A 56,033-nucleotide genomic window follows, 5' to 3' on the forward strand; every position below is an offset into this window, starting at 1 on the left:
GAACAAGGTGCGCCAGGTGATCGCGAACCTGCTCGGCAACGCGCGGCGATTCTCCCCCGGCGACTCCCCCATCGAGGTGGTCGTGGGCGCGGACCGGCGCCGGGACGTGGGCTGGTTCGCGATCGTGGATCACGGTGAGGGCGTCCCCGAGCAGATCCGGGATCAGATCTTCCAGCGCTTCTGGCGCGCCGACTCCTCGCGCACGAGAGACACCGGCGGCGCGGGCCTGGGGCTCGCCATCGTCGCGTCCATCGTGCGTGCGCTGAACGGCTCGGTCCAGGTGACCGAGACACCGGGCGGCGGTGCGACGTTCACCGTGTCGCTGCCGCTCGCACCGGCGCAGGCGACGCCGGAGCACCTGCTGCAGGACACGCAGCCCATCGAGCCGCTCGACCTCTCGCGCTGAGCCCGGCGGCCGCTGGACCTGTCCCGCTGAGCCCGGCGGCAGCTGGCGTCCTCGATCGATCCGCACAGTGCGGACCCCGCGAAGGTTCCGCACCGGTTGCGCGACCGGCCCCTATCGACAGGCACCGGATCCCTAACGTCGGATGCATCCGATGCACCACGACGAAAGGATCCTCATGTCCGTTTTCACCGTCGACACTGACGCCGTCTTCACCACCAGGCTGTCCGTGCAGGCCACGAGCGAGCGGCTGCAGAGCGACTCGGCCGCCATGACGTCGCAACTCACTCAGCTGCAGTCGTCCTGGAGCGGGGGCGCCTCCGTCGCGTGTCAGAAYGCCGTGGAGCAGTGGCGCGGCGCACAGGCKCAYSTCGAGCAGGCGCTCGCGGCGATCGCSCAGGCCCTCGGRTCCGCCGGCCAGCTCTACGCGCAGGCCGAGAACGACTCCACTGCGCTGTTCCACTGAGTGTCCCCCTGCCGAGGACGCGCTTTCGTGGGCGGCTCCGCAGACGGAGAAGGCCCCCGGGACGAATCCCGGGGGCCTTCTCGAAAGGGGGCTGGACTCAGAAGTCCATGCCGCCGGACGGGTCGGCCGGCATGGCCGAAGCCTTCTCCGGCTTGTCGGCGACGACGACCTCGGTGGTGAGGAACAGGCCGGCGATCGACGCGGCGTTCTGCAGCGCCGAGCGGGTGACCTTGGCCGGGTCGATGATGCCCTGTGCGAACATGTCGCCGTACTCGCCGGTCGCGGCGTTGAGGCCGTGACCCGTGGGGAGCTCGGAGACCTTGTGCGCGACGACGCCCGGCTCGAGACCGGCGTTGAGGGCGATCTGCTTGAGCGGCGCCTCGATCGCGACGCGCACGATGTTCGCGCCGGTCGCTTCGTCGCCCGTGAGCTCGAGGCCGTTGAGGGCCTTCGTGCCGGACTGGATCAGGGCGACGCCACCACCGGCGACGATGCCCTCCTCGACGGCGGCCTTCGCGTTGCGGACGGCGTCCTCGATGCGGTGCTTGCGCTCCTTGAGCTCGACCTCGGTGGCCGCGCCCGCCTTGATGACGGCCACGCCGCCGGCGAGCTTGGCGAGGCGCTCCTGCAGCTTCTCGCGGTCGTAGTCGCTGTCGGTGTTCTCGATCTCGCGACGGATCTGGGTCACGCGACCGGCGATCTGCTCGGCGTCTCCGGCACCCTCGACGATCGTGGTCTCGTCCTTGGTGACGATGACCTTGCGCGCACGGCCCAGCAGGTCGAGGGTCGCGTTCTCGAGCTTGAGACCGACCTCCTCGGTGATCACGGTGCCGCCGGTGAGGATCGCGATGTCCTGCAGCTGCGCCTTGCGGCGGTCACCGAAGCCCGGAGCCTTGACGGCGACGGACTTGAAGATGCCGCGGATCTTGTTCAGCACCAGGGTCGCAAGGGCTTCGCCCTCGACGTCCTCAGCGATGATGACGAGCTCCTTGCCGTCCTGGATCACCTTGTCGACGACGGGCAGAAGATCCTTGATGTTCGAGATCTTCTGGTTCGCGATGAGGATGTACGGGTCCTCGAAGACAGCCTCCTGGCGGTCCGGGTCCGTGACGAAGTAGGGGTTCAGGTAGCCCTTGTCGAAGCGCATGCCCTCGGTGAGCTCGAGCTCGGTGCCGAAGGTCTGGGACTCCTCGACGGTGACCACACCCTCCTTGCCCACCTTGTCGATGGCCTCGGCGATGAGCTCGCCGATCTCCGGGTCGGCGGCGGAGATCGACGCAGTAGCGGCGATCTGCTCCTTGGACTCGATCTCCTTGGCGGAGGCGAGCAGCTCGGCGGTGATGGCGGCGACGGCCTTCTCGATGCCCTTCTTCAGGCTGATCGGGTCGGCACCGGCGGCCACGTTGCGCAGGCCCTCGCGGACCAGCGCCTGGGCGAGCACGGTTGCGGTGGTGGTGCCGTCACCCGCGACGTCGTCGGTCTTCTTSGCGACCTCCTTGACGAGCTCCGCGCCGATCTTCTCGTACGGGTCGTCGAGCTCGATCTCCTTGGCGATGGACACGCCGTCGTTCGTGATCGTGGGGGCGCCCCACTTCTTCTCGAGCACGACGTTGCGGCCACGCGGGCCGAGGGTCACCTTGACCGCGTCGGCCAGGATGTTCAGGCCGCGCTCGAGACCGCGACGGGCCTCCTCATCGAAAGCGATGATCTTTGCCATGAGTTCTGTCGTCCCTCSTGGACGTAGACATTGGGTTTTAGCACTCAGATCAGTCGAGTGCTAAACCCAGTCTGGCACTCGACCCCTGTGAGTGCAAGCCGTAGAGAGAGCGTCCGGGCTCAGCCCGCCGAGCCGTCGCCCGACGTGTCGGCGGGGGTCGGCTCCGTGGTCGGTGCGTTCTTCGCGAGATCGAGCCCGAGCACCACGGTGAGCTGCTTCTGGCCGGTCACGACGTCGTCGCCGTACCGATCGCTCAGGGCGACCTTCGTCGCGCCGATGAGGGCAGCCAGCGCCTGGGCCGCAGGCTTGTCCGCCTCGGTCTTGTAGTAGACCGTGGTCGCGGGGAAGTCCTGGGTGTCGGCATCGCTCGCCGCCACGGAGCCGCCGGCGAACCCGGCGTTGACGATCGTGTCGCGCGTGCTCGCGGCGAGCCCGTTCACGCCGGTCGCGTTCAGCACCAGGACGGCGTACGACGTGTCCAGCGTCGGCGCCGCCACGGTAGCGGTCGGCGATGCCGTGGGCACCGGCGCACCGCCGTCGAAGCTGATCCGGCCCATGGCGAGCATCGCGGCGAAGATCCCGACGGCGATCAGCACCGCCGTCGCCACTGCGGCCCACAGCAGCACGAACCAGCCGCGCATCCCGGGGTTCTCGGCACGGTGGGCGCCGACGCGTCCCTGCGCGTGCGGGATCACGTCGAATCGGTCGCGGGCGGATTCTGGCATCCCCCGATGTTATCCGGGGTCCTGCTGCGGTTTCGGTGAACGACAGGCCGTCGATCTCGAGCGCGGCTGCGCCTCAGCCGGCGGACAGCGCGGTGCGACCCGATCTCCGCGCTGCCGCGTCGTCTCGGATCCGGCGCAGTCGACGCACCAGCATCGGATCCGCGATCAGCGCCTGCTCAGACTCGATGACCCGGTCCAGCAGCTGGTAGTAGCGCGCCGGCGTCAGCTCCAGCTCGGCGCGGATCGCCTCCTCCTTGGCGCTGGAGTGCCCGGGGCGCCGCGCCTCGAACGCGAGGATCACACGCTCGCGGTCGCTGAGGAGGTCGGTCACCCCATCAGGCTACGTCGCCGTCGGCGCCCGGCCCGGACGGCGCGCCCGGCCGCCGCCCCTCCACGGCCAGGAACGCGCGAGAATGGATCCGACCCCGGGAGGATCCATGTCGCACCGCGTGACCAAGACCGACGCCGAATGGCGGGCCGAGCTCGACCCGCAGCAGTACGCCGTGCTGCGCGAGGCCGCGACCGAGCGGGCGTGGACCGGCGAGCTGCTCGACGAGCACCGTGCCGGCCTCTACACCTGCGGCGCGTGCGGCGCCGAGCTGTTCCGCAGCGGCACGAAGTTCGACTCGGGCTGCGGCTGGCCGAGCTTCTACGAGTCGGTCCGGCCTGAAGCCGTGGAGTTGATCGAGGACAACAGTCTCGGCATGCTGCGCACGGAGGTGCGCTGCGCGAACTGCGGTTCGCATCTGGGCCACGTCTTCCCGGACGGATTCGGCACGCCGACCGGCGACCGATACTGCATGAACTCGATCGCGCTGTCGTTCCAGCCGGACGATTCCGCGACCGGGGCATGAGCGCACTCGAAGCCGTTCGCCGTCGGCAGTCCTGGTCCAAGGTGACCCCGGACGCGCCGACCCGCGAGCAGCTGCTGCCGCTGATCGCGGCCGCCGGCCGCGTCGCGGATCACTCCTCGCTGCGGCCCTGGCGCCTGATCGAGCTGCGTGGACAGGACCGAGAACGACTGGGTGCGGCCATCGCAGCGACGACGGGCGACGACTCGCCCTCGTCCAAGCCTCTGCGCGCCTCCCTGCTGATCGCCGTCGTCGCCAGTTACCGGGACAGCGAGAAGGTGCCCCGCTGGGAGCAGGAGGCCGTCGCCTCCGGTGTCGCGCACGTGCTCAGCCTGYTGCTGGATGAGGCCGGCTGGGGAGTCATCTGGCGCACCGGCGGCTACACCCGCACCGCAGCCGTGGCCCGAGCGCACGGACTCGGTCCGGACGAGGAGCTTCTGGGCTGGCTGTACGTGGGCGGCAAGCCAGGCAAGGAGCCGGGGCGACGCCAGGTGCTCGACGCGGAATCGGTGCTGAGCCGGATGCCCGTCCAGAGCGCGCCCGACGACGCTGCGCCGTCCGACAGTGCGCGCGAACCCGCCGACTCCACCGAACCCGACAAGTGCACCAAGAAGAAGGTGAAGAAGAAGGCCAAGAAGGCGGCCAGGAAAGCCCGGAAGAAGGCCGAGAAGACTGCGAAGAAGCAGCGGCGGCTCAGGAAGACCGAGGAACAGGGCTGACCCGGCGACGCCCCCAGGGCAGCGCCGCCAGCACGGACAGCACCGCCGCGAGCACCATGACGACCACCTGCCATGCGGCAGGGCCGGCCGCGGGCGGCCAGATCATGTCGATCAGCACCGACACCACGAGCTGACCGAGGACAGCACCGAGCCCCATCAGCAGCACTCCCGTGCGGGCCACGATGATCACCCCCAGCAGGATGTAGGACGCACCGAGCAGCCCGCCCAGGTACAGCCACAGGTCTGCGGGGAACACGGCGGGGAACGGCTCCGGAGCTCCGGTCACGAGCAGGCTCGCACCTGCTGACACCGAGAGCACGAGCACGCCCCCGAAGAAGCTCATGTAGGTCGCGCCGAGCGGCGAGGCGATGCGCTGACCGAGCCGGCCGTTCACGGCGGACTGGAACGCGATGCCCGCTCCGGTGAGGAACGGCAGCACCAGCATCCACAGCGGCGCCCGGGCGAGCACGTCGCCGCCGAGCGAGACGCCGACGGCGACGAGCGCGAACGCACCGCCGAGCAGTCGCCCCGGGGTGATGGCGACGACGCCGGCCGGGCCGAATCCGACCCGATCCAGCAGCAGTCCGTGCAGCGTCTGGCCGGCCACGACGCCCACCGTGAAAAGGGCGACGCCGAGGATGCCCGCGACCAGGCCCTGGGTCGACACGGTCAGCGCACCGCAGGCGCCGCCGAGCAGCATCCACCAGCGCACGCCGCCGGTGCGGATCCCCCGCCAGAGACGCCCGAGCCCCGCGCGTCCCGAACGAGTGAGCAGCACGGGGAAGCTCAGCAGCACCAGGCCGACAGCGAACGACACCCACCCGGCGAGTATCCCGTTGTCCAGACGCACTCCGAGCTGCCCGTTCACGCGCGCCTGGATCGCCGTCATCGCACCGATGGCGACCGCGCCGCCGAGCGCCAGCACGGTGCGCCCGCGGCGCGGCTTCGGAGGGGGCACAGTCACCGTTATGAGCCTACTCGGGCGCGGAATCGCTCTCGAGCACACCGACGTCCCCCGCCCGAGGTACGCTCCMKCCATGTGCGCGAGCTACGGYCTGGATCCSCGRTTCAGCGATCAGCAGCTGATCGARGARGCCGAYGACGAACTCATGGAGGGGATCCGCGCGTGGGCGCGGCGCAACGCGGAGGAGACTCTGCGCCCCACCGGACGGCTGCTGCGCAACCTCAATCCGATCCTGCTGCCCTCGGAGTCCGCGCAACCGCAGCTCGAGCAGGCCTGGTGGGGATTCCTCGTCGACGGCCGGCCGTCGCGGTTCCCCTCGATCAACACCCGCTCCGAACGGCTGCAGGAGCGTCCCGGGAGCCTGAAGGGGCGGGCGCTGGTCCCCGCCACGAGCTGGTACGAGATGCAGAAGCCGCAGAAGGCGTGGCACGAGTTCGGGCTGGACGGCGCCCTGTTCGGCATGGCCGCGATCACCCAGCGCGGCCGCGCCGAGGACGGCTCCTGGTACACGTGCTACTCGATCGTGATGCAGCCGGCGCCCGAGCGCCTCGCCGGGATCCACGACCGCATGCCGGTGCTGCTGCCGGCCGCATTCGCCCGGGACTGGCTGAACGGCGACGCCACGCGCGAGCTCATCGACGAGGCGCTGCTGGCCTCCGCCGCGATCACCGCGCGGGTGGCCGCGACGCCGCGCGCGGATGACAAGGGCACGGATCGACTGTTCTGAGCACCGCGGATGCGTCATGTCCGCACCATGATGCCCGCGGAGGAAGAATCGGAGCCTCCTGCCGGACTCGAACCGGCCACCTGCGGTTTACAAGGCCGCTGCTCTACCAGATGAGCTAAGGAGGCGAGGAATGGCCGGCGCCGTGAGGGCGCGACCGCTCCACAGCGTAGCAATTCGCCGCGCTGTCGGCGTGCACGCCGTCCGGAGCCGGACGGCCGCACGCGCTACTTCGCGGCGGACGGCGACGGCGTGGGCGAGAGCGTCGGACCGGGCGTGCCGTAGTACGAGTCGCTCGCGACCGAGAGCACGAACTGGCTGAACTCGGCGGCGTCGGTGAGCGATCCGGCGTAGACCTGGCCGTTCACGACGATCGTGGGCGCGCCGCTCAGGGCCCCCTTCTTGGAGCCGGGCAGCGGGCCGTCCACGGCGCGCTGCGTGACGTCCTTCACCCAGGAGTCGTAGGTGCTCTCCTCGACGCAGGTCTGGAGGCCCTTGGCATCCTTCACTCCGCTCGAGATCGCGAGTGCGATGAGCTCCTTGTCACTCTTGCCGTCGGTGTCCTGCTTCGGCTGGTCGACGAGCAGGGCGTGGTTGAACGCGTAGAAGACCTCGGGCTGCATCGAGGCGACGCAGGCGGCGGCGGACGCGGCGCGCAGCGAATACTTGGTGCCGTTGGAGTTCGCGGTCAGCAACGCGACCGGGTGATAGGTGACGGTCGCCGCGTCCTGATCGACCCAGGTCGCGAGCTGCTTCGCGTTCGCACGCTCGAAGTCGCTGGCGCCGGGCGAGAGGTAGTCGACGTAGACATGGATGTCGACAGCGTCGGCCGTGGCGGTCGGATCGGGAGTCGGCGAGGCGGATCCGGTCGGCGCCGCGCTGCCCGCCGTGCTCGGCGAGGGCGTGGGCGTGCTCCCGGATCCGGCGCGCACCGAGGCCAGATCCTCCTTGGTCACGACGACACCGTCGTCCTGCAGGTTCGACGGTGTGAGCGACGGCTTCGACACGGCGGAGCCCACAGCCCAGGCCACGGCGCCTCCCGCGGCGCCGACCACGATGACCGCGACCGCGGCGATGATCACACGTCGGATGATCCGGGCGCGGGACTGCTGGGCGTTCACCTGCTGGGCCTTCTCCCGCACGGCCGCACGCGAATGCGGCGGAGTGGGGACGTTCGGCGTTTCGTCGCTCGACATCGTTCCTCTTGGTTTCTCGGGACTGGCGTCCCTGTGGCCTGCTGCCGACGGGCGCGGCGCGGCACGGGTTCGATGCTAGCCAGGCAGGCTGAGAAATGACCAGACGGCCCCTGGCCGGACCCTGCGAGATCTGACCCGGAAAGCGCTTCACCGACGATGCTGGACCTCGCCGGAGCTCTCATGTCATACTGATCCCGGCCCGATGGCGGGCCACGGCGGGTTCATCCTCGTCGCTTTTTCACTACGGATCGTCCGGCACGTACCTGCCGGTGAAGGAGAAGACAATGGCAACTGTGACCTTTGATGAGGCCACCCGTCTGTACCCCGGCGGCACCCGCCCCGCGGTCGACAAGCTGAACATCGAGATCGCCGATGGCGAGTTCCTGGTTCTGGTCGGCCCCTCCGGCTGCGGCAAGTCCACCTCGCTCCGCATGCTCGCGGGCCTCGAAGAGGTCAACGCCGGCCGGATCCTGATCGGCGACCGCGACGTGACCGACGTCCCGCCGAAGGACCGCGACATCGCGATGGTGTTCCAGAACTACGCGCTGTACCCGCACATGACCGTGGCCGAGAACATGGGCTTCGCGCTCAAGATCGCCGGCGTCGGCAAGGAGGAGCGCGCCCAGCGCGTCCTCGAGGCCGCCAAGCTCCTCGACCTCGAGCCGTACCTGACCCGCAAGCCGAAGGCCCTCTCGGGTGGTCAGCGTCAGCGTGTCGCCATGGGCCGCGCGATCGTGCGTCAGCCGCAGGTGTTCCTCATGGACGAGCCGCTGTCGAACCTCGACGCGAAGCTGCGTGTGCAGACCCGCACCCAGATCGCGTCCCTGCAGCGCCGCCTGGGCGTCACCACGGTCTACGTCACGCACGACCAGACCGAGGCCCTGACCATGGGCGACCGCATCGCGGTGCTCAAGGACGGTCTGCTGCAGCAGGTAGGCACGCCGCGTGACCTGTACGAGAAGCCGAACAACCTGTTCGTCGCCGGCTTCATCGGCTCTCCGGCGATGAACCTGTTCGCGGCCGACCTGGCCGAGGGCGGCGTCCGCTTCGGCACCGAGGTCGTCCCGCTGGACCGCGACACGGTCGGACGCGCGAACGGCTCGCAGGTCACGGTCGGCGTACGCCCCGAGGACATCACGGTCGGCCCCGCCGACGGCAAGGGCCTGTCGGTCGTGGTGGACCTCGTCGAAGAGCTCGGCGCTGACGGTTACTTGTACGGCCACACCGAGATCAACGGCAAGCGCGCCGACCTGGTCGCCCGCGTCGATGGCCGCAACCACCCGAACGCCGGCGAGACGGTCACCCTCGCCGCGAACCCCGGTCACGTGCACGCCTTCGACGTCGAGTCCGGCGCCCGCTTGAACGACAAGCCGATCGTCGCCTCCTGATCACCGTCTGATCGACGCGGCGCGGGGGATCTCCCCCGCGCCGCGTCGTCGTCTTCCCTGTCGATCCCCCGAGGAGCACCGTTGAAGGACGCTCTGACCATCACGGCGAGTGCCGTGGATCCGGGTCTGCTGTCGCTGCCCTGGTCGCAGCCGCTGTCGAAGTGGCCGTCCGACGTGATCGTGTCGCTGCCCAAGGGCCTGTCCCGGCACCTGGTGCGCTTCGCGGATCTGTCCGGATCCGTCGTCGCCGTGAAGGAGACCACGGAGCAGATGGCGCGCCGCGAGTACGACATGCTGGGCAACCTCGCCCGCCTCGATGTGCCCTGCGTGTCCCGCGTCGCCGTCATCGCCGGCCGCACCGACGGCAAGGGCGAGCACCTGCCKGCGGCGCTGGTGACCTCSCACCTGCGCTTCTCGATGCCGTACCGSGCGCTGTTCACSCGSGTGCTGCGGCCGGACACCGCGACCCGCCTGGTCGACGCACTCGCGCTACTGCTGGTGCGGCTGCACAACGTCGGCTTCTACTGGGGCGACGTGTCGCTGTCGAACGCGCTGTTCCGCCGTGACGCCGGGGCGTTCGCCGCCTACCTCGTGGACGCCGAGACCGGCGAGCTGCACGAGGAGGGCCTGACCGACGGTCAGCGCGCGTACGACCTGGATCTGGCCCGCACCAACATCGCCGGGGAGATCCTGGACCTCGCCGCAGGCGGGAGGCTCGAGCGCGGCGTGGACGCGGTCGCGATCGCGGACGGCATCGTGTCGTCCTACCGCGCCCTGTGGGCCGCGCTCACCGCACACGAGTCCTTCGCTGCGGGCGAGGCCTGGCGGATCACGGAGCGCGTGGAGAAGCTGAACGCGCTCGGCTTCGACATCGGCGAGATGTCGATCCAGACCACCGCCGACGGCACCAGGGTCGAGATCGAGCCCAAGGTCGTCGATGCCGGCCATCATCAGCGCCGCCTCATCCGCCTCACCGGCCTGGACGTCGAGGAGAACCAGGCCCGGCGACTGCTGAACGACCTGGACGAGTTCCGGGCCCGCTCCACCAAGCAGTGGGCGGACGAGGAGATGTACGCGCACGAGTGGCTCACCCGGGTGTTCGAACCGGTGGTGCGCGCGATCCCCTACGACCTGCGCGCCAAGCTGGAACCGGCCGAGGTGTTCCACCAGGTGCTCGAGCACCGCTGGTACATGTCGCAGGCGCAGGGCCGGTCGGTGCCGCTGGCCGAGGTGCTCACCTCGTACATCAACGACGTGCTGCGGCACCGGCGGGACGAGGCCACGATCATGGGGCCGCCCACCGAGACCATGTCACTGCCGGTGATCACCGGATCCGTCCCGGTCTCGGACGACACCGGCGACATCGACTGGCGCGATCTGGTCTGAGACGGCGCGGCACTGGCCGCGAGGCTCCATCCGAGTAACGAGACTGCAGCGCTGGCGTGCAGTCTCGTTACTCCACTGAAGTCTCGCGGTCAGGTGCGGTCGCCCGGGGGACGATGCCGTCAGTAGCCGACGGTGAAACGCTCGCGGCGGTGCTTGCCGTTCTCGATCTCGTCGACGACCGCGATCGCGAAATCGGCGCCGGAGATGGTCGAGTTGCCATCGGCGTCGCGCACGACCACGTCGCCGCCGTCCCGGTAGGAGCCGGTGCGCTCGCCCTCGGCCCACGGCCCGAACACCTCGGCCGGGTGCACGAAGAACCAGTCCAGCGACGCGTCGGCGTTCTGCAGCACGGCGAGGGAATCGATGCCGACCTGCGCCTCGTGCTTGTACTCCTCGGGGAAGTCGAGGTCGATCAGACGCGGACCGCCGGGCGCCGAAAGGCTGCCGCCGGCGCCGCCGACGACGCTCACTCGCGTGCCCGTGCCGCTGAGCTTGTCGACCAGGTTGGTCAGTGCCGGGATGACCGCCTGCTCCATGTCGCCGCGCGGGGACAGCGCAGACACGACCACATCGGCGTTCTCGAACACGTCGCCGAGCGCATCGAGGTCGGTCACCGAACCCTGCACGTTGGTGACACCGTCGACGGGAGCGGACGGCTCGGAGCGCGAGATCGAGACGACCTCGTGCCCGCGCGACGCGGCTTCCTGGACGATGTGGCGGCCGGCGTAGCCGGTCCCTCCGATGACGACGATGCGAGCCATGCGCGTTCCTTCCGTTCCGATCCCGGCTGTTTCTGCACCGGGTACGGCAGGTGAAAGGACCCACGGCCGTCGTCTATTCCGCCTCAGCCGGATCCTGCACGGATGTGCGCCTCCGGTCAACGGCATGCGCGGTCGGTCATGCGGAGCACCGAGCGCCAGGGCGCCGTGCTCCGCATGAACCTCAGCCCTTGGCGGCGCGGACCGTCGAGACCTGGTACAGCGCGACAGAGGCCGCGATGCCTGCGTTGAGCGACTCGGTCGCCGCGGAGATCGGGATCGACACGATCTGGTCGCAGGTCTCGGTGACGAGGCGCGAAAGCCCCTTGCCTTCGGATCCGACCACGATGACGACGGGACGGTCCGCGAGCTCGACCGCGGGCAGCGACACGTCGCCGCCGCCATCGAGGCCGAGCACGAAGACGCCTTGCTTCTTGAACTCCTTGAGCATGCTGGTGAGGTTCGCAGCGAGGGCGACCGGGATGCGGGCCGCCGCCCCGGCGCTGGTCTTCCACGCCGCGGAGTTCACGCTCGCCGAGCGACGCTGCGGAAGGATCACGCCGTGYCCGCCGAAGGCGGCGGTGGAGCGGATGATCGCGCCGAGGTTGCGGGGATCGGTGATCCCGTCGAGCGCCACGAACAGCGGGGTCTGGCCGCGGTCGATGACCTCTTCCAGCAGATCCTGCGGGTGCGCGTACTCGTACGGCGGCACCTTGAGGGCGACGCCCTGGTGCACGCCGTCGAAGCCGGCCATGCGATCCAGCTCCTGACGGGTGACCTCGAGCACGGGGATCTCACGGTGCCGTGCGATCGCGAGCATCTCCTTGATGCGGTCATCCATCTCCACGCGCTGCGCGATGTACATCGTGGTGGCGGGGATCTTCGTGCGCAGCGCCTCGAGCACCGAGTTGCGCCCGGTGACGGTCTCGGTGTCGTTCGAGGCCGACGACGAGGACACGCGGCGGTTCGGATTGGATCCGCTCTGCGGCTTCTGGCCCGCGCCCGATCGCGCGCCGGGACGGCCCTTGCCGCCTGCGGCCGCATAGCGCTCCTGGGCCGCCTTGCGCTTTCCGGCGACGTGCCAGGCGCGGTCCTCGGCCTTCGGGGTGTTCCCGCGGCCCTCGAGCGCCTTGCGGCCGAGGCCGCCGGTGCCCTTGGTGGCGCCCTTCTTCTTGCTGTTGCCCGCTCCGGGCCTGCTCGGCTTAGCCATCGATACTCCAATGAGTTCCGTCTGGAGTGTCCTCCAGGGTGATGCCCGCCGCACCGATCGCATCGCGGATGCGGTCGGCGGCGGGCCAGTCCTTGTCGGCGCGGGCCTGCGCACGCTGGGCGATCATCGCCTGCACGAGCGCATCCAGCGCGGTGGTGGTCTTCGTGTCGGATCCGGCGGATGCCCACTCGGGCGCGAAGGGATCGATGCCGAGGATCCCGGCCATGGCCTGGACGTCCGCGAAGGCATCGATCGCGGCATCACGGTCGGAGCGGTCCAGCGCAGCATTGCCCACGCGTACCGTCTCGTGGAGCGCGGCGAGCGCCTGCGGCACGCCGAGATCGTCGTCCATGGCGGCAGCGAAGGCCTGTGGCACAGCACGGTCGGCCCACCCGATTCGCGGACCGTACGCTCGGATAACGCGCTCCTGGAACGTCCGGATCCGGCCCAGCGCCGCCTCCGCCTCGCGCCACGACGACTCGGAGAGGTCCAGGCTGGAGCGGTAGTGCGCGGCGGCCAGCGCATAGCGCACCACGAGCGGATCGTGCTGCGCGAGCACGTCGGCGGCAAGCGTGAAGTTGCCGATCGACTTGGACATCTTCTGCCCGTCGACGGTCACGAGGCCGTTGTGCACCCAGTACCGGGCGAACGCGTCACCGGCCGCGGTCGACTGCGCCAGTTCGTTCTCGTGGTGCGGGAAGCGCAGGTCGAGACCGCCGCCGTGGATGTCGAACTCGGCACCGAGGTAGCGCCGCGCCATCGCGGAGCACTCGATGTGCCAGCCGGGACGCCCGGCGCCCCAGGGCGAGGCCCAGGTGGCGTCGGCGGGTTCGTCCGGCTTCGCGCCCTTCCACAGGGCGAAGTCCTGCGGGTTGCGCTTGCCACGCGGATCCGCATCCTCCGCGGCCTCCATCGCGTCCACGGACTGGTGGGTGAGCTCGCCGTAGGCGGGCCAGCTGCGCACGTCGAAGTAGACGTCGCCGGACCCGTCGGCCGCCGGGTAGGCGTGACCGCGCTCGACGAGGCGCTCGATGAGCTCCTGCATCTGCGGGATCGACGCCGTCGCCCGCGGCTCGTAGGTCGGCGGCAGGATGCCGACGGCGGCGTACGCGGCCGAGAACTCCTGCTCCATCCGGTACGCCAGGCCCCACCACGCCTCGGCGTCGGTCGCATTCGCGAGCACCTTGTCGTCGATGTCCGTGACGTTGCGGACGAAGGTGACCCGCCCGTAGCGCAGCTGCAGCCAGCGCCGCAGCAGGTCGAAGCTCAGCGCCGCGCGCACATGCCCGATGTGCGGGCCGGACTGCACGGTGGGTCCGCACACGTACATCGTCACGTTCGAGTCATCGAGCGGAACGAACTCGCGCAGTTCCTGCGCGCGCGTGTCATGGAGGCGGATCGTCACCGCTCAAGCCTACCGGGGCGGCCCTGACAGTTTCGGGGAGCGATGTCGGCGCCGGAATCGGATCCGGCAGGGCGGACATCGCTCCTCGAAACAGGACGTGGTCAGGGCTGCAGCAGGATCTTGCCCTCGCGCCCCGCGCGCAGGTTGCCCTCCGACGCCTCCGCGATCCGCTCGAACGACAGCACGGCCTCGACCGGGAGGGTGAGCACGCCCTCGCGGATGCGCTGCAGCAGCTCGCCGAAGAGGGCTCCACGCTGGTCCGCGGGCATCGCAGCCGCGACCTTCGAGCCCCAGAAGCCGCGCACGGTCAGCTGCTTGAAGATCACGTCGCCCGAGGAGATCCGCATGGTCGGCGATGCCATCGCGCCGAACACCACGAGCAGGCCGCCTTCGCCGAGCATCGCGGCGACCTGGCCACTCGCGTCGCCACCGACCGAGTCGATGCCGGCGCGGATCGGCGCACCGCCGCTGAGGGCGCGCACCTGGTCCTGCCAGTCCTCGGCATCGGTCGCGACGACGTTGCCGACCCCCTGCGCGGCGAGCTCCGCGATGCCGTCCGCACGACGGACCAGGCTGACCACGTGCACGCCGCGAGCGGCGGCGAGCTGGGCGACCATACGGCCGACGGCGCCGTTCGCCGCGTTCTGGATCATCCAGTCGCCCGCGGCCAGCCCGAGCGAGTCCAGCACGCTGATGGCGCTGAACGGCATGGATCCGAGCTGGGCGGCCTGCTCGTCGGGGATGTCGTCGGGCACCGGGATGAGCCCGGCAGCGGAGGCGAGCACGTACTCGGCCCAGGCGCCGAACGCGCCGCCGACGGTGACGCGACGCCCGATCAGCGCGTCATCGACGCCTTCGCCGACCGCATCGACCACACCGACCGCCTCGGTGCCGGATCCGGCCGGCAGCTCGGGCTTGTACCCGTAGAGGCCGCGCACCGTGAGCAGGTCGTGGTTGTGCACGGCGGCGAGCAGCACGCGCAGCCGCACCTGCCCCGGACCGGGCTCCGGCAGCGGGACGTCCTGGACGGACAGGACTTCGGCGGGATCCCCGAAGGAGGAGTGGACGAGTGCGCGCATGGCGGTGACCTCTCTACGACGTCTGCTGGATGCGGCGGGTGGCCGCGTCCTCCAGCGTAGGCACGTGCGCGAGGAATCGGATCCGAATCCGCAGGACCCTGCGTTATGGATTCAGCCCAGCGCGATCGGATGCACGAGAGCCACAGCCGTGACGGCGATCCCCTCGCCCCGGCCGGGGAAGCCGAGCCCGTCGGTCGTGGTCGCGGAGACGGCGACGGGAGCGCCGCCGAGGGCCTCGGACAGCACGCGCTCGGCCTCAGCGCGGCGCGCACTGAACCGCGGGCGATTGCCCTGGAACTGCACGGAGACGTTGCCGATCGCGAATCCGCCCTCCGCGAGGATCTCCGCCGTGCGGGCCAGGAATACATCGCCGTGCGCACCGGCGTACTCCGGATGCGCGGTGCCGAAGTGCTGCCCGATGTCGCCGAGGCCCGCCGCCCCCAGCAGGGCGTCCACGATCGCGTGCGCCACGGCGTCGCCATCGGAGTGCCCCTCGAGCGCGGGCTCGCCGGGCCAGTCGAGCCCTGCCAGGCGAAGCGTGCCGCCCGGGGCGAAGGCGTGCACGTCGGTGCCGATGCCGATGCGCGGGATGGCGGGGCCGTCGGGCACCGTGGAGGACGTGAGGATCATGCGGGCGCGCTCCAGGTCGTGCGGAGTGGTGATCTTGAAGGCTCCCTCGGATCCGAGCACGTGCCGCACCGCTCCTCCGGCGGCGGCGAACAGCGCGGCGTCGTCGGTGTACTCGATGCCCTGAGCTTCGGCGTGCCCGTAGGCGGCGACGAGCTCGGTGCGGGGGAAGCCCTGCGGCGTCTGCGCGGCGGCGAGCTCTGATCGGTCGACCGGGGCGACGACCTCCTCCCCGTGCACGCGCTTGAGGGTGTCGACGACGGGCAGCGCGGGGATCACGCCCACGCCGGGGCGCACCGCTGCGGACACCGCCGCTAGCTGCGCGGGTGGAGTCAGCGCGCGAGCTGCGTCGTGCACCAGCACCGTGTCGATGCCGTCGGCGAGCACCGCGAGTCCGGCCGCCACGGAGCGCTGCCGGGTCTCGCCTCCGACGACCACCGCCACCGCCGGCGCCCCCTCGTCGCTCGCTGGTCGCGGATTGTCGCTTCGAACCTCGGATGGCGGCATTTCGCGACCAGTGAACGTCGTCTGCGCGGCCTCGAGGATGGTGCGCGCGTCGGACTCGAGTCCAGCCGGGACGACGAGGATCACCTGTGCCGGGGCCGCGGCGAGGACGCCGTCGAGCGCATGCTCGAGAATCGCGCGACCGCAGAGCGGCACGAACGCCTTGGGGGCTCCGGCGGCGAGGCGCGTACCGGATCCGGCCGCCACGACGATCACCGCGGTGTGCGCGAGGGGCGAAGGCGGGGGCAGGTCGTTCACGCTCTCACGTTAGCGCCGGATCCTCCGCTCCCCCGCGCCCGGATCCTTCTGCAAAAACCTTGCGTGAACGAGTACTTGATCTGATATAGTACTTGACATGAACGATGACGCCTTCTCCGCGGACCTCCTGCGCGGGCACACCGACACGATCGTGCTCGGCATGCTGCGCGGCGGCGATCGCTACGGCTTCGAGATCTACAAGACCATCCGGGACGCCACCGGAGGGGACCACGAGATCAAGGAGGCCACCCTGTACGCGACCTACCGCCGTCTGGAGAAGGACGGCCTGGTCGAGTCGTACTGGGGCGACGAGACGCAGGGTGGCCGTCGCAAGTACTACCGGATCACCGACGCGGGCCGCGCGGTGTACCGGCGCAACGTCGCGGCCTGGGTCGCCACCCGCCGCGTGATCGACACGCTTCTGGACGCGAAGGACTGAGCACATGAACACCGACATCCACCGCCTCCTGGACGAGGCCTTCGCCGGGATCGAGATGACGCCGGCCGCACAGGACCTGAAGGAGGAGATCCGCGCGAACCTCGCCGCACAGGTCGACGAGCGGGTCGCCGCAGGCGCCTCACCCGCCGAAGCCGCGCAGAGCGCGATCGCCGAGCTCGGCGACGTGCGAGCCCTGCTCGAGGATGAGCCGTCCACGGGCAGCACGCACGCGCCGGGCTGGGAGGCGCTCACCGCGCGCAACCGGGTGCGACCGAAGCCCGGCTTCGTGGTGCGCACGGTGCTGCTGAGCCTCGTCGCGACCGCAGCCCTCGTCGGATTCCTCCTCGTGGTGCTGCTCGTGCCGCCGTCCGCGCCGCTGGCGGTCGCCGGACTCGGCGCGGTCGTCGCGGTCGCGCTCGGCATCGTCACGGCGGACGCGCTGCTGCAGGAGACCACGACCAATCACCCGCTGCCTGCCGCCCGTGCCGTGGGGTTCGGCCTCGCGACCGGCGGCACCCTGCTCGCACTCGGACTCGGCGGCGCCTTCGCGCTGGCGCTGGATCAGCTCTGGCTCGTGATCCTCGCGGCGATGCTCCTGGTCGGCGCTCTCGCGCTGTTCTCCTACCTCGGCGCGACGCAGACGAATCGGCACAAGGCCTGGACCCGCAGCGCCATGACGCAGATGCCGCCGAACCGCTTCGAGACGGATCCGGAGTCCGCCGCCCGCTTCGGGATCTATACGGCGGCGATCTGGTTCCTCACCCTCGCCGTGATCGTCGTGCTCGTCTTCACCGTCGGCTGGTGGTGGGCGCCGGTGGCGTTCGTCGGCGGCCTCGCCGCGATGATGCTGCTCCTGGCACGCATGCTCTACGCACCGCGCAGCGGCGACCGCCGCTGACCGGTCCGGCCGGTCCGGGCTCTTCGCCTCGCTGAGTCCGGATCCGCCCTCCCTCATAACGCAGAGAACCCTCAGAACGGAAGGGATGTTCGTCATGCCCGCACACCAGCGCCTCGACGGCGACGCCATCGTCGCCGAAGACCTCGTCAAGGAGTACCGCGGCCGCGGCCGCCGCCCCRCTGTCCGCGCCCTGGACGGCCTGAGCTTCGCCGTCCCGGTCGGACGCGTCTTCGGACTGCTCGGCCCGAACGGAGCCGGCAAGTCCACCACCACCAAGATCCTCACCACCCTGTCCCGCCCGACCGCGGGCCGAGCTCGCGTGGCCGGGCATGACGTGACCGACGCCGCCGGCGACGTGCGCGCGGCGATCGGCTACGTCTCGCAGGGCACCGGAACGGATCCGAACCTCACCGCGACCGAGAATCTCGAGATCGCCGGGCGCATGCGCGGCCTCGGCGGCTCCGATGCCAAGGCCCGCGCCGCCCGGCTGCTGACCGAGTTCGGGCTCGCCGACGCGACCCGCCGGCCGGTGCGGACGTTCTCGGGCGGCATGCGGCGGCGCCTCGACGTCGCCGCCGCCCTCGTGCACCGTCCGCAGGTGCTCTTCCTCGACGAGCCCACCACGGGCCTGGACCCCGAGGCGAGAGCCGCCATGTGGGCCGAGATCCGGCGCCTGGCCGGCGAGGAGGCTCTCACGGTGGTGCTCACCACGCACTACATGGAGGAGGCGGACCGACTCGCCGACGAGCTGCTGCTGGTCAACCGCGGGCGTGCCGTCGCCCAGGGCACACCCGATCAGCTCAAGGCCGCGCTGCACGGCGACGCGGTCCGGGTGACCCTCATCGAACCGGATCCGGTCGCCGTGCGCGCCGCGGTCTCCTCGCTCCCGGGCCTGCGCGACGTGCTCGTCGAAGCGGCCGGGGTCGACGGCCTGCTCGTCGCCCGCACCGATGACGCCGGTTCCGCGGTCGGAGCGGTCATCGCCGCGCTCGACGGCGCAGGGATCCGCTACGGCCAGGTCGCGGCGTCCCACCCCACCCTCGACGACGTATACCTGCACTTCGTCGGCCACACCTTCGGCGACGCCCTGGCGTCCGCCCTCACGGAAGAAGTCGCAGCATGAGCACGATCGCCCTCTCCCCCGTCCCCGCCACGACGACGCGCCCCGCCGGGTGGTTCACCCAGACCGGGCAGGTGCTGCGGCGCTGGTCGATCGTCTCGATCCGCCAGGCCTGGGGCCCCGTGATGAGCCTCATCCAGCCGGTCATCTGGATCCTGTTGTTCGGGCAGGTCTTCCGCACGCTGGGCGCCCTTCCGCAGTTCGGCGGCCACGGCTACATCGACTACCTGGTCCCGGGGATCCTGATGATGACCGTGCTGTACTCGGGCGCCTGGGCCGGCACGGGCTACATCGACGACATCGAATCGGGAGTGATGGACCAGTACCTCACCTCACCCCTGCGGCGCTCATCGATCATCGCGGGGCAGCTTCTGCAGCAGCTCGTCATCAACGTCCTGCAGTCGCTCGTGGTTCTCGGGATCGGCTGGCTCGGCGGCGCACGCTACCCCGGCGGCGCGGGCGGCATGCTCGTGGCGCTCGGCATCGCGACACTGCTGGCGACGATCTTCTGCTGCGCGTCGACGGCGGTCGCGCTCACCGCCCGCAGCCAGATCGCGCTCATCAGCCTGTCCCAGTTGATCGTGCTGCCGGCGACGTTCCTGTCGACGACGATGATGCCCGCCGCCGCCATGCCGGAGTGGGTGCAGAACATGTCGCGGTGGAACCCGATGACCTGGGCCGTCGAACTCGGCCGCGGCGGCCTCACCGGTGCCTACCCCGCCGAAGGCTGGTGGCAGGCCGGGGGCCTCGCCCTGCTGGCGGCACTCGCGTTCGCCTGGGCGCTGCGCGCGATCCGCAGCTACCAGCGCTCGATCTGACCGGCTTCGATCCCGRCCGCAGACACGACGAAGGGGCGGATGCCATCGGCATCCGCCCCTTCGTCAGCAGAACTCAGGAGGCGAGGACCTCGTCGAGCAGCGCTCCGGCCTTCTCCTCGTCGATCTTCTCCGCGAGCGCGAGCTCGGAGGTGAGGATCTGACGGGCCTTGGCGAGCATGCGCTTCTCACCCGCGGAGAGTCCGCGGTCCTGGTCGCGGCGCCACAGGTCGCGGACGACCTCGCTGACCTTGATCACATCGCCCGAGGCGAGTTTCTCGAGGTTCGCCTTGTAACGGCGCGACCAGTTGGTCGGCTCCTCGGTGAACGGGGCGCGCAGCACCTCGAACACCCGGTCGAGCCCCTCTTGGCCGATCACGTCGCGTACGCCGACCAGGTCGACGTTCTCCGCAGGCACCTCGATGATGAGGTCTCCCTGCGTGACGTTCAGCTTCAGGTACTTCTTGGTCTCCCCCTTGATCACACGGTCCTTGACCTCGATGATCGTCGCGGCGCCGTGGTGCGGATAGACCACGGTCTCACCAACCTCAAAAAGCATAAAGTCGTGTCCTTTCGGCAACCTCCAGGATACCACAGCCGGAATGCGATAAGGTTCGCGCCCCCCGCGCCGACAGACCTGTCCCCCGCGCCCGTGAGGCGGGCCCTGCGGCGCGGACCCGTGCCCCTAGAATGGTGCTGGATCATCACGTGAATTTTCTGGAGGACCCGTGAAATCGCGCCTTGCTGCGTCCATCGCCCTCAGCGCCCTCGTGATCGTCGGCGCCACCGGGTGCGCCGGGATCACTCCGCAGGCGACCACCATCGACTACTCGGCCTCCGACGGCGCGAACGTTCCCAAGAAGGGCCCGATCGAGGTCCGCAACGCCTTCGTCGTCGTGGACGAGGCCGGCACGCTCGGCAACCTCGTCGCCGGCCTGGTCAACACCAGCTCCGATGCGCAGACGATCCACATCTCCATCGGCGACGGCCCGAGCCAGAGCGTCCGCATCGCCGGACAGAAGGCGGTCAGTCTCGGYGGCGATGACGCGAAGCCGATGACCTTCGAGGACCTCGACACCAAGGCCGGCGAGACCATCGAGGTCTACTTCCAGTCCGGTGACGCCGAGGGTGTCAAGTACGCGATCCCCGTGCTCGACGGAACGCTCCCCTACTATGCTCCGCTGGTCCCGACCGCGCAGCCGAGCCCGACCTCGACGCCGGTCGCCCCGGCCGTCGAGGTGACCCCGACGCCCAGCGAGACCCCGGTCGGCTGAGCCCCGCCGCACTCGCAGAGAGCCCCCGGAACCCTTGAGGTTCCGGGGGCTCTCGCGTGTGCGAAAGGCGTTCAGCCCTCGAACCGGTACCCGAGCCCGCGCACGGTGACGAGCATCACCGGCTCGGAGGGGTTCTGCTCGATGCGCGAGCGGATCCGCTTGATGTGCACGTCGAGGGTCTTGGTGTCGCCGAAGTAGTCGCTGCCCCAGACCCGGTCGATCAGCTGGCCGCGGGTGAGCACGCGTCCGGAGTTGCGCATGAGCACCTCGAGCAGCTCGAATTCCTTGAGCGGCATGTTGATSACMTCGCCGTCGACSGCGACSGTGTGCCGATCGATGTCGACGGTGACGCGGCCGCCCTCGAGGATGCGCTCGTCGAYGTCYTCCTCGGCCTGCACGACCCGCCGCAGCACGGCGCGCATGCGGGCGAGCAGCTCGCGCGACGAGTACGGCTTGGTGATGTAGTCGTCGGCCCCGAGCTCGAGGCCCACGACGATGTCCACCTCGGAGTCCTTCGCGGTCAGCATGATGATCGGCACCGCGGAGGCGGTGCGGATCTGACGACACACCTCGGTGCCGGGCATGCCGGGCAGCATCAGATCGAGCAGCACGATGTCCGCACCGCTCTCACGGAACAGGGCGAGGGCGGTGGGTCCGTCCTCGGCGATCTCGACCTCGTAGCCCTCCCGACGCAGCAGGTATGCGAGCGGGTCGGCGAGATCGGGCTCGTCTTCGACGAGGAGGATGCGGGTCATACGAGTTCTCCGGTATCGGCGCGGGTCGTTTCCGCGGGGTTCGCAGGCGACGGGGCGAGGCGCGAAGCCTTGCGCTCCTGGCGCTTCTTCTTGTCCTTCTTCGGCTTCTTGTTCTTGCGCGGGGCCATGTCCTCGTCGGCATCGGGGCCCGCGATCTGCGGCAGGCGCATGGTGAACGTGGACCCGCGGCCCGGGCGCGACCACAGCCGCACCTCGCCACCGTGACGCTGAGTCGCGTGCTTCACGATCGACAACCCGAGCCCGGTGCCGCCGGTGCGACGCGAGCGGGCCTCGTCGGCGCGGTAGAACCGCTCGAAGATGCGCTCGCGGTCGGCCTCTTCGATGCCGATGCCCTGATCCGAGACCGAGATCTCGACAACGCCGTCGTCGATGCGCACGCCGACGCCCACGCGGGATCCTCGCGGCGAGTACACGATCGCGTTCGCGATGAGGTTGCCCACCGCCTCGATGAGGATCTGTGCGTCTCCCCGCACCCAGGCGCCGCGGTCACCGCCTCGACTCAGCTCGACGCCCGCCGAGGCCGCCTGCACGGCGTGCCCTTCCACGCTCGTCGCAACGACCTCGTCGATCGCGACGGCACCGAACGTGCCGAACCCGTCGGAGGACTGCAGCCGGGACAGGCTCATGATGCGGCCGGTGAGCTGACCGAGACGCGCAGCCTCGGCCTGGATCCTGGTCGCGAACGCCCGCACCTGCGCGGGGTCGTCGGCAGCCGACTCGATCGCCTCGGCCAGCAGGCTCACCGCACCCACCGGAGTCTTCAATTCATGGCTGGTGTTGGCCACGAAGTCGGTGCGCATCTGCTCCAGGCGCTCCTGCTCGGTGATGTCGCGGATGATGAGCAGGTTCAGACGCGGCCCGATGCGCTTGGCCCTTGCGGCGACGAGGCGCGGGTCCAGCTGGCGCCCGCCGCGCGCGAGGCGCATCGTCGCGGTCTCGGATCCGCCCTCGCGCACCGCTCGCACGAGCTGGCGCAGCTCGGGGTTCTCCAGCGTGGCGCCGACCTCGATGCCGAAGCGCGCAGCCGCCGTGCTCGCGGCCGTGACGAGGCCGGACGGATCGACGGCGCAGGCGGCGTCGTCCATGGCCGCCAGCACATCGGTGAGACCGTCCGGAAGGTCGGTGGACGCCTGCTGCTCCGCCGCAGTCCTCGCCCGCATCGCCGCCACGATCATCGCCGCGATGCCCGCGCCGATCGCGACCCCCAGCCCGAGGGCGAGCAGCGCGAGCAGAGTGCTGTCCATGCCCCCAGCGTAGAGGGCGTTCGCCCTCCTGAACGGCGGGTGAACGCCCTCCGCACGCCCTCACGCGCTAGTGTTCACGAGCACGGCACCAGCCGTTAACCTTCGCCGAAGAGAATCGCCACGTGCGTGTCACGACCGTGACAGGCACCGTCCCGTGCCCGTTCTGCGGGCCGCCGTGCGACTCAGACCATCCGGTGCCCCGGGTCACAGAACGAAAGGTGCGCAGCCATGCGCGAAGTCTTCCACCAGTCCCTCGAGCATCTGCAGTCGCAGCTCGTCGAGATCGCCGACCTCGTGGCCGTGTCGATCGAGAAGGCCACCCGCTCGTTCGCGACCAGCGACGTCGCCCTGGCCGAGGAGGTCATCGCCGACGATGCCCGCATCGACGAGCTCGCCGTCGCCCTCGACGAGCAGGCCATCGAGATCCTCGCACGCCAGCAGCCCGTCGCCCGCGACCTGCGCATCGTCGTGACCGCGCTGCGCGTGAGCGCATCCCTCGAGCGCATGGGCGACATGTCAGAGCACATCGCCCAGCTGGCGCGCCTGCGCTTCCCCGAGCGGGCCATCCCGAAGGGCCTGAAGGGTACCTTCACCCGTATGGGCGAGCTGGACGTCGAGATCGCCCGCACCCTCTCGGAGCTGCTGCGCACGCAGGATCTGCGCTTCGCCGACGCGATCCGCAACGCCGACGACGACGTGGACGAACTGCACGCCAGCGTCTTCGAGAAGGTGCTCAGCGACAACTGGAAGGGCGAGGCGGGCGCGACGGTCGATGCCACCCTGGCCAGCCGCTACCACGAGCGGTTCGCCGACCACGCGGTCGCCGTCGCGAAGAAGGTCGTCTACCTGGCCACCGGCGACTGGGCCGTCGACGAGGAGGACATCGCCCTCGCCGTCGAGGCGCAGGCCGAGGCCGGATCCGGCCACGCCTGACCCCCAACCTTCGGAGATCCGCCCCTGCCGTTCCGGTCGGGGCGGATCTTCTCGTTTCCGGCGGGCTGCGATCAGCAGGTCCCGGCGCACGCCCGAAACGGCGGATCCCGCCCCGAGCCGGTCGGATGACCGGTTCGGAGCGGGATCGGTGTCGGTCCGGGGTTACTTCTTGCCCTGGTTCGCCACGGCTGCGGCGCCGGCCGCAGCGGCCTCGGGGTCCAGGTACCGGCCGGGGCCCGTGGGCACGTTGTTCTCGTCGAGCTCGTAGACGAGCGGAATCCCGGTGGGGATGTTGAGCTCGGCGATGTCGGCGTCGCCGATGCCCTCGAGGTGCTTCACGAGGCCGCGCAGCGAGTTGCCGTGCGCCGTGACGAGCACGGTCTTGCCGGCCTCGAGGTCGGGCACGATGGCCGACTCCCAATAGGGCAGCAGCCGGTCGATGACGAGCTTGAGCGACTCCGTGCGCGGAACGTCGCCGTCGATGCCCGCGTAGCGAGGGTCGTTCACCTGGCTGTACTCGCTCGCGTCATCGAGCGGGGGCGGCGGCACGTCGAAGGAGCGGCGCCACAGCTGGAACTGCTCGGGGCCGAACTCCTCGAGCGTCTGCGCCTTGTCCTTGCCCTGCAGCGCGCCGTAGTGGCGCTCGTTGAGCCGCCATGAGCGGGTCACCGGGATCCACAGCCGGTCCGCGGCGTCGAGCGCGATGTTCGCGGTCTGGATCGCGCGGCTGAGCAGCGAGGTGTGCAGCACGTCAGGCAGGATCCCCGACTCCGCCAGCAGCTCTCCGCCCCGGCGGGCCTCGTTCTTGCCCTGCTCGGTCAAGCGGACGTCCACCCAGCCGGTGAACAGATTGAGTTCGTTCCATTCGCTCTGGCCATGGCGGAGCAGGATGAGGGTGCGCGTCATGTTCTCAGCCTAACGGCGTGCGCCGTGCCGCTCCGAAGTCGGGTCTCCGCATGACGGAGATCGCTTATTCGACGCATAGCAGCCGCAAAGGTCGTGGTTCGACGGGCTCGAGAGAATCCTCCTGTCAGCCACGAGAGGATCCGGACATGAGCACCTTCCCCGACCCGACCCGCACTCCGCACGGTCCCGCGTATGAGGGCCGTCTGCTCGACCGCCCCGACGAGGAGGTCGTCGATCAGGGGGCGCCGTTCGACATCCGCACCCTGATGTCTCGCCGTGTGGTTCTGAGCCTCGTCGGGCTGGGTGCGGGCGGCGCGGTGCTCGCCGCGTGCGCACCGATGGCTTCGAACGCCGCGAGCACTGCCGCCGCGACGGCGATGCCCACCGTCACCAGCACGCCGAGCCCTTCCGCGACRTCGGCGACCACCGCGGTGCCCGCCGCGGAGATCCCCGACGAGACAGCGGGGCCGTATCCCGGCGATGGTTCCAACGGCCCGGACGCCCTGGCCGAGTCGGGCATCGTGCGCCAGGACATCCGCTCCTCGATCGGCRGCGGCACCACCGCAACCGGCGTGCCCTTGACGTTCTCCCTGAACGTCCTCGACGAGGCATCCGGCGACGCGCCGTTCGCGGGAGTCGCCGTCTATGCCTGGCACTGCGACGCCTCCGGCGGATACTCGATGTACTCGTCGGGCATCGAGGACGAGACCTACCTGCGCGGGGTGCAGGTCGCCGACGCGGACGGACGGGTGTCGTTCACGTCGGTCTTCCCCGGCTGCTACTCGGGGCGATGGCCGCACATCCATTTCGAGGTGTATCCGAGCGCCGCCGACGTCACGGACTCCGCGAACGCCATCGCCACCTCGCAGATCGCGCTGCCGCAGTCGGCGTGCGAGGCGGTGTACGCGACGGCAGGCTACGACGGGTCGACGGCGAACCTGGCGCAGACGTCGCTCTCCGCCGACAACGTGTTCGGCGACGACGGCGGTGCCCTGCAGATCGCGGCGATGACCGGCGACAGCGCGAAGGGCTACACAGCGACGCTCACCGTACGCGTCGACACCCGAACGGCTCCGACCGCCGGCTCGATGGGCGGCGGGCCGCGCTGACCGGCACGAGGGGCTACGGACCCGTCGGCAGCGTGTGGACCGTCGGGTTCAGGTCTTTCCGGTACCAGCGGTCGGCGTACGGCCCGGAGTCGAACGCCTCSACCGAGCGGAAGCCGAGACCCTCATACATCGCGCACGCCTCCACGAGATCGGAACGGGTGTCCAGCCGCAGTGCGCGAGCGCCCCGATCACGAGCGACCTCCTCGAGCGCCAGGATCAGCCGGCGTCCGATCCCCTGCCCCCGCGCGGCCGGCATCGTGAAGACCTTGGTGAGCTCGAGGTCGCCCTCCACGAAGCGCGCCCCGGCGCAGGCGACGACGGCATCCCCGTCCCGGGCCAGAAGCAGGATCCCGGTATCGCCCTGGAGGTCGTCGTACGGCTCGTCGGCCAGGGCCGTGTCGCGTTCGCCGTCCGTGGCGGGCCTGCCGTGATAACGCGAGACCACGTCGATCAGATAGGTGCGCACGATCYCGTCCGCSTCCGCCGTYCCSGGGAWCCCGACCTCGATCGTCACCACAGCGACAAGCCTAGGACGACGGGACCGGGCAGGATGGTCACATGGCGTCCTCTCCGCTCGGCAGGCCCACCCGGGGCACCACCGGCACCAACCGGCTGCGGCGCAACGACCGCTGGATCGCCGCCTCACTCGCGTTCCGCCGGGCAGCGGATCCGCTCGTCGTCGACCTGGGCTTCGGCGCCAGTGGCGTCACCGCGTTCGAGCTCGCCACGCGCCTCCTCCGAGTGCGCCCGGACGCCGAGGTGCTCGGGCTCGAACTGGACCCCGAGCGCGTGGCGACGGCGCAGGCCCAGCTCGCTGAGCTCCGCCACGGTGCGGGTCACTTCGCCGCCGACCTGCCGGTGTCGTTCGCACGGGGCGGGTTCGAGGTGCCGCTGCCGTCGGGGCGCAGGCCCGCGGTGATCCGCGCCATGAACGTGCTGCGGCAGTACGACGAGGCCGACGTGCCCGACGCCTGGGCGCGGATGGCGTCGCGCCTTGCACCGGGAGGGCTGCTCGTGGAGGGCACCTGCGACGAGATCGGCCGCATCGCGAGCTTCATCGACGTGGATCAGGACGGCATCCCGCAGCGCTTCACGCTGTCGCTCCGGCTCGCGGATCTGGAACGACCGTCGATCGTCGCCGAGCGCCTGCCCAAGGCGCTCATCCACCACAACGTACCGGGCGAGCGGATACACACCCTGCTCACGGACCTGGACCGCGAGTGGGAACGTGCGGCACCCTTGTCCACGTTCGGGGCGACTCAGCGCTTCCTCGCCGCGGTGTCCGCCCTCCGCGCCGCGGGATACCCGGTCCTCGGCACGCGAGCCCGCTGGCGCCTCGGTGAGCTCACCGTGCCGTGGAACGCGGTCGCTCCGAGCTGAGCCGCGCCCGCCGCGAACTCACATCCGCTCGTATCGCGCGCGTGCGATGCAGAAGACCCCGTACGCGACCAGACCCGCCCCCACGGCGCAGAGCAGCGCGGGGCCGCAAGGCAGAGCGGTGATCCCGCGCAGCGCGGCGTCGAGCCCTGCCGCCTTGTGCGGATCCTCCGTGACCGACGCGATCACGAACAGCACCCCCGTCAACGCCACGGCGACGCCCTTCGCAAGGTAGCCGACCACGCCGAACAGCTCGATCCCCGCCCTTCTCGTTCCGGGTGGCATGCGCAGCTCCTTCGTGAACGAGCGGGTGATGGCGCTCACCACGAACCCGCCGCCGACCGCGACGACCGTGAGACCGATCACCACGAGCAGGATCTCGCCGCCGGGAGCCGAGAGGATCCGGGCGCTCAGCGTCTGCGAGCTCTGGGAGGGATCCGCGCGCCCGCCGGCCGCGTACACGACCGCGATCCCTGCGAGCACGAGGTAGACCGCCGCGATGCCGAGATTCTTGAGCCGCCGTCCCCACTTCGTCGCGTCCTCCGCGGCGCTCGCGAGCATCGCGTCCGCGATCCGCCACACGGCGAGTGCGGCGAGGGCCGTGGCCACGACGACGAGCACCAGGCCGCCGATCGCGCTGTGCCGCAACTGCTCCATCGCCCCGCCCTGGTCGGCCTTCCCGCCGCCGCCGACCCCGATGGAGATCGCGGCCGCGCCGATCAGGATGTGCAGGACGCCGAGCACCACGAATCCGATCCGGGCGACCCGCCGGAGCGCCGACGAACCCTGCGTCATCCGCGCCGCGTCCCTCGCCCGGTCGGACGCGTCCTCACCCGTGCCCATTCCCGCAGAGTAGGTCACGTGATCCCGCGGCGACAGAGGGTTGCGGTGCGCCCGTCGCTGTGCGTCGCGCCCCGGGCTCAGGGCGCCGCCCGTCTCCCCCGCTGCGCTCGGAGCGCTGGGTGACTCTCAGCGGCGCACTCACTCCCCGGGAAATTTCGCGCTGGTGAGCCGCAGCAGCGGACGTGCCTTGACCACGGTCTCGGCGTACTCGTCGTCGGGATCCGACAGCGAGACGATCGCGCCGCCGACGCCGTAGTCGAGCCCCCCGTCGTGCACCACGAGCGTGCGGATGATCACGCTGAGATCCACGGCGCCATCGAAGGAGAAGTACCCGAGGGCGCCGCTGTACAGCCCGCGCGGGCCGCCCTCGAGCCCGTCCAGGATCGCCATGGTGCGCAGCTTCGGCGCGCCCGTCATGGAGCCGGGCGGGAAGGCGGCACGCACGCAGGCGACGGGCGTGTCCGCGAGACGGGAGCGCACCGTCGAGACGAGCTGATGCACGGTGGCGTAGCTCTCCACGCGGAACAGGCCGTCCACGCGCACGGATCCGAGTTCCGCCGTGCGTCCGAGATCGTGGCGGACGAGGTCCACGATCATCAGGTTCTCGGCGCGATCCTTCTCCGACGAAGCCAGTTCGGCGCGGATCCGCTCGTCCTCGTCCGCGTCCGCACCGCGCGGTCGGGTGCCCTTGATCGGACGGGACTCGACCGAGCCGTCCGTCGTGATCCGCAGGAACCGCTCGGGTGAGGTGCTCAGCACGCTCACCCCGCCGATGCGCAGGAACGCGCCGAACGGGGCCGGGTTCTCCGCGCGCAGTGCGAGATAGGCGGGGAGCGCATCGATGCGGACGTCCGCATGCAGCAGGTTGGTCAGACACGCCTCGTAGGTCTCCCCCGCCGAGATCTGCTCCTGCGCCTCGGCGATGAGCCGCAGGTACTCGGTGCGGGAGTGTCGCGCGGCGAGTAGGAGCGGCGCGGCAGACGGATCCGGATCCGGTCCGGTGACGTCGTCATCCCTGGCGGACGATGCCGTCTCGATCTCCGCGATCCGCTCCGCCGTCCGGGTGAGCCAGGCCTCGTCGTCGAGGGCGAGCAGGTGGATCAGCCCCTCGCGGTGATCCACGACGACGGCACGATCGAGTCGGACCATGGCGGCGTCGGGCGTCGCAGCACGATGCCGGTGCGGGGATCCGCATTCGGCGCGCAGCTCGTAGCCGAGCGCACCGACCCAGCCCAGGGCGAACGGCAGATCGGCTCCCGCCGTGACGGTGCCCCCGAGCTCGGCGTCGAGCCAGTCGAAGAAGCCCGAGCGGATCGCGTTCTCGGTCTCGCCGTCGCGCACGGTCACGATGCCTGCGTGCACGTCGGCGAGCACCGTCGGCAGGTCGTCCCCGCCGCCCAGGATGGAGTACCGGGCGCGGTCGTCGCCGTCGCGGCCGCCGTCGAGCCAGACCGCCTGCGCCGCGTCGCCGAAGAGCCCGGTGAAGAGCGCCGCCGTGCCTATGCGCAAGGGCAGGGTGCGACGGAGCACGGGTCGGGGCGCAGGACGCACCTGCTCCGTGGCGATCGGGCGCTCGCGCTCCGTCCCGTGCAGTCGTTCCTGCTCCCTCTCGTGCGGGCGGGCCGCCACATCGGCGAGAGCGGTCGCACCGGTGTCGCCCCGCACCGCATCCGCCCCGGGCGCGGGCAGCCGTTCCGCGAGAGTCGCCCGTGCGAACGCGACGAAGTTCGCCACCATGCGGGTGCCGTCGTGCGTGCCGATCGACTCGGGGTGGAACTGGACGCCCCACAGCGGCAGCTCGCGATGCCGCACGCCCATGACCACGCCGTCGTCGTCCGCGCGAGCGGTGACCACGAGCTCGTCGGGCACCTCGTCGATCATGAGCGAGTGGTAGCGCACCACTTCGACCGGCGACGGGAGCCCGTGGAAGGGTCCCGTGCCGTCGTGCGCGACCGGCGAGGGCCGCCCGTGCCGCGGTTCCGGCGCGCGTCGCACCCTGGCGCCGAAGGCGTGTCCGATGCCCTGATGCCCGAGGCAGACGCCGAGCAGCGGGATGCGCCGCTCGGCCGCGATCCGGATCGCGTCGGCGCAGATCCCGAAGTCCTCCGGCACCCGAGGATCCCCCGGCCCGGGCGAGAGCACGATGGCGTCGTACTGATCGAGGACGGACGGTTCCCAGTCGGCCCAGTCGTTGTGCACGACGACCGGGGCCTGCCCCGCGACCGCCGCGATCTGGTGCACGAGGTTGTACGTGAAGGAGTCGTAGTTGTCGATCAGCAGGATGCGCAAGGGCCCAGGCGCGCCGCGCTCCCCGCTCGGAGCAGCGCCGTCCTCCGTGCTCTCCGACTCCGCGCCCACCGGAGGCACCGGATCAGGGCGCGTCGCGCGGATCCGGCGCGGACGGGCGGCGCGACAGTCGCGTCAGCCGGGGTACGTCGGCCGTCGCACCGGCATCGGCGGGGACGATGATCTCCTGCGCGGCAGCGATGTCACCGTCCGGCGTGCGGACCACGAGATCGCCCACCGGTGCGCGGCGCGAGAGGATCGCCAGGGCGATCGGCCCGAGTTCGTGGTGCCGCGCAGCAGAGGTGATGTGCCCGACCTCATCCTCGCCGGAGCCGTCGGCACCGCGTGCCAGGACGGGAGCACCCGCGGCGGGCAGAAGGCTCTCGCTGCCGTCCAGGTGCAGGGCCGCGATCCTCCGCGGCGGGTGACCGAGGTTGTGCACCTTCGCCACGGTCTCCTGACCCCGGTAGCAGCCCTTGTTCAGATGCACGGCGCTGCGGATCCAGTCGGTCTCGTGCGGGAGGGAGCGCTCGTCGACCTCGGCGGCCCAGCGGGGACGCCAGGCGGCGATGCGCAGGGCCTCCGCGGCGAGCGCACCGGCCCAGACGACCTCCGCGTCCGCGGCGAGCGCGCCGGCACCGGACTCATCGATCACCGCAGTGCGCCAGAGATAGCCGGAGCCGGGGTGCTCGCCGACGTGGTACTGGTGTCCGCCGGGCTGCACAGTCGGCCACGGATCGGTCCAGACCACGGCGGCACCGTGCGGGGCGATCGCAACGCGCTCGGCGCGCTGCTGGGCCCCGGAGCCGGCGAAGAACCCGACGACGAGCAGATCCGGACGCACGGCGACCTTCACGTCGGCGCGGAACACCATGCGCTGCAGCCAGGTGGCGAGAGCGTCGGCGTCGGCGGCATCGGCGATGAGCCACGTCGCGGAGCCGTCATCGAAGACCGCGGCCACATGCTCGACCCGTCCCTGCGGATCCAGCACGAGCAGCTCGGTGCTCTCCCCCGCCCGAAGACGCGCGACCGACTGCGAAGTGATCGAGTCGAGCCAGGTGAGCCGTTCGGATCCGGTCAGCTCGATGACAGTCCGATCGCCGAGCGGTGCGAGCGCGTCACCGCGCTCCAGCGCGCGCTGCTCGCGGATCGGATCTCCGAAGTGCTGCGCGATATCGCCGTCCGCGATCACGCCGGGCAGAGAGGGGAAGCCTGCCACGATCAGACCTTCGCAAGACGGGCGGATGCGTGCGAGCGCAGCCCGGCGCCGAGCGCGGCGATGTCCCACGCCCACAGCAGGTGACCGTCGACCAGGCCGTACATGCGCGAGGCGGCGCCGTACTCCTTCGCGCCTTCGGCGCGCACGATCGCGTCGGTGGCGATGTCGATGCGGGGACCGTCGATGCGGCCGAGGTACAGCTCGAGCATGCCGTCCGAGTGCACGATGGACGCCTCGATCGCGAAGCCGCCCTCCGGCAGGCGCAGCGCCTCGACGTCATCCACCGTGCGCTGCGCGGTGCGCACCTCGCGGGGCGGCAGCAGCGCAGGACCCGGGTCGTGCGCGTCGGCCGGCCGCGTCAGGCGCCAGTATCCCGACTCGGCCACGAGCGCCACCGGTTCGCCGTCCTCCGGCGTGAAGGTCGCGGTAGCCGCGTAGTTCAGGAATGGTCCGCCGTCGTGGCTGAAGCTCATGCGATGTGCGAACTCGCCGCGGTAGCGGTGTGCGTCGTCGTCGCCGTCAGGTCCGGGGACTTCGTAGTCGATGACGCCGGTGCCTTCCCATACTCCGAGCAGCCACGAGAGCGGCACGATGTCGGCGGGCAGGTCGGAGGGGAGATCGAGCACGAGCAGCCTTCTCTCAGGAGATGTCGCGGGGCGGGCGCTGATCAGCGCTGGCCGCGGAACAGGTTGACCAGGACGGCCCCTGCGCAGAAGGCGATCGCGAGACCCGCGAGGACCAGGAGGCCGACGAAGAAGAGTTCGAGCGCGACGATGTCCATGCCTCTACTCTATGCCGTCCGCGGCCCCCGCAGCGCCGGGCGGCGCCGACACGGCACGCTGTCAGCTGCCGAACAGAGCGGCGATGCCGAAGCCCGCCGACACGATCCCCATCACGAGCAGCGCACCGAGACTCCCGGCCGAGACGCGAAGGATGAATCCCCGCGTCTCMCCGCGGAASAGCTGCACGGCGAASGACAGCAGCACGCAGACGCCGAACCCGATCACGTACCAGGTCATCAGCAGAGCGTCGGGCGCGAGCAGCCCGATCAGGATCGCGCCCGCGGCGGCCGCGGCCCAGGTGACGACGAGCCCGACGAAGGGGCTGCGCGGAGCGAGGACGGGATCGGCCATGGGCCCATTGTCACCTATCCCGGCGATGCTCGCAGTCCTGAGTAAGGTGTCACCAGGAAAGGATCTGCGTGGCGCAACTGCTGGTGCTGACATCGTCTCCCGCTGCGGGGCCGGTTCTGCCCGCCCTCGAGCTGCTCGGCCATCGTGTCCGGGTGATCCCGGCGCAGCCCGCCGAGCTGGTGACCGCGCCCGATGCCGACGCCGTGATCGTGGACGCGCGCACCGACCTGGTCGCCGCGAAATCCCTGTGCACGCTGATCCGCACCACGGGTCTGCGCGGGCCGTTGCTGCTGGTGGTGACGGAGGGCGGGATGACCGCCGTGAACGGCGAATGGCGCATCGACGACGTGCTGCTCACCGGTGCGGGCCCGGCCGAGATCGACGCCCGCATCCGTCTCGCCCTGTCCCGGGAGGCACCGGCGACGGAGCCCGTCAAGGTGCAGACCTCGGGCCTGACGATCGACGAGCAGTCCTATTCCGCCAAGCTCCGCGGCACCCCGCTGGATCTCACATACAAGGAGTTCCAGCTGCTGCACTTCCTCGCCACGCACCCCTCGCGGGTGTTCACGCGCGAGCAGCTGCTCAGCGAGGTATGGGGCTACGACTACTTCGGCGGCACCCGCACGGTCGACGTGCACGTGCGGCGGCTGCGCGCCAAGCTCGGCGACCAGGAGCACATCATCGGCACCGTGCGCAACGTCGGCTATCGCTTCAACGTCGATGAGGACGAGACCCGCCCCGTCTCCCCCGGCACCCGCTGAGCAGGTCCCCGCCCAGGCCGGATCCGCCCGCGGGAGCGGATGACGAATTCGGATCCCGATCCTGTTCACCTGCAGGCAACGTCCTCCTGCAATGATGGGGCGCATGATCGATCCCGCACTGGCAGACTCCGGACTCGGCGACGCCGAGGATGACGACTTCGACGAACTCGTCGCGCCGGACGACTCACTCCTCCCGGAGGACCGGTACCTCGACCGCGAGCTGAGCTGGCTCGCATTCAACCAGCGCGTGCTCGAGCTCGCCGAGGACGAGACCCTGCCTGTGCTCGAGCGAGCCAACTTCCTCGCGATCTTCGCGAGCAACCTGGACGAGTTCTTCATGGTGCGCGTCGCCGGCCTCAAGCGCCGCATCGTCACCGGCCTCGCCGTGCCCACCAACGTCGGCCGCGCCCCCGCCGACGTGCTGGCCGACATCTCGGCCGAAGCGCACAAGCTGCAGCTGCGCCATGCCGTCGCGTGGACCGGGCTGGTCCGCCCCGCACTAGCCGCCGAAGGCATCACCATCGTGGACTGGGACGACCTCGACGGCGAGGCCAAGGCCGAGCTGACGGACTACTTCCAGGCCAACGTCTTCCCCGTGCTGATGCCGCTCGCGGTGGACCCCGCACACCCGTTCCCGTACATCTCGGGCCTCTCACTCAATCTCGCGATCCGGATCCGCAACGCTCGCACCGGCCGGCAGGAGTTCGCGCGTCTGAAGGTGCCGCCCATGCTGCCGCRCTTCGTCGAGGTTCCCTCCGAGAACGGCCCGATGCGCTTCATCCGGCTCGAGGAGCTCATCGCCAACCACCTCGACGATCTCTTCCCCGGGATGGAGGTGCTCGACCACCACGCGTTCCGGCTCACCCGCAATGAGGACGTGGAGATCGAGGAGGACGAGTCGGAGAACCTCATCCAGGCCCTCGAGGCCGAGCTGCTGCGCCGGCGCTTCGGTCCGCCGATCCGCCTCGAGATCACCGACGACATGGACGATGTGACGCTCGACCTGCTGCTGAGCGAGCTCGACATCACCGACCAGGGGGTCTATCGCCTCCCCGGGCCGCTCGACCTGCGCGGTCTGTTCGGGCTCGGCCGGATCGACCGCCCCGACCTGCGATACACGCCGCACGTTCCCACGACCGCGCTGGCGTTCAAGCCGGGCGCGAACGAGCGCATCGACATCTTCAAGGCGATCCGCAAGGCCGATGTGCTCGTGCACCACCCCTACGAGTCCTTCACGACGAGCGTCGTGGCGTTCCTCGAGCAGGCCGCCCGCGATCCGCACGTGCTCGCCATCAAGCAGACGCTGTACCGCACCTCGGGCGACAGCCCGATCGTGCAGGCCCTGATCGATGCCGCCGAGTCCGGCAAGCAGGTGCTCGCCCTCGTCGAGGTCAAGGCCCGCTTCGACGAGGCGAACAACATCGTCTGGGCGCGCAAGCTCGAGAAGGCCGGAGTGCACGTCGTGTACGGCCTGGTGGGCCTGAAGACGCACTGCAAGCTCGTCAACGTCATCCGCGAGGAGGACGGCGTGCTGCGCAGCTACAGCCACATCGGCACGGGCAACTACAACCCGAAGACCAGCCGGATCTACGAGGACTTCGGCCTGTTCACCGCCGATCCGCAGGTCGGCAAGGACCTCACCCGGCTGTTCAACGAGCTCAGYGGSTATGCSATCGAGAAGAAGTTCAAGCGCCTGCTCGTCGCGCCCCTGCACCTGCGCAAGGGCCTGCTGCGGCAGATCGAGAAGGAGCGCCAGAACGCCCTCGACGGCAGGCCGGCGCACATCCGCATCAAGGTGAACTCGATGGTGGACGAGCAGATCATCGACGCCCTCTACCGTGCGAGCGCCGACGGCGTGCCCGTGGACGTGTGGGTGCGCGGGATCTGCAGCCTGCGCACGGATCTGCCCGGCATCACCGACAACATCACCGTGCGCTCCATCCTCGGGCGCTACCTCGAGCACTCGCGCATCTTCGCGTTCCACAACGACGGCGATCCGCAGGTCTTCATCGGCAGYGCCGACATGATGCACCGCAACCTCGACCGYCGGGTGGAGGCGCTGGTRCGGGTCACCGACCCCGCGCACATCGAGGAACTGGTCGGGTTCTTCGACCTCGCGCTCTCGCCCGAGACGTCGTCGTGGCACCTGGGCGCCGAAGGCGAATGGACCCGGCGCGCCTTCTCCGAGGTTGGCGCACCGCTCATCGACCTGCAGGATAGGACCATGTCGCAGATCCAGAAGCGTCGTAGAGCACGGGCGGTGCGATGACCCCCAGCCCCACCGGCCCCTCGACCGCGACCGCGGACACCACCGGCATCACGATCGTCGCCGAGCGCCCCGATCGTGCCGTGTACGCGGCCGGCGGCCTGGTGTGGCGCGTCGTGGAGGACAAGCTGCGGATCCTGCTGATCCACCGCACCAAGTACCGCGATGTGACGCTGCCCAAGGGCAAGGTGGATCCGGGCGAGATGCTCGCGGAGACAGCTGTGCGCGAGATCTTCGAGGAGACCGGGATCCGGGTCGCCCTGGGGGCTCCGGTGGGCGTGTCCCGGTACACGATGGCCAACCGCAAGCAGAAGGTCGTGCACTACTGGGCCGCGGAGGCGACGGAAGAGGCCGTCCGGGCATCGGTGTTCGTGCCGAACCGCGAGATCGCCGCCCTCGAGTGGGTGAGCGTCAAGAAAGCGCGCGCCCGGCTCAGCTACCCCGTCGACGTCGAGATCCTCGACGCGTTCGCCAAGCTCGTCGACGACGGCGCTCTCCGCACCTTCCCGCTCATCGTGCTCCGGCACGCGAAAGCGGCGAGCCGCAGCGTGTGGCTGGGATCCGACGCCTCCCGGCCGCTGACTCCGCGAGGCCATGCGCAATCGAAGGCGATCGTGGGCCCGCTGCGCGCGTTCGGCGTGCAGAAGATCGTGTCCAGCGACGCGCGGCGCTGCGTCGAGACCGTCAAGCCTCTGGCGAAGTCGCTCGAGCTCAAGGTCACCAAGACGCCGCTGCTCAGCCAGGACGCCTGGGACGAGGGCGAATCGGACCCGCGCACGGTGGTGGGCAAGCGCGTCCGCGCCGGCAAGCCCACCGTGCTCTGCAGCCACGGCCCCGTGCTGCCCGACATCCTCCGGGAGATCGCGCTGGCCACGGGCACCATGCACGGCTCCTATCTCGGCAGCGCCTCGGCACTCGAAGTCGGCGCGTTCAGCGTCGTGCATCTGAGCGCCACCAACCCCGGATCCGGCATCATCTCGATCGAGACGCACCTGCCGAAGATCTGAACGGGCGCCGACCGCCGTTCACCCCCCGTTTACCTTCGATCTTTGATCGCGTAACAGACGCCGCCTATCGTCTGGCGTGGCCCTGCACCGGGCACACTCGACACAGCGAAGGACTTACACCGTGAAGCTCAACCGCATCACCACGATCGGCGCGGCCGGCGCGCTCGCCGCGATCGCACTGGCGGGTTGTTCCGCAACGCCCAGCAGCACGAGCAGCGACTCCCCCTCTGCAGCGCCGACCTCGAGCGCGATCACCTCGAAGATCGACGCCTCGCTGACCGGTACCCTCACCGCGGGTGGCTCCAGCGCTCAGGCGAACGCGCAGGCCGCATGGACCGCCGCCTACAACGCCCAGGTCAAGGGCGTCACCATCAACTACGACAAGTCGCAGGGCTCGGGCGGTGGCGTCACCAACTTCCTCAGCGGCGCCTACGACTTCGCCGGATCCGACTCCCCGCTGAACGCGGACCAGACCACGCAGTCGCAGGCGCTGTGCACCGAGGGCGGCATCAACATCCCCGTCTACCTCGACGGCGTCGCCATCGCGTTCAACATCCCGGGTGTGACCGACCTCAAGCTCAGCGGCGAGACGATCGCGAAGATCTTCGCCCTGCAGATCACCGACTGGTCCGACGCGGCCATCACCAAGGACAACGGCAAGGCGCTCCCCGCCGGCAAGATCACCACGGTGGCGCGCTCGGACGGCTCCGGCACGACGGCGAACTTCACCAACTACCTCGCCGCCACGCAGAAGAGCGTCTGGACCTTCCCCGCGGGCAAGGACTGGCCGGTCGAGGGCGACGTCTCCAAGCAGAAGGGCGGATCGGGCGTCGTGCAGGCCGTCGAGGCCGGCACCGGCACGATCGGCTACGCGGACCACTCCGCGATCGGCAAGCTCCCCAGCGTCTCGATCCTGCAGGACGGCAAGGCTGTTCCGTTCAGCGCCGAGGCCGTCTCGAAGACCTTCGAGGTCGCCGCGGTCGACGCCTCCAACGGCGTCAAGGGCGACCTGTCGAAGAAGTTCGACTACTCGAAGCTGACCGCGGAGACCTACCCGATCCCGCTGGTCTCCTACGCCATCGCGTGCACGACCTTCAAGACGCCGGCGCAGGCCGCGCTCGTGAAGAGCTACATCGGCTTCGTCAGCAGCACGCTCGGCCAGCAGGTCGCCGCGAAGAACGCGGGTGCGGCACCGCTCCCGGACTCCGTCCTCAAGGCGGCTCAGGAGTCGCTCGCGACCATCAAGTAACCTTCAGGCCGGTCCGGGTCGGCTCTTCGGAGCCGACCCGGGCTGGGCTGGGCAGCCGACTCGCTCGGAGGCCCTGCCGAGTTCCCGTGCTGGCCCGATCCCCTCTCCTGCCACTGGCCGGAGCACAAAGAAAGACGCGACACATGCGAGATCAAGAGTGGCATCGTGACTGACGTCGCGCAGCGTGAGGACGCGACCTCCGTCGCCGCCGTCGGACTGGTCGGCAAGCGTCGGGCGGGCGACCGATTCTTCCTGGGGCTGTCGACGACCGCCGCCGCCTCGATCATGGTGATCCTCGCCGGGGTCGCGATCTTCCTGATCCTCAAGGGCCTCCCCGCCATCACGGCGAACTGGGAGACCAATGGCGACCTCGCCGGCTATCAGAACAAGCACTGGGGCAGCTTCTGGAACTACGTCGCCCCGATGCTCTGGGGCAGCATCTGGTCGGGACTGATCGCACTCATCCTCGGCGCTCCCGTCGCGATCGGCATCGCCCTGTTCATCTCGCACTACGCGCCGCGACGGCTCGCCAGCGCCCTCGCCTACGTGGTCGACCTGCTCGCTGCCGTTCCGTCCATCGTGTTCGGTCTGTGGGGTGTCATCGTGATGCGCCCGTTCCTGCTGCCGCTCGCGGACTTCCTCAACCACTACTTCGGCTGGATCCCGCTCTTCGAGGGTCCTGTGTCGAGCACCGGCTCGACCATCCTCACCGGTGGCGTCGTCCTCGCCGTGATGATCCTGCCGATCATCACGGCGCTGACGCGCGAGATCTTCCTGCAGACGCCGCGGCTGAACGAGGAGGCCGCCCTCGCGCTCGGCGCGACGCGCTGGGAGATGATCAAGCTGGCCGTCTTCCCCTATGCGCGCAGCGGCATGGTCTCCGCGATCCTGCTCGGACTCGGACGGGCGCTCGGTGAGACGATGGCGATCGCGCTGATCATCTCGCCGTCGCTGCTGTTCTCGGTCAAGCTGCTCACCGACGGATACAACTCGCAGACGATCGCGGGAAACATCGCCCTGAACTTCCCGATCGCGACCGACGTGCAGCGCTCCGCCCTCATCGGCACGGGCCTGATGCTCTTCGTGGTGTCGCTCGCCGTCAACATGGTCGCGCGTGGCATCCTCGGCCGTTCCGAGCGCAAGGCGCGCACCTCGCCGAAGATTGGAAAGCGCGTATGACCGCCGTCAGTTCCGCCCCCGCGACGGCGCAGCCGCTGAGTCTCACCAGCGGTCAGCTGCCCCGCTGGATCGAACCCGTGCTCGCGATCGGCACGGCCGTCGTCGTGGCGGCCGTGCTCCTGGTGACCCAGCTGTTCAACCCTGCCGTGTGGCTCGTCCTCACCGCCGTGTTGTACCTCATCGCGATCAGCGTCGGATCCAGCATCGTCGAGGGTCGTCGCAAGGCCGTCGACCGCGTCGTGCGCGGGCTCGTGGTGTGCGCCTTCGTCCTCGCCGTGGCGCCGCTGATCTCTACGCTCTGGACCGTGGTGGCGCAGGGACTCAAGGTGGTGAACTGGGACTTCGTCACCAAAGTCGGCGGCACCATCTTCGACCCGAACACCCTCGCCGTGACGAACACCCCCGGCGCCCTGCAGGCCGTGGTCGGCACCCTCATCATCACCGGGATCGCCGCGCTGATCTCGGTGCCGATCGGGATCCTTGCCGCGGTGTACCTCACCGAGTATGCGCAGCCCAACAATCCGATGCGTCGCACGGTCACGTTCCTGGTCGACGTGATGACGGGCATCCCCTCGATCGTCGCCGGTCTGTTCGCGTTCTCGCTGATGGCCCTCATCGTCGGGCCGAAGGCGTTCAGCGGCTTCTCCGCCTCGATCGCGCTGTGCGTGCTGATGATCCCGATCGTGATCCGCTCCACCGAGGAGATGATCCGGCTCGTCCCGAACGAGTTGCGAGAGGCCTCCCTGGCCCTGGGCGTGCCGCGCGCGACGACCATCATCAAGGTGGTGCTGCGCACGGCCGCGAGCGGCATCGTGACCGGCGTCGTGCTGGCCGTGGCCCGCGTGATCGGCGAGACCGCGCCGATCTTCATCGCCGCGAGCTTCACCGACAACTTCAACGCGAACCCGTTCAACGGGCCGATGCAGACCCTCCCGGTCATGGCCTACACGGCCTACAGCTTCCCGGGCAAGGACATCGAGGCCTCGCAGGCGCAGGCGTGGGGCGCCGCCCTGCTGCTGGTCATCGTCGTCGTCATCTTCAATCTCATCGCTCGGATCGTCGCGAAGGCATTCGCGCCGAAGAGCCGCTAACTCAGGAAGGCACGCACCGTGTCCAAGAGCATCGAAGTCAACGATCTGAACGTCTTCTATAGCGACTTCCTCGCCGTCGAGGATGTGTCCATGAACATCGAGCCCCGCACCGTGACCGCCTTCATCGGCCCGTCGGGCTGCGGGAAGTCGACGTTCTTGCGGACCCTCAACCGGATGCACGAGGTGATCCCCGGCGCGACCGTGCAGGGCAGCGTATACATCGACGGCGAGAACCTGTACGCTCCGGGCGTCGACCCGGTGCTGGTGCGCCGCCAGGTGGGCATGGTGTTCCAACGGCCCAACCCGTTCCCCACGATGTCGATCAAGGAGAACGTGCTCGCCGGCGTCCGCCTGAACAACAAGCGGATCTCGGCATCGGATGCGAACGACCTCGTGGAGAAGTCCCTGCGCGGTGCCAACCTGTGGAACGAGGTGAAGGATCGGCTCGACAAGCCGGGCGCAGGGCTGTCCGGCGGCCAGCAGCAGCGCCTGTGCATCGCGCGCACCATCGCCGTCTCCCCGCAGGTGGTGCTGATGGACGAGCCCTGCTCGGCGCTCGACCCCATCTCCACCTTCGCGATCGAAGAGCTCATCACCGAGCTCAAGAACGAGTTCACGATCGTGATCGTCACCCACAACATGCAGCAGGCCTCGCGCGTGAGCGACAAGACGGCCTTCTTCAACATCGCGGGCACCGGCAAGCCGGGCAAGCTCATCGAGTTCTCCGACACGGCGACCATCTTCACCTCGCCGAAGGAGCAGGCCACCGAGGACTACGTCTCCGGCCGCTTCGGATGATCCCGGGCTGATCCGTCCGGCATCCTCGATATCGGCGCGTTGGCTCGGCTCCCGCCCGCCGGGTTATCCTGGCCGACGACCGAGGGGGATCCACCGTGACGATGCGCCGCTTCGCGAGCCTCGCAGCGCTGACTGCCGCCTCGGCCCTCGCGCTCGCCGGCTGCGCGGGGCCGGGCGCCGGCGCTCCGGGCGTCACCGCGCCGGCGAGCTCACCGTCGGCGCCCGTCACGGGCGCCCTTCTGGGCGCGGGGTCTTCGGCACAGCAGGGTGCCATCGGGGCCTGGTCCGCACGCCTCACCGCTGCCCACCCCGATGCTCACGCGACCTTCGACGCCCGAGACTCCGGATCCGGTCGTCAGGCGTTCCGTGAGGGCCGGGCGTCCTTCGCGGGCTCGGACGTGCCGTTCACGACCGAGGAGGTCACGGCCGGTGGCTTCGCGGCATGCGCCAAGGGCTCCGAGACGGTCGAGATCCCCGCGTACGTCTCCCCGATCGCGATCGTCTTCACCCTCCGCGGGGTCGACTCCCTGAAGCTCGATCCGACGACCATCGCGGGCATCTTCACGGGCGCCATCACGAGATGGGACGACCCCGCGATCGTCGCGACCAACCCGAAGGCGAAGCTGCCCGCGACACCGATCACGCCCGTGCACCGCTCCGATGCGTCAGGCACCACCGCCAACTTCACCGACTACCTGGATCAGACCGCACCCGACGTCTGGACCGCCGGCAGCGTCGACAGCTGGCCGGCGGGCCTCCGCGGCGAGCCCGCCGAGAAGTCATCCGGCATCGCCCTCGCGGTGCGAGGAGGTGAAGGCAGGATCGGCTACGTCGACGCGTCAGCGGCCGAAGGACTGTCCTCCGTCATGATCAGAGTCGGCGATGACTGGGTGAAGCCTTCTGCCCAGGGCGCGAGCGCCGCACTGGATGCGGCAAGGATCGAACAGGGCCGCGCCCCCGGCGATCTGGCGACCAGGATCGATCGCGGAACCACCGCAGAAGGTGCTTATCCGGTGCTGCTGATCGGTTATCTCATCGGCTGCACCCGATATGAGAAGCCCGCAACCGCCGCGCTCGTGAAGGCCTTCTTCTCGATCGCCGTCTCGAATGAAGGGCAGAAGGCGGCTGCCGCTGCCACGGGCAGTGCGCCGATCTCCGACGAGCTGCGCACCAAGGCCCAGTTCGCGATCGACCTGATCGGCTAGCGCTGCCCGGCGAACCGCGGGTCGCCATGGACCCCGCGCTGCTCGCTCGGGGTCAGCGATACTCGGGGTTGGCGTCGTAGCCCCAGCGCTCCCCGTTGTTCCACGCCTGCCGCAGATTCCCGTATGCGGGGATGCCGCCGGCATCCTTGAGGCGGCGGGCCGTGTGCAGGAGATTCCAGGTCATGAACGTCGTATTCCGGTTGGTGAAGTCGCTCTCCGGTCCACCGGATCCGGGATCCAGATAGCTCGGTCCCGGCCCGATGGCACCGATCCAGCCCGCATCCGCGGCAGGCGGGATGGTGAATCCGATGTGCTGCAGGCTGTACAGGATCGACATCGCGGCGTGCTTGACGCCGTCCTCGTTGCCGGTGATGATCGCGCCGCCCGTCTTGCCGTAGTAGACGTACTGGCCCTTGTCGTTGAAAAGGCCGCTCATCGCGTAGAGGCGTTCGATGAGCTTGCGGGTGATCGAGGCGTTGTCACCGAGCCACAGCGGCCCGCCCACCACCAGGATGTCGGCGGCATCGATCAGCGGCCAGATCTCATCCGGCCACGCGTCGCTCGCCCACCCGTGCTCGCGCATGTCAGGGTAGACCCCGGTCGCGACGTCGTGGTCGATGAAGCGGATGTCGTCGACGGTCACGCCCTGCGACCGCATCAGTGCGATGCTGCGATCCATCAGCCCCTGGGTGTGGCTGAGTTCCGGGCTGCGCTTCAACGTGCAGTTCACGAACACCGCACGAAGGTCGTCGTAGGCCGCGGGGGCGGCCGGCTGCTCTGCCATGTGGGCAGACTACGACCATCGCTCGCCGCGGAACAGTGCTGCGGGGAACGTCAGTCCCGCGCGGAAAGCAGATACGCGTTCAAGCCGTCGGTGAACGCGCGGTCGATCGCGAGCGGGCTGTCGTCGATCGCGGTGATCGGGGCGGCGAGGCGCACGCTGGAGACGAGCCAGGCCTGCTCCGCGGTGGCGAGGTCGGCCGTCGGCACCGTGGCGTACTCCGTGGCGAAGCCCTGCTGCTCGAGATGCGCGAACAGGCTGATCTGCGTGGTGCCCTGCAGGATGCCGCCGTGCGGCGCAGGCGTCACGAAGCGGTCGCCGAAGCGCAGGATGAGCGACGCCGTGGGCGCCTCCAGCACGACGCCGTCGGTGGTGATGAAGATCGCGTCGTCGGCGCCGCGATGGTGCGCCTCGCGCAGGGCTGCCATGTTCACCGCGTACGAGAGCGTCTTCGCGCCCAACAGCAGCCACGGAGAGCGTTCGGCGGCGGCGCTGTCATAACCGCGGTCGAGGGTGACCACGCGGATCCCCTCCGTGCGTGCCGCTACGAAGTCGCCTGCGGGGGCGGCGGTGACCCATGCCGTGGGCGCGGGCCCGTGGTCGACGCCCCGGCTCAGGATGAGCTTGATCACCCACTCCCCTGGGCCGCACTCGGCGGCTGCGATCGCGACCGCCTGACGCCACTGCTCGCGGTGAGGTTCGGGCAGGTCGCACAGCGCGGCCGAATGCGCCAGCCTCTGCACATGCGCCTCGACCTCCTGCGCGTGCCCGTCGACGACGCCGATCGACTCGAAGATGCCGTCGCCGCGCTGCGTGCTCAGCTCGCCCACGCTGAGCGCGGGCGCGCCCGGGTCGATCCGCCGGAAGCTGTCGCTGAAATCGGCCCGCTCCTCCTCGGTGGACTCGGCGGGGGTGATCAGCAGAGCGAAACGGGCAGCGGCCATGGGACGAGCTTAGGCCGTGCGTCGTGTCCTGAGCCGTGACGCCCCGGGCCCCGGATGACGCGATTCGACGGACGCAGTATGCGACGCGCCCGGGGTCTCGGCCGCCGGGAATACCTCCGGGTGCGACGCGTTACACTTGATCGGCCGGGCCGCATAACCCCGGGCTCCATTTTTCGCCGCTGCGAGCGGCCTTCCGCCGAGAGGCGTTCTTGCGGCCCGGCTTCTTCGTCTCCGGATCCGGTCCCTTTCGGGAGGGCTTCGAGGATCCGGTCAGTTCAGCGATCCGTCGCGCCAGGCGGCCGCGGAGGCGGTCAGATCCTGCGCGAAAGCGCTGAGACGTGCGGCGCGAGCGGTGAGGTCGCTCGCCCTGTCGGGCTCGGTCGGGTCGTAGTCGTCGGCGATGTGCGTCGAACCGGAAGCCTGCACGCGGCAGAAAGCCGCGGCGCGCTCGAGTGCGATCGCGAAGTCGCCGGAGAAGGCGCCGTGCAGGATGGTGTCGATGAGCGCGACGAGTTCTTCGGGACCGGCCGGCACCGGCGCGCCCGCGACCAGGGCGTCGACGGAGGGCAGCTCGATGCGTCCGCGTTCGTGCAGGAGCGCCGCAAGCGCCGGATCGGCGTAGATCGACGCCTGCACCAGATACAGCCGCCACAGGGTTCCCGGCAGAGACACCGCAGGGCTCTTCGCCCAGAGCTCGGCGATCTCGTCGATGCCGTGCTCGGTCGCGTACGCCACGAGTCGCTCGGCGCTCACGCCACTGTCATCCGCGCGCACGCGCGCCAGCAGAGCCGACGCCGTGGCATGCGCCATACGCGTCTGCTCGGCCGGGTCGTGGGGTCCGAGCAGGTTGTCGAGCGTCTCCGGCGAGACGCGGACGGGGCGGTGGAAGGGTGCGGGCACCGACCCAGGCTACGCGCGGTCTCCGACTCGGGCACCCAGTTGCGACCGATAGACTCGGAGACACGGGCCTCTAGCTCAGTTGGCAGAGCATCGGACTTTTAATCCGCGGGTCGTGGGTTCGAGCCCCACGGGGCCCACCGTGAACAAGGGCCCGGTCATCGCGACCAGTCATTCCGCGAGCGGCGCACCCGCCTGGCGGGCGAACAGGGCGATCGCCCTCTCGGCATCCGCGACGGAGATGCTGCCGCCGGCGACGATGTGCAGGCCGTAGGCGTCCTCGAGGGCGACGAAGTTCATCGCGATGTCCTCGACGGGCCCGGCCAGGTCGAAGTCGCCCGCTGTCACCCCCGCTTCCAGGATGCGGCGGTACAGGGCGAGCTGCTCGCCGTAGAGCCGCTGCACCAGCTCGTCGTGCAACGGCGACTTGCCCGCGAGCACGTCGAACTCGTAGAGCAGCCGCATGAGCGCATCATCCGGGCCGCTCGGCAGACCGGCGCGGACGGCGATCGCGAGCTGCTCGGCCGGACGCTCCGCATGTGCCACGAGCGCCTCGCGCTCCTCGCCGACCCGGCGCATGCCCGCGGCGTGCGCCTCGACGAGGATCGCGTCCAGGTCCTCGTAGTAGTACAGCAACGCGCCCCGGGTGACCCCGGCTTGGTTCGCGACATCCGTCAGCGAGAGATTGCGCAGCCCGTGCTCGGCGGCGGCGTCGAGCGCCGCATCGACCACCTCGCGGCGGCGCTGCGCCTGGGTGCTGGGGCGTGCCATGCAGCCAGTATCGCAGTCCCGCGGGCGGATCCGGATCCGATTCGAAGAGTTTCTTGACATTTGAGTGAATTAATTTACTCTTGAGTCAAAGAACTCTTTCTTCGCGCCTCAGCGCGCGCCCACCCCGAGACGCTGGAGCAACGACATGGCAGTCGACACCCTCTACACCGGCGGACGCGTCCGCACCTTCGATCCCGCGCAGCCCTGGGCCGAGGCCGTCGGCGTCACGGGCGACCGCATCACCTATGTGGGATCCGCCGCCGAAGCCCCCTCGGCGCGGCAGACCGTCCAGCTCGAGGGCCGCCTGGTCACCCCCGGCGTCGCCGACACTCACAACCACCTGCTGCTCGGCTACGACGACCTCGCCGTCAGCCTCGACCAGGTGCAGAGCCTCGATGTGGTTCGCTCGCGTATCGCGGCGTTCGCCGAGGCGCACCCCGAGCTGGAGTGGATCTGCGCGGAGAACGCGCTCTACTCGGTGGTCGAGAACCGTCGCCCGAACGCCGACGACCTCGCAGGGGTCACCGACCGCCCCGTGTTCATCACGACCTACGATCAGCACTCGGTCTGGCTGAACCGTCCCGCGCTCGCCAAGCTCGGCATCCTGAACGGTGGCGACATCGCCTGGGGGAACCCCGAGATGGACCGGACCACCGGCGAGCCGACCGGCTGGGTCTTCGACTTCTACACCAGCGCGATGACCGTGGACGGGCTCGCAGAGCTGCAGCGCGACATCCCGATGTACTCCCCCGATCGCCGCTATCGCAAGATCGTGAACAGCCTGGAGATGGCCCGGCGCTTCGGTATCACGACCGTGGTCGAGCCGCAGGTCCCGCTTGCGGAGCTGCCGCTGTTCGATCGCGCCGAGCGCGAGGGCAAACTGACGTCGCGCACCATCGCCGCGATCTACCACCCCGTCGGCGCCGACGGCGACTTCCGCACCCGCATCACCGAGGCGATCCGGGAGACGCCGCAGCACGAGCGATTCCGGCTGGGCGCCGTCAAGCTCTACGCCGACGACGTGATCGAGCCGCACACCGCCGCGATGCTCGAGGATTACGCGAATCGCCCCGGTCACCGCGGGCACACCAGCCTCGAGCCGACCGAGTTCACGAAGCTGTTCATCGAGCTCGACCGCCTCGGCTATCAGGTGCACACCCACGCCACCGGCGATTGGGGGATCCGGCTGACGCTGGACTCGATCGAGGCCGCCCAGCGGGCGAACGGCGCGCGCGACGCCCGCCACGGCATCGTGCATGTGGAGTGCCTGTCCCCGGACGACCTCCCGCGCTTCCGCGAGCTCGGGGTGGTCGCGGCGATGCAGCCGCGGCACGCCTCTCCCGACCTCGTCGCCGGCACATGGATGGAGAACGTCGGAGAGGCACGCTGGGACCGCGCCTGGCGCTTCCGCTCCATGATCGAGTCAGGCGCCAGGGTCACGTTCTCCAGCGACTGGCAGGTGGGCGAGATGGATCCGCTCGTCGGCGTCTACAGCGCGATGACCCGCGCCCGCCTCGACGGCGGCGACCCCTGGACCCAGGGCGAGCGCCTCGACCTGGACCGCACCCTGGAGGCCTACACCAAGGGCGGGGCGGGAGCGTTCCACCACGAGGACACCCTCGGAATGCTCCGCACCGGATACCTCGCCGACCTCGTGGTGTGGTCGGGCGACCTCTACGCCATGGAGCCCGCGGAGATCCTCGCCCAGCACGCCGACCTCACCGTCGTGGGCGGCACCGCAGTGCACGACCATCGCGGCGAGCTCGGCGGAGCCGCAGCCCCGGCGACGGTCCAGGACCCGGGCGGGGCCGGACAGAGCTGCACCGAACCCGCCGCCGACCACCACTGCCACTCCCACAACGACTGAGGACGACCCGACACGATGTCAACGCTGCCATCCCACTCCGCCATCGCCGCCGGCGACGATCAGCTCGCCCACGCCGTCACGCATGAGCCGGGCGCGCTCCGGCGCACCCTGAAGCTGCGCCACCTGGTCTTCATCGGCCTCGCCTACATGGCGCCGCTCGCGGTGTTCGACATGTTCGGGATCGTCGCCGACCAGACCAGCGGCCACGTGCCGCTCGCCTATCTGGTGGTGCTGGTCGCGGTGCTCTTCACGGCGTTCAGCTACTCGCGCATGGTGCGCTTCTTCCCGATCGCCGGATCCGCCTACACCTACGCGAAGGAGACGATCCACCCGTCCGTGGGCTTCCTCGTGGGCTGGGCGGCGACCCTGGACTATCTGCTGCTGCCGATGATCAACGCGATCCTGTCCGGCATCTACATGGGCGCGATCTATCCCGGCGTGCCGTTCTGGGTGTGGGTGCTGCTCACCGTGGTCATCTGCACTGCGCTCAATCTGGTCGGCGTGCGGCTCGCGGCGAGCATGAACGTGATCCTGGTCGGCATCCAGCTCGTCGTCGCCGTGCTGTTCGTCGTGCTGGCGGTCGTGAACATCTCGAACGGCGCCAATGACGCTTCGTTCACGATCCGCCCGTTCTTCTCGGACGACGTCCAGGCGGCCGCCCTCGCCGGCGGCGCCGCGATCCTCGCGCTCTCCTTCCTCGGCTTCGACGCAGTCTCCACCTTGGCCGAGGAGGCGGAGCGTCCGACCAGGGACATCCCCCGCGCGATCTTCCTCATCGTGGCCGCGGCAGGGGCGTTCTTCCTCACCGTCACCTACGTCATGCAGACACTTTTCCCCGACGTGACGAAGCTGGAGAACATCGTCGGCGCCTCCCCCGAGATCGCGAAGTACATCGGCGGCGCCGCGTTCCAGGCGATCTTCGTCGGCGGCTACATGATGGCGGTGCTGGGCTGCGGCATCACGCAGCAGATGAGCGCAGCGCGCCTGCTCTACGCCATGGGCCGCGACGGCGCCCTGCCGAAGCGACTGTTCGGCCGGGTGAACCCGCGCACCGGGGTGCCCGTCGCGAATGTGCTCATCGTCGCCGCGATCGCCCTGACCGCGCTGTTCGTGAACCTCGCGCAGGCGTCGTCGATGATCAACTTCGGCGCGTTCATCGCCTTCACGTTCGTGAACCTCTCGGTCATCTTCGTGTTCTTCCGATTCATCACGAAGCGCACGATCGGATCCTGGATCGGCTTCGTCGTCGTCCCCGCGATCGGGGTCGTGATCAACGTGGCGCTCTGGCTCAGCCTGGACGGGATCTCGATGATCATCGGCGGCGCATGGACGGCGATCGGGGCCGTCTACCTGCTCGTGAAGACGCGCGGCTTCCGTGCTGCCCCGCCCGACCTGACGGGTCCGATCAACGTCGGCATGTACGACTGATCATCGAGCTGGCACCGGGCTCGGAGCGCTAAGCCCGTCGAGCCCGGTGCCGGCGCACGGCGTCGCGGTTGGCACAGCGCACCGAGCAGTAGCGCTGGCGGCCGTTGCGGGTCACATCCACCACGACGTGCGTGCACGGGGCCGCCGCGCAGCGCCCCAGTCGCACCATCCCCCGCGTCACGAGGTGCAGGGACGTTCCGACCGCGATCACGGCGCGCAGCACGTGCGGCAGAGAGTCCTCCTCACCCCGGTAGTGCAGGTGCCAGCCCTCGCCATCGTGGTCCGTGAGACGCGGGTACGCGGCAGCGGCGGCCATCTGCTCGTTGAGCAGCGATGCGCGCGCCTGCGCGGTCTCCGCGTCGACGACGCGCAGCCACTGGTCGATCACGACCCTGGTCGCGGGATGGTCCTGCGGATCGTCCGGGAAGGTCATCGTCATGCCGAACTCGCGGGTGCGCTGCTCGATGCCGGCGCGATCGGACGGCCAGTCGTTCGCGAGCGATGCCGCCATCAGAACCGCGTACTCGCCGTAAGGGTTGAGATGCATAGGAGCATTACATCATCGTGGAATCATGACCGCCGCATCCACCCCCGACACCGCATCGATCCCCCTCACGACTCCGGATCCGCTCCGACCCGCTCCCGCGCACGAGCATGCCTGGAGGACGCGGTCCCGGCACAGGACGTCCGACGGCACGCTGCTGTACGTCCGCTGCGTGACCTGCGGCGCGCAACGCGTGGATCTGCATGCCGCAGACTCTGCGGCTCCGACCGCGCTCAGCCGCGCCCTCGGGGCCGGCGAGACCGACGGGCCGGCCGAGGGCGTCACCCGGCCGTGAGCTCGACGAGCTTCCGCACCGTGCGGAGGTTGCGCGCGGTACCGGCGACACCCAGCGCGCGATCGAGCACCGGGCGCGTGAGCTTGCTGGAGTGCACTCCCCCGGCGCCGAAATCGATCCACAGGTCGTTTCCGCGCAGGGCGATCCGTTCGCCGGGCTGCAGTCGCTCATTCAGCGTCTCGACCGCATCGGCCCGCGGCACTCCCTCGAGGAACATCGCGTGCAGCATCTTGTCGGCCGCAGCATCGGGGAACGGGTTCTCCTCGATCGCACGGACCAACTCGTGGTGCGTGCGCAGGATCACGGGCGTGTTCACGCCGAACGCGTCGTGGATCAGGGTCCGCACCTCCGCGCACACCGCCGGCGGATCCGCCGGGGCGTCGCAGATGACGTTGCCGCTGGCGATGTAGGTGATCACCGCGCCGAACCCCCCGCGGTCGTTCATGAGCGCACGCAACTCCGCCATCGGCACCTTGTTCGCGCCGCTCACGTTCACGGCGCGCAGCAGCAGCGCGCAGCGTTCGACGGTCATTCGGCGGAGCCGTCGGTCGGCTGGTCGGAGACATCCGCGGAACCGGCGGGCGCCGTGCCCTCGGCCGGAGCATCCCGTCGGTCGGCGCTCGGCACGAGCTCGGCCCCGGCATGCGCGAGCTCGGCGAGCGCTGCGGCGCTCGATTCGGCGCCGACGCCCGCGACGAGGTCGGTCAGGATCCGCACGTGCACGCCGTGTGCGATCGCGTCGGACGCGGAGGCGCGCACGCAGTGGTCGGTCGCGATGCCGACGACGTCGGCGGTGAGCACGCTGTGCGCGGACAGGATCGCGGCGACCGTCTCGTCCGTCTCCGTCACACCCTCGAACATGGAGTAAGCGGGCTTGCCCTGCCCCTTACGCACGTGGTGGGTGACGGAGGCGGTGTCCAGCAGCGGGTCGTAGTCGGCGCCCGTGGTGCCGGCGACGCAGTGCACGGGCCAGCTGTCGACGTAGTCGGGCGCCTCGGAGAAGTGTCCGCCGTTGTCCCCCGTCGCGTCATGCCAGTCCCGCGAGGCGATGATGACGTCGTAGTCGGCCGCGTGCTCGTGCAGCAGCGCGGTGACGCCGCGGGCGACCGCGTCACCGCCGACCACGGCGAGGGCCCCCTCCTCGGTGAAGTCGTTCTGGACGTCGACGATCAGCAGTGCACGGGACATGCTCCGAGCGTACGCCGGAACGACGAAACCCCCTCCGAGGAGGGGGTTTTACCGTCGAGTCGAACGCCCGATGTGCGGCGCACCCTGCTTCCTCGCCATGGAGCTGACTCGCCTGTCTTGTGCACGACGGAAGCATTCCTTACGCTCGAGACAGCTCCAAGATTCACGCCGCGGCCCGCATCCGTGCCGTGGTCCGCCGTGTCTTTCGGTTCTGTCCGCGCCTGGGAAGGGCGACGATGATCCCTCGTCTCAACCATCCGTCCGATCTCGAGGATCTTCGCCGCCGGCTTCGCGCGACCCGCTGGCCCGAGCCGTGGCCGGAGGTCGGATGGGAGGCGGGGACTCGACTCGACGACCTGCAGCGTCTCGTCGCCCACTGGGCCGATGGTTTCGATGCGGACGCACAGCAGCACCGGATCGAGGCGCTCCCCTGGCGTTCGGCCGACCTCGATGGCACGCCTGTCGGCTACCTGCGCTTCGACCCTGTCACGCCGGGCTCCGCTCTGCCGATCGTCCTGACCAATGGCTGGCCGAGCAGCGCGCTCGAGCTCGTGGATCTGGCCGAGCGCCTCTCGAACCCCTCCCATTTCGCGGCTGACCCGTCCGATGCCCGCACCGTCATCGTGCCGGCACTGCCCGGCTTCCCGTTCTCGCCTCAGCGACCGACCCTCACCGGGCAGACGCACGAGCTGTGGCACCGGCTGATGACCGCCGAGCTCGGATTCCCGCGGTACATCGCACACGGCGGTGATCTCGGCGCCGGGATCACCTCCCGTCTGGCGCAGGCGCACCCCGAACACCTCGCCGGCATCCACCTTCTCGCCGTGGCGGCACCGCGTGAGGTCGACTCCGAGAGCCTCACCGATGACGAGCGCGACCATCTCGAGCGCGTGCAGAGATGGATCTCGACGGAGGGCGCCTACCAGCACCAGCACCAGACCCGCCCGCTCACGCTCGCCCCGGCGCTCTCCGACTCGCCGGCCGGGCTGCTCTCCTGGATCCTGGAGAAGCACCGGGCATGGAGCGACTGCGGAGGAGTCCTCTCGACCCGATTCTCAGATGACTATCTCCTCACCCTCGCGTCGCTGTACTGGTCCACGAACTCGATCGCGACCTCGCTCCGGCCGTACTACGAGTTCGCCGCAGGACTCACGACTCGGGTCGACCGCGTTTCGGTGCCCACCGCGGTCGCGCTCTTCCCGTTCGACCTCGCCCGCCCTCCGCGCAGCTGGGCGGAGCGCACCTATGACGTCGTGCGGTACACCGTCATGCCCCGTGGCGGGCATTTCGCGCCGCATGAAGAGCCGGCGCTCCTCGCCGCGGACATCACAGAGTTCGCTCGGTCCCTGCCCCGGGTCGGCGGACCGCACACCGCAGCAGGAGAGGACGATGTCAGCACCGGTGCGACCAGGCCGAACGACGAAACCCCCTCCGAGGAGGGGGTTTCCGGTCGAGCCGCCCAAGGGAATCGAACCCTTGACCTTTTCATTACGAGTGAAATGCTCTGCCGACTGAGCTAGGGCGGCGCACACCCTGGTGGATGCGCATGCGGGCGAACCGCACGATCAACGATCTTACCCTGTCCGCGGGCGTGCTGCGAACCACGCGCACCCCGGGCGCGGCCCGGTCACGGCGACCACCGTCTCCGTGCGGATCCGGCCGTTCCGTCCGGATCTCACTTCTCGCAGCGGATCCCCGCCTTGTCCGGCACGGTGCCGTCCACGAAGTAGGCGTCCACGGCATCGTCCACGCACGAGTTGCCCTTGTTGTAGCCGGTGTGCCCCTCGCCGACGCGGGTGATGAGGATGCCGCCCTCGAGCTGCTTCGCGAGCGACTCGGCCCAGGTGTACGGGGTGGCGGGGTCATTGGTCGTGCCGATGACGAGGATGGGACCGGACCCCGCGGCGGCGATCTCGCCGCGCTTGCCCGTGGGAGGGTACGGCCACTGCTCGCACGGGTCGGGACCATCCCAGTACGGGGCGATGGTCGGAGCCTCGGCCTTGATCTTGGCATCGGATGCCGCCTTGGCCGCCGCGTCGTCCTCCAGGGGGTAGTCCATGCAGTTGTACGCCCGGAACGCCTCGGTCGAGTTGTCGGAGTACTTGCCGTTCTCGCGGTTGTTGTAGAAGTCCGCGAGCTGGAAGGCCACGGAGGGGTCGCCCTTCAGCACTGCCGTGAGCGACTGCGTGAGATACGACCAGCTGTCCTGCGAGTACAGCGCCGCGACGATCGAGGTCATCAGGGAGTCCGCTCCCAGCATGCGGCCGTCGGTGTTCTTCTGCGGTGAGCGGTCGACGCTCGCGAGGAGAGCGCCGAGATCTTTCATGGCGTCGTCGACCGTGCCCTGGAAAGGGCATTTCTTGCCCTTGAGGCAATCAGCCATGTACGCGCGCAGGGCGGACTCGAATCCGATCGCCTGCGTCGTGCTGACATCGAGGTTGGAGACCGCCGGATCCAGGGCGCCGTCCAGCACCAGGTGGCCCACGCGCTCCGGGTACAGCTCGGCGTAGGTCGCGCCGAGGAACGTGCCGTAGGAGTAGCCGAGGTAGTTCAGCTTCTTGTCCCCCAGCACGGCCCGGAGCAGATCCATGTCACGCGCGGAGTTCACCGTGGTGATGTAGGGCAGGATCCCATCGCTGTTCTGCTCACAGGCGTCGGCGAAGTCCTTGTTGGCGTTCTTCTGCGCCGTGGTCCACTCGTCGCTGCCGCGCGCGCCGGGGCGGATCGAGTACAGGTAGTCGTCCATCTGCGACGCGTCGAAGCACTTCACYGCGGTGGAGGATCCGACGCCGCGAGGATCGAAGCCGATGACGTCGTAATTCTTGATGAGGGTCGGGCTGACCGCGTAGTCCAGGCTCGACTTGATCAGGTCGAGACCGCTCGCCCCGGGTCCGCCCGGGTTGGTCAGAAGAGATCCCTTCGAGGCGCCGGTCGCTCGATGACGCACCACGGCGAGGTCGAGAGTCCCCTTGCCGGGGTCCTCCCAGTCGAGCGGGGTCTTCACCGTGGTGCAGTCCATCCCAGCGCCGCACCCTGACCAGCTCAGCTTCTGCCCGTAGAACGGCTTGAGATCTTCGGCGATGCCCGAGGTGTCGGGGGTCGCGGTCGGTCCGGCTGACGTGGGGTGGGCCGGGATCATCGCATACAGGCAACCGGACAGCGCGATCGCAGCGACGACGAGACCCGCCACCACCACCGAGGCGCGACGCAGGCGCGAGCGGGAACGGGTGTTCATGGTCTCCTCCCGCTCGTGACGGTCACGAGCAAGCTCTCAAGGGCGAGCACGGGAGCGACGTTGCGCTCCAGCGCTTCCCTGGTCTCGGCCAGATGATCCAGCACGATCAGGGTGCGCTCCGGCGCCCAAGCGGCAGCGAGGGCGGCGAGTTCGGGCGCGAGTTCTTCGTTGATGAGCGCGTCACCGCGGCCGAACTGCAGCATCACCACATCCCGGAACAGCGACTGCAGGTCGGTGAGGACCCGATCGAGGCCGTCGCGCACGCTGCGCTTGGCGCGCTGCTTCTGCTCGTCCTCCAGGGCGTTGATCTGCGAGCGCACGGCGGGCGGCACGGCCTGACCCTCGGCGATGCCCACCGTGTGCAGCAGCGCGCGGCGCTCGGCGTCGTCCCGCTCGGCGGTGAGGGCCTTCGCGTCGTCCGTCGCGGCCTGCACGATCTGCCCGGCGACCTCGACAGCGTCGTTGACCCCGCGCGCGCTCAGCACGGCGCGCAGAGTCTGCTCGCGGCGAGCGCGAGCGGCCTCGTCGGTCGCGAGCCGCTGCGCCATGCCGATGTGCCGCTGAGCGTGCCGGGCGGATTGCTCCGCCACGACCGGATCCGCCCCGGTGCGACGCACGATGAGCTCGGCGACCGCGGCCACATCGGGCTCGCGCAGCCGCAGCGAACGCACGCGGGAGCGGATCGTGGGCAGCAGATCCGCCTCGCTCGGCGCGCACAGGATCCAGACCGTCTGCTCGGGCGGCTCCTCGAGCGCCTTCAGCAGCACGTTCGAGGTGCGTTCGGTCATGCGATCGGCATCCTCGACGACGATCACGCGATACCGCCCGTTGGACGGGCCGAAGTACGACCGTTCGACGAGCGCACGGGCCTCGGCGATCGAGATGATCACCTTCTCCGTGCGGAGCACCGTCACGTCGGGGTGGGTGCCGGCGAGCACCTGACGCATGGTCTGCTCATCGTCCGGCCGCGAAGCGATCAGCGAGGCGGCGAAGGCCGCCGCGAGCGTGGACCGGCCGGATCCGGGCGGACCGGTGATGAGCCATGCGTGCGACATCGCCGCCGGGTCGGTGACCGCGGCCTGCAGTGTCTCGACCGCGGCATCCTGCCCCCACACGTCCGTCCACGGAAAAGGAGCGAAGACGGTGGCCGGCATGCGGTCAAGCCTAACCGCGGGGAGCGACATCGCGCGCCCTGTGCACAGGGCGCGCGGCTCAGTTCAGCAGCCTCGCCACACGCGCACGCACCGCTTCCGCGATCGCGTCCGGGTCCTGTGCGGCGTCGACGACGACGAAGCGCTCCGGTTCGGCCTCGGCAAGGGCGAGGAAGGACGCACGCACGCGCTGGTGGAACTCCTCCCGCTCGGCTTCGAGCCGATCGAACGGCTTCTCCGCTGAATCCAGCCGGCGCCGTGCGGTAGCGGGATCGAGGTCGAGCAGCACGGTGAGGTCGGGCAGCGCGCCCTCGGCGCCCCACAAGGAGAGCCCGCGCACCTGGTCCGCGTCCAGCACGCGGCCGGCCCCCTGATACGCCACCGAGGAGTCCAGGTAGCGGTCCTGGATCACGACCTCCCCGCGCTCGAGCGCGGGGCGCACGACGGTGGCGACGTGGTGGGCGCGGTCGGCGGCGTACAGCAGCGCCTCGGCACGAGGGGCGATGTCACCACGGTGGTGCAGCACGATGTCGCGGATCAGCACGCCGACCTCGGAACCGCCGGGCTCGCGCGTGCGCAGCGTCTTCCAGCCCTGCTCGTGCAGCCAGCCCTCCAGGAGCCCCG

Annotated in this window: 56 protein-coding genes, 3 tRNA genes and 1 pseudogene (1 of these 60 running past the window's edge); 28 read left to right on the plus strand and 32 right to left on the minus strand. The window is 69.8% G+C overall.

All coding sequences use genetic code 11. The features are described 5' to 3' along the window. Together AC1DMN_RS12240 and AC1DMN_RS12245 are read left to right on the plus strand one after the other, a co-directional pair. On the plus strand, positions 1 to 406 hold a 406-nt coding region (locus AC1DMN_RS12240; RefSeq protein WP_477384318.1), incomplete at its 5' end, for a sensor histidine kinase. A 175-nt stretch (positions 407 to 581) separates the two neighbouring features. Further along, positions 582 to 869, plus strand: coding sequence for a WXG100 family type VII secretion target (locus AC1DMN_RS12245; protein WP_477384320.1), 288 nt, complete (start codon positions 582 to 584; stop codon positions 867 to 869). A 97-nt stretch (positions 870 to 966) separates the two neighbouring features. Here the strand turns inward: AC1DMN_RS12245 and groL are convergent, their stop codons facing one another. The 3 genes from groL to AC1DMN_RS12260 all read right to left on the minus strand — a co-directional run bounded on the left by groL (position 967) and on the right by AC1DMN_RS12260 (position 3,642). Next, positions 967 to 2,586 carry a chaperonin GroEL gene (gene groL / locus AC1DMN_RS12250; protein WP_441977639.1) on the minus strand — a complete coding sequence of 540 codons (1,620 nt, stop codon included), beginning with the start codon at positions 2,584 to 2,586 and terminating at the stop codon, positions 967 to 969. Between the two features lie 119 nt (positions 2,587 to 2,705). Next, positions 2,706 to 3,311, minus strand: coding sequence for a LytR C-terminal domain-containing protein (locus AC1DMN_RS12255; protein WP_440733741.1), 606 nt, complete (start codon positions 3,309 to 3,311; stop codon positions 2,706 to 2,708). Positions 3,312 to 3,384: 73 nt separating this feature from the next. Further along, the gene (locus tag AC1DMN_RS12260) at positions 3,385 to 3,642 is read right to left on the minus strand and encodes a DUF3263 domain-containing protein (protein ID WP_440733742.1); all 258 of its coding nucleotides are present in this window, start codon (positions 3,640 to 3,642) and stop codon (positions 3,385 to 3,387) included. A gap of 106 nt (positions 3,643 to 3,748) precedes the next feature. Between AC1DMN_RS12260 and msrB the strand changes: the two genes are divergently transcribed. Both msrB and AC1DMN_RS12270 read left to right on the plus strand, forming a co-directional pair. Continuing rightward, positions 3,749 to 4,165 carry a peptide-methionine (R)-S-oxide reductase MsrB gene (msrB, locus tag AC1DMN_RS12265; protein WP_440733743.1) on the plus strand — a complete coding sequence of 139 codons (417 nt, stop codon included), beginning with the start codon at positions 3,749 to 3,751 and terminating at the stop codon, positions 4,163 to 4,165. Beyond that, entirely contained in the window at positions 4,162 to 4,881 is a 720-nt protein-coding gene (locus AC1DMN_RS12270; RefSeq protein WP_477229533.1) for a nitroreductase family protein, read from the plus strand. Before msrB ends, AC1DMN_RS12270 begins: the two co-directional genes overlap by 4 nt. Here AC1DMN_RS12270 and AC1DMN_RS12275 read toward each other — a convergent pair. Continuing rightward, complete coding sequence (locus AC1DMN_RS12275) at positions 4,856 to 5,845, minus strand: DMT family transporter (protein WP_477229534.1); 990 nt, start codon at positions 5,843 to 5,845, stop codon at positions 4,856 to 4,858. The genes AC1DMN_RS12270 and AC1DMN_RS12275 overlap by 26 nt on opposite strands. Positions 5,846 to 5,990: 145 nt before the next feature. Between AC1DMN_RS12275 and AC1DMN_RS12280 the strand changes: the two genes are divergently transcribed. Next, positions 5,991 to 6,572 carry an SOS response-associated peptidase family protein gene (locus AC1DMN_RS12280; protein WP_477384322.1) on the plus strand — a complete coding sequence of 194 codons (582 nt, stop codon included), beginning with the start codon at positions 5,991 to 5,993 and terminating at the stop codon, positions 6,570 to 6,572. Between the two features lie 52 nt (positions 6,573 to 6,624). Here the strand turns inward: AC1DMN_RS12280 and AC1DMN_RS12285 are convergent. Continuing rightward, positions 6,625 to 6,697 (minus strand) — tRNA-Thr (locus AC1DMN_RS12285). 99 nt (positions 6,698 to 6,796) lie between these two features. Beyond that, positions 6,797 to 7,765, minus strand: coding sequence for a DsbA family protein (locus tag AC1DMN_RS12290; protein ID WP_441977643.1), 969 nt, complete (start codon positions 7,763 to 7,765; stop codon positions 6,797 to 6,799). Between the two features lie 284 nt (positions 7,766 to 8,049). On the opposite strand from AC1DMN_RS12290, the gene AC1DMN_RS12295 reads away from it, so the two are divergent. Then, positions 8,050 to 9,153: an ABC transporter ATP-binding protein gene (locus AC1DMN_RS12295; RefSeq protein WP_440733747.1), complete on the plus strand. Its 1,104-nt coding sequence runs from the start codon at positions 8,050 to 8,052 to the stop codon at positions 9,151 to 9,153. An 81-nt stretch (positions 9,154 to 9,234) separates the two neighbouring features. Further along, a complete protein-coding gene (locus tag AC1DMN_RS12300) occupies positions 9,235 to 10,539 on the plus strand; it encodes a DUF4032 domain-containing protein (protein WP_441977644.1) in 1,305 nt (434 codons plus the stop codon). A gap of 119 nt (positions 10,540 to 10,658) precedes the next feature. Here the strand turns inward: AC1DMN_RS12300 and AC1DMN_RS12305 are convergent, their stop codons facing one another. From AC1DMN_RS12305 to ispD, 5 genes are all read right to left on the minus strand, one after another. Next, a complete protein-coding gene (locus AC1DMN_RS12305; RefSeq protein ID WP_440733749.1) occupies positions 10,659 to 11,300 on the minus strand; it encodes an NAD(P)-dependent oxidoreductase in 642 nt (213 codons plus the stop codon). 181 nt (positions 11,301 to 11,481) lie between these two features. Then, entirely contained in the window at positions 11,482 to 12,507 is a 1,026-nt protein-coding gene (rlmB, locus tag AC1DMN_RS12310; RefSeq protein WP_477229535.1) for a 23S rRNA (guanosine(2251)-2'-O)-methyltransferase RlmB, read from the minus strand. Continuing rightward, entirely contained in the window at positions 12,500 to 13,912 is a 1,413-nt protein-coding gene (gene cysS, locus AC1DMN_RS12315; RefSeq protein ID WP_477229536.1) for a cysteine--tRNA ligase, read from the minus strand. Before cysS ends, rlmB begins: the two co-directional genes overlap by 8 nt. Before the next feature lie 101 nt (positions 13,913 to 14,013). Then, positions 14,014 to 14,991 carry a zinc-binding dehydrogenase gene (locus tag AC1DMN_RS12320; RefSeq protein WP_477229537.1) on the minus strand — a complete coding sequence of 326 codons (978 nt, stop codon included), beginning with the start codon at positions 14,989 to 14,991 and terminating at the stop codon, positions 14,014 to 14,016. Positions 14,992 to 15,102: 111 nt separating this feature from the next. Next, complete coding sequence (ispD, locus tag AC1DMN_RS12325) at positions 15,103 to 16,380, minus strand: 2-C-methyl-D-erythritol 4-phosphate cytidylyltransferase (RefSeq protein ID WP_477229538.1); 1,278 nt, start codon at positions 16,378 to 16,380, stop codon at positions 15,103 to 15,105. Between the two features lie 97 nt (positions 16,381 to 16,477). On the opposite strand from ispD, the gene AC1DMN_RS12330 reads away from it, so the two are divergent. The 4 genes from AC1DMN_RS12330 (at position 16,478) to AC1DMN_RS12345 (ending at position 19,655) form a co-directional block, all read left to right on the plus strand. Beyond that, positions 16,478 to 16,819 (plus strand): PadR family transcriptional regulator, encoded by a 342-nt coding sequence (locus tag AC1DMN_RS12330; protein ID WP_045273464.1) that lies wholly within the window; start codon positions 16,478 to 16,480, stop codon positions 16,817 to 16,819. 4 nt (positions 16,820 to 16,823) lie between these two features. Beyond that, positions 16,824 to 17,717 (plus strand): permease prefix domain 1-containing protein, encoded by an 894-nt coding sequence (locus AC1DMN_RS12335; RefSeq protein WP_477229539.1) that lies wholly within the window; start codon positions 16,824 to 16,826, stop codon positions 17,715 to 17,717. Positions 17,718 to 17,811: 94 nt separating this feature from the next. Continuing rightward, complete coding sequence (locus AC1DMN_RS12340) at positions 17,812 to 18,840, plus strand: ABC transporter ATP-binding protein (protein WP_477384323.1); 1,029 nt, start codon at positions 17,812 to 17,814, stop codon at positions 18,838 to 18,840. Next, a complete protein-coding gene (locus AC1DMN_RS12345; protein WP_477229541.1) occupies positions 18,837 to 19,655 on the plus strand; it encodes an ABC transporter permease in 819 nt (272 codons plus the stop codon). Before AC1DMN_RS12340 ends, AC1DMN_RS12345 begins: the two co-directional genes overlap by 4 nt. Positions 19,656 to 19,728: 73 nt before the next feature. On the opposite strand, the gene AC1DMN_RS12350 is transcribed toward AC1DMN_RS12345, so the two are convergent. Beyond that, complete coding sequence (locus AC1DMN_RS12350; RefSeq protein WP_233311486.1) at positions 19,729 to 20,211, minus strand: CarD family transcriptional regulator; 483 nt, start codon at positions 20,209 to 20,211, stop codon at positions 19,729 to 19,731. Positions 20,212 to 20,380: 169 nt separating this feature from the next. On the opposite strand from AC1DMN_RS12350, the gene AC1DMN_RS12355 reads away from it, so the two are divergent. Next, on the plus strand, positions 20,381 to 20,926 hold the full coding sequence (locus AC1DMN_RS12355) for a DNA modification methylase (RefSeq protein ID WP_440733757.1): 546 nt from the start codon (positions 20,381 to 20,383) through the stop codon (positions 20,924 to 20,926). Positions 20,927 to 20,997: 71 nt separating this feature from the next. On the opposite strand, the gene AC1DMN_RS12360 is transcribed toward AC1DMN_RS12355, so the two are convergent. Both AC1DMN_RS12360 and AC1DMN_RS12365 read right to left on the minus strand, forming a co-directional pair. Beyond that, on the minus strand, positions 20,998 to 21,681 hold the full coding sequence (locus tag AC1DMN_RS12360; RefSeq protein WP_477384325.1) for a response regulator: 684 nt from the start codon (positions 21,679 to 21,681) through the stop codon (positions 20,998 to 21,000). Further along, positions 21,678 to 22,946 carry a sensor histidine kinase gene (locus tag AC1DMN_RS12365; RefSeq protein ID WP_441977652.1) on the minus strand — a complete coding sequence of 423 codons (1,269 nt, stop codon included), beginning with the start codon at positions 22,944 to 22,946 and terminating at the stop codon, positions 21,678 to 21,680. Before AC1DMN_RS12365 ends, AC1DMN_RS12360 begins: the two co-directional genes overlap by 4 nt. 228 nt (positions 22,947 to 23,174) lie before the next feature. Here AC1DMN_RS12365 and phoU point away from each other — a divergent pair, with 228 nt between their 5' ends. Next, positions 23,175 to 23,879 carry a phosphate signaling complex protein PhoU gene (gene phoU, locus AC1DMN_RS12370; RefSeq protein WP_440733760.1) on the plus strand — a complete coding sequence of 235 codons (705 nt, stop codon included), beginning with the start codon at positions 23,175 to 23,177 and terminating at the stop codon, positions 23,877 to 23,879. Between the two features lie 162 nt (positions 23,880 to 24,041). Here the strand turns inward: phoU and AC1DMN_RS12375 are convergent, their stop codons facing one another. Next, complete coding sequence (locus AC1DMN_RS12375) at positions 24,042 to 24,785, minus strand: phosphoglyceromutase (RefSeq protein ID WP_440733761.1); 744 nt, start codon at positions 24,783 to 24,785, stop codon at positions 24,042 to 24,044. A gap of 146 nt (positions 24,786 to 24,931) precedes the next feature. Between AC1DMN_RS12375 and AC1DMN_RS12380 the strand changes: the two genes are divergently transcribed. Then, complete coding sequence (locus tag AC1DMN_RS12380) at positions 24,932 to 25,894, plus strand: intradiol ring-cleavage dioxygenase (RefSeq protein ID WP_477384327.1); 963 nt, start codon at positions 24,932 to 24,934, stop codon at positions 25,892 to 25,894. Positions 25,895 to 25,907: 13 nt separating this feature from the next. Here AC1DMN_RS12380 and AC1DMN_RS12385 read toward each other — a convergent pair whose 3' ends face one another. Next, a complete protein-coding gene (locus AC1DMN_RS12385; protein WP_477384329.1) occupies positions 25,908 to 26,360 on the minus strand; it encodes a GNAT family N-acetyltransferase in 453 nt (150 codons plus the stop codon). A 92-nt stretch (positions 26,361 to 26,452) separates the two neighbouring features. Here AC1DMN_RS12385 and AC1DMN_RS12390 point away from each other — a divergent pair, with 92 nt between their 5' ends. Beyond that, on the plus strand, positions 26,453 to 27,274 hold the full coding sequence (locus AC1DMN_RS12390) for a class I SAM-dependent methyltransferase (protein ID WP_440733764.1): 822 nt from the start codon (positions 26,453 to 26,455) through the stop codon (positions 27,272 to 27,274). An 18-nt stretch (positions 27,275 to 27,292) separates the two neighbouring features. Here AC1DMN_RS12390 and AC1DMN_RS12395 read toward each other — a convergent pair whose 3' ends face one another. From AC1DMN_RS12395 to AC1DMN_RS12415, 5 genes are all read right to left on the minus strand, one after another. Continuing rightward, entirely contained in the window at positions 27,293 to 28,114 is an 822-nt protein-coding gene (locus tag AC1DMN_RS12395) for a DUF1206 domain-containing protein (protein WP_477229543.1), read from the minus strand. Positions 28,115 to 28,252: 138 nt separating this feature from the next. Beyond that, positions 28,253 to 30,403, minus strand: a complete 2,151-nt coding sequence (pabB, locus tag AC1DMN_RS12400; protein ID WP_477229544.1) for an aminodeoxychorismate synthase component I — start codon at positions 30,401 to 30,403, stop codon at positions 28,253 to 28,255. 82 nt (positions 30,404 to 30,485) lie between these two features. After that, on the minus strand, positions 30,486 to 31,619 hold the full coding sequence (gene ygfZ, locus AC1DMN_RS12405; protein WP_440733767.1) for a CAF17-like 4Fe-4S cluster assembly/insertion protein YgfZ: 1,134 nt from the start codon (positions 31,617 to 31,619) through the stop codon (positions 30,486 to 30,488). 2 nt (positions 31,620 to 31,621) lie between these two features. Next, positions 31,622 to 32,245: a nitrobindin family protein gene (locus AC1DMN_RS12410; protein WP_441977658.1), complete on the minus strand. Its 624-nt coding sequence runs from the start codon at positions 32,243 to 32,245 to the stop codon at positions 31,622 to 31,624. Positions 32,246 to 32,461: 216 nt separating this feature from the next. Beyond that, positions 32,462 to 32,752: a hypothetical protein gene (locus tag AC1DMN_RS12415; RefSeq protein WP_441977659.1), complete on the minus strand. Its 291-nt coding sequence runs from the start codon at positions 32,750 to 32,752 to the stop codon at positions 32,462 to 32,464. Between the two features lie 68 nt (positions 32,753 to 32,820). Here AC1DMN_RS12415 and AC1DMN_RS12420 point away from each other — a divergent pair, with 68 nt between their 5' ends. The 8 genes from AC1DMN_RS12420 (at position 32,821) to AC1DMN_RS12455 (ending at position 42,308) form a co-directional block, all read left to right on the plus strand. Then, complete coding sequence (locus tag AC1DMN_RS12420) at positions 32,821 to 33,513, plus strand: winged helix-turn-helix transcriptional regulator (protein ID WP_440733770.1); 693 nt, start codon at positions 32,821 to 32,823, stop codon at positions 33,511 to 33,513. Between the two features lie 103 nt (positions 33,514 to 33,616). Beyond that, entirely contained in the window at positions 33,617 to 35,782 is a 2,166-nt protein-coding gene (locus AC1DMN_RS12425; RefSeq protein ID WP_477384331.1) for an RNA degradosome polyphosphate kinase, read from the plus strand. Beyond that, on the plus strand, positions 35,779 to 36,786 hold the full coding sequence (locus AC1DMN_RS12430) for an NUDIX hydrolase (protein ID WP_440733772.1): 1,008 nt from the start codon (positions 35,779 to 35,781) through the stop codon (positions 36,784 to 36,786). Before AC1DMN_RS12425 ends, AC1DMN_RS12430 begins: the two co-directional genes overlap by 4 nt. Before the next feature lie 121 nt (positions 36,787 to 36,907). Then, complete coding sequence (locus AC1DMN_RS12435) at positions 36,908 to 38,035, plus strand: phosphate ABC transporter substrate-binding protein PstS (protein WP_440733773.1); 1,128 nt, start codon at positions 36,908 to 36,910, stop codon at positions 38,033 to 38,035. 165 nt (positions 38,036 to 38,200) lie between these two features. Then, complete coding sequence (gene pstC / locus AC1DMN_RS12440; RefSeq protein WP_440733774.1) at positions 38,201 to 39,214, plus strand: phosphate ABC transporter permease subunit PstC; 1,014 nt, start codon at positions 38,201 to 38,203, stop codon at positions 39,212 to 39,214. Next, complete coding sequence (gene pstA, locus AC1DMN_RS12445; protein ID WP_440733775.1) at positions 39,211 to 40,305, plus strand: phosphate ABC transporter permease PstA; 1,095 nt, start codon at positions 39,211 to 39,213, stop codon at positions 40,303 to 40,305. The genes pstC and pstA overlap by 4 nt, the downstream gene beginning before the upstream one ends. A gap of 18 nt (positions 40,306 to 40,323) precedes the next feature. Beyond that, positions 40,324 to 41,103, plus strand: coding sequence for a phosphate ABC transporter ATP-binding protein PstB (pstB, locus tag AC1DMN_RS12450; protein ID WP_440733776.1), 780 nt, complete (start codon positions 40,324 to 40,326; stop codon positions 41,101 to 41,103). A gap of 101 nt (positions 41,104 to 41,204) precedes the next feature. Beyond that, positions 41,205 to 42,308, plus strand: a complete 1,104-nt coding sequence (locus AC1DMN_RS12455; protein ID WP_477229710.1) for a phosphate ABC transporter substrate-binding protein PstS — start codon at positions 41,205 to 41,207, stop codon at positions 42,306 to 42,308. 52 nt (positions 42,309 to 42,360) lie between these two features. On the opposite strand, the gene AC1DMN_RS12460 is transcribed toward AC1DMN_RS12455, so the two are convergent. The 3 genes from AC1DMN_RS12460 to AC1DMN_RS12470 form a co-directional block, all read right to left on the minus strand. Beyond that, a complete protein-coding gene (locus tag AC1DMN_RS12460; RefSeq protein WP_440733777.1) occupies positions 42,361 to 43,092 on the minus strand; it encodes a flavodoxin family protein in 732 nt (243 codons plus the stop codon). A gap of 50 nt (positions 43,093 to 43,142) precedes the next feature. Further along, on the minus strand, positions 43,143 to 44,033 hold the full coding sequence (locus tag AC1DMN_RS12465; RefSeq protein WP_441977662.1) for an aminodeoxychorismate lyase: 891 nt from the start codon (positions 44,031 to 44,033) through the stop codon (positions 43,143 to 43,145). 270 nt (positions 44,034 to 44,303) lie between these two features. After that, positions 44,304 to 44,933, minus strand: a complete 630-nt coding sequence (locus tag AC1DMN_RS12470; protein ID WP_440733779.1) for a DNA-directed RNA polymerase subunit beta — start codon at positions 44,931 to 44,933, stop codon at positions 44,304 to 44,306. 64 nt (positions 44,934 to 44,997) lie between these two features. Between AC1DMN_RS12470 and AC1DMN_RS12475 the strand changes: the two genes are divergently transcribed. Beyond that, positions 44,998 to 45,070: transfer RNA gene (locus AC1DMN_RS12475), tRNA-Lys, on the plus strand. Positions 45,071 to 45,101: 31 nt separating this feature from the next. On the opposite strand, the gene AC1DMN_RS12480 is transcribed toward AC1DMN_RS12475, so the two are convergent. Then, positions 45,102 to 45,701, minus strand: coding sequence for a TetR/AcrR family transcriptional regulator (locus AC1DMN_RS12480; RefSeq protein WP_477229545.1), 600 nt, complete (start codon positions 45,699 to 45,701; stop codon positions 45,102 to 45,104). A gap of 145 nt (positions 45,702 to 45,846) precedes the next feature. Here AC1DMN_RS12480 and AC1DMN_RS12485 point away from each other — a divergent pair, with 145 nt between their 5' ends. After that, positions 45,847 to 47,568, plus strand: coding sequence for an amidohydrolase (locus AC1DMN_RS12485; protein ID WP_477229546.1), 1,722 nt, complete (start codon positions 45,847 to 45,849; stop codon positions 47,566 to 47,568). A gap of 15 nt (positions 47,569 to 47,583) precedes the next feature. After that, positions 47,584 to 48,996: an APC family permease gene (locus AC1DMN_RS12490; RefSeq protein WP_477229547.1), complete on the plus strand. Its 1,413-nt coding sequence runs from the start codon at positions 47,584 to 47,586 to the stop codon at positions 48,994 to 48,996. A gap of 28 nt (positions 48,997 to 49,024) precedes the next feature. Here AC1DMN_RS12490 and AC1DMN_RS12495 read toward each other — a convergent pair whose 3' ends face one another. After that, the gene (locus AC1DMN_RS12495) at positions 49,025 to 49,543 is read right to left on the minus strand and encodes a CGNR zinc finger domain-containing protein (RefSeq protein WP_477229548.1); all 519 of its coding nucleotides are present in this window, start codon (positions 49,541 to 49,543) and stop codon (positions 49,025 to 49,027) included. A gap of 25 nt (positions 49,544 to 49,568) precedes the next feature. Here AC1DMN_RS12495 and AC1DMN_RS12500 point away from each other — a divergent pair, with 25 nt between their 5' ends. Beyond that, complete coding sequence (locus tag AC1DMN_RS12500) at positions 49,569 to 49,835, plus strand: hypothetical protein (RefSeq protein ID WP_477229549.1); 267 nt, start codon at positions 49,569 to 49,571, stop codon at positions 49,833 to 49,835. On the opposite strand, the gene AC1DMN_RS12505 is transcribed toward AC1DMN_RS12500, so the two are convergent. Both AC1DMN_RS12505 and AC1DMN_RS12510 read right to left on the minus strand, forming a co-directional pair. Beyond that, positions 49,822 to 50,367, minus strand: a complete 546-nt coding sequence (locus AC1DMN_RS12505) for a DUF1697 domain-containing protein (RefSeq protein ID WP_440733786.1) — start codon at positions 50,365 to 50,367, stop codon at positions 49,822 to 49,824. The genes AC1DMN_RS12500 and AC1DMN_RS12505 overlap by 14 nt on opposite strands. Further along, positions 50,364 to 51,023, minus strand: a complete 660-nt coding sequence (locus AC1DMN_RS12510) for an isochorismatase family protein (protein ID WP_477229550.1) — start codon at positions 51,021 to 51,023, stop codon at positions 50,364 to 50,366. The genes AC1DMN_RS12505 and AC1DMN_RS12510 overlap by 4 nt, the downstream gene beginning before the upstream one ends. 236 nt (positions 51,024 to 51,259) lie before the next feature. Here AC1DMN_RS12510 and AC1DMN_RS12515 point away from each other — a divergent pair. Further along, a pseudogene (locus AC1DMN_RS12515) lies at positions 51,260 to 51,832 on the plus strand (epoxide hydrolase family protein); the annotation flags it as partial. A gap of 644 nt (positions 51,833 to 52,476) precedes the next feature. On the opposite strand, the gene AC1DMN_RS12520 reads toward AC1DMN_RS12515, so the two are convergent. The 4 genes from AC1DMN_RS12520 to tmk all read right to left on the minus strand — a co-directional run. Then, positions 52,477 to 52,549: transfer RNA gene (locus tag AC1DMN_RS12520), tRNA-Thr, on the minus strand. 149 nt (positions 52,550 to 52,698) lie between these two features. Beyond that, complete coding sequence (locus AC1DMN_RS12525; protein ID WP_441977672.1) at positions 52,699 to 54,258, minus strand: alpha/beta hydrolase; 1,560 nt, start codon at positions 54,256 to 54,258, stop codon at positions 52,699 to 52,701. After that, the gene (locus tag AC1DMN_RS12530) at positions 54,255 to 55,412 is read right to left on the minus strand and encodes a DNA polymerase III subunit delta' (RefSeq protein ID WP_477229551.1); all 1,158 of its coding nucleotides are present in this window, start codon (positions 55,410 to 55,412) and stop codon (positions 54,255 to 54,257) included. The genes AC1DMN_RS12525 and AC1DMN_RS12530 overlap by 4 nt, the downstream gene beginning before the upstream one ends. Before the next feature lie 58 nt (positions 55,413 to 55,470). Then, positions 55,471 to 56,033, minus strand: partial view of a dTMP kinase gene (gene tmk / locus AC1DMN_RS12535; protein WP_477229552.1) — the 3' portion only. 67 nt of this gene lie beyond the right edge of the window; only the last 563 of its 630 coding nucleotides appear in the window; the start codon falls outside the window, past its right edge; its stop codon occupies positions 55,471 to 55,473.

The organism is Microbacterium sp. 01T413_2 (genome assembly GCF_056398985.1).

Coding starts and splice junctions, on each gene's coding strand:
- AC1DMN_RS12390 (WP_440733764.1), top strand. CDS start 26,453: ATGGCGTCCTCTCCGCTCGGCAGGCCCACCCGGGGCACCACCGGCACC.
- AC1DMN_RS12305 (WP_440733749.1), bottom strand. CDS start 11,300: ATGGCTCGCATCGTCGTCATCGGAGGGACCGGCTACGCCGGCCGCCAC.
- AC1DMN_RS12480 (WP_477229545.1), bottom strand. CDS start 45,701: ATGGCACGCCCCAGCACCCAGGCGCAGCGCCGCCGCGAGGTGGTCGAT.
- AC1DMN_RS12295 (WP_440733747.1), top strand. CDS start 8,050: ATGGCAACTGTGACCTTTGATGAGGCCACCCGTCTGTACCCCGGCGGC.
- AC1DMN_RS12255 (WP_440733741.1), bottom strand. CDS start 3,311: ATGCCAGAATCCGCCCGCGACCGATTCGACGTGATCCCGCACGCGCAG.
- AC1DMN_RS12280 (WP_477384322.1), top strand. CDS start 5,991: ATGGAGGGGATCCGCGCGTGGGCGCGGCGCAACGCGGAGGAGACTCTG.
- phoU (WP_440733760.1), top strand. CDS start 23,175: ATGCGCGAAGTCTTCCACCAGTCCCTCGAGCATCTGCAGTCGCAGCTC.
- AC1DMN_RS12335 (WP_477229539.1), top strand. CDS start 16,824: ATGAACACCGACATCCACCGCCTCCTGGACGAGGCCTTCGCCGGGATC.
- AC1DMN_RS12465 (WP_441977662.1), bottom strand. CDS start 44,033: ATGGCCGCTGCCCGTTTCGCTCTGCTGATCACCCCCGCCGAGTCCACC.
- msrB (WP_440733743.1), top strand. CDS start 3,749: ATGTCGCACCGCGTGACCAAGACCGACGCCGAATGGCGGGCCGAGCTC.
- AC1DMN_RS12350 (WP_233311486.1), bottom strand. CDS start 20,211: ATGCTTTTTGAGGTTGGTGAGACCGTGGTCTATCCGCACCACGGCGCC.
- AC1DMN_RS12375 (WP_440733761.1), bottom strand. CDS start 24,785: ATGACGCGCACCCTCATCCTGCTCCGCCATGGCCAGAGCGAATGGAAC.
- AC1DMN_RS12490 (WP_477229547.1), top strand. CDS start 47,584: ATGTCAACGCTGCCATCCCACTCCGCCATCGCCGCCGGCGACGATCAG.
- AC1DMN_RS12330 (WP_045273464.1), top strand. CDS start 16,478: ATGAACGATGACGCCTTCTCCGCGGACCTCCTGCGCGGGCACACCGAC.
- AC1DMN_RS12365 (WP_441977652.1), bottom strand. CDS start 22,946: ATGGACAGCACTCTGCTCGCGCTGCTCGCCCTCGGGCTGGGGGTCGCG.
- AC1DMN_RS12320 (WP_477229537.1), bottom strand. CDS start 14,991: ATGCGCGCACTCGTCCACTCCTCCTTCGGGGATCCCGCCGAAGTCCTG.
- AC1DMN_RS12505 (WP_440733786.1), bottom strand. CDS start 50,367: ATGACCGTCGAACGCTGCGCGCTGCTGCTGCGCGCCGTGAACGTGAGC.
- AC1DMN_RS12460 (WP_440733777.1), bottom strand. CDS start 43,092: ATGGCAGAGCAGCCGGCCGCCCCCGCGGCCTACGACGACCTTCGTGCG.
- AC1DMN_RS12485 (WP_477229546.1), top strand. CDS start 45,847: ATGGCAGTCGACACCCTCTACACCGGCGGACGCGTCCGCACCTTCGAT.
- AC1DMN_RS12290 (WP_441977643.1), bottom strand. CDS start 7,765: ATGTCGAGCGACGAAACGCCGAACGTCCCCACTCCGCCGCATTCGCGT.
- AC1DMN_RS12510 (WP_477229550.1), bottom strand. CDS start 51,023: ATGTCCCGTGCACTGCTGATCGTCGACGTCCAGAACGACTTCACCGAG.
- pstA (WP_440733775.1), top strand. CDS start 39,211: ATGACCGCCGTCAGTTCCGCCCCCGCGACGGCGCAGCCGCTGAGTCTC.
- AC1DMN_RS12495 (WP_477229548.1), bottom strand. CDS start 49,543: ATGCATCTCAACCCTTACGGCGAGTACGCGGTTCTGATGGCGGCATCG.
- AC1DMN_RS12455 (WP_477229710.1), top strand. CDS start 41,205: ATGCGCCGCTTCGCGAGCCTCGCAGCGCTGACTGCCGCCTCGGCCCTC.
- AC1DMN_RS12395 (WP_477229543.1), bottom strand. CDS start 28,114: ATGGGCACGGGTGAGGACGCGTCCGACCGGGCGAGGGACGCGGCGCGG.
- AC1DMN_RS12530 (WP_477229551.1), bottom strand. CDS start 55,412: ATGCCGGCCACCGTCTTCGCTCCTTTTCCGTGGACGGACGTGTGGGGG.
- AC1DMN_RS12500 (WP_477229549.1), top strand. CDS start 49,569: ATGACCGCCGCATCCACCCCCGACACCGCATCGATCCCCCTCACGACT.
- AC1DMN_RS12430 (WP_440733772.1), top strand. CDS start 35,779: ATGACCCCCAGCCCCACCGGCCCCTCGACCGCGACCGCGGACACCACC.
- AC1DMN_RS12345 (WP_477229541.1), top strand. CDS start 18,837: ATGAGCACGATCGCCCTCTCCCCCGTCCCCGCCACGACGACGCGCCCC.